58 protein-coding genes, 1 pseudogene and 2 riboswitches (1 of these 61 cut by a window edge) are annotated in these 56929 nt (G+C 56.7%); of the genes and pseudogenes, 32 read left to right on the forward strand and 27 right to left on the reverse strand.

Annotated features, from left to right (window positions below; all coding sequences use genetic code 11):
* Nucleotides 1-333: 333 nt before the first annotated feature.
* The 6 genes from FE784_RS29030 (at nt 334) to FE784_RS29055 (ending at nt 6422) form a co-directional block, all read left to right on the forward strand.
* Entirely contained in the window at nt 334-1419 is a 1086-nt protein-coding gene (locus FE784_RS29030; protein ID WP_176706612.1) for a lactonase family protein, read from the forward strand.
* Between the two features lie 283 nt (nt 1420-1702).
* Nucleotides 1703-3133, forward strand: a complete 1431-nt coding sequence (locus FE784_RS29035; RefSeq protein ID WP_139605760.1) for a sensor histidine kinase — start codon at nt 1703-1705, stop codon at nt 3131-3133.
* Nucleotides 3120-3836: a response regulator transcription factor gene (locus tag FE784_RS29040; RefSeq protein WP_139605761.1), complete on the forward strand. Its 717-nt coding sequence runs from the start codon at nt 3120-3122 to the stop codon at nt 3834-3836. Before FE784_RS29035 ends, FE784_RS29040 begins: the two co-directional genes overlap by 14 nt.
* Nucleotides 3837-4294: 458 nt before the next feature.
* Nucleotides 4295-4798: a thiol-disulfide oxidoreductase DCC family protein gene (locus FE784_RS29045; RefSeq protein WP_139605762.1), complete on the forward strand. Its 504-nt coding sequence runs from the start codon at nt 4295-4297 to the stop codon at nt 4796-4798.
* Nucleotides 4799-4815: 17 nt separating this feature from the next.
* Nucleotides 4816-5733 (forward strand): DoxX-like family protein, encoded by a 918-nt coding sequence (locus FE784_RS29050; protein WP_139605763.1) that lies wholly within the window; start codon nt 4816-4818, stop codon nt 5731-5733.
* A gap of 14 nt (nt 5734-5747) precedes the next feature.
* Entirely contained in the window at nt 5748-6422 is a 675-nt protein-coding gene (locus tag FE784_RS29055) for a DUF4166 domain-containing protein (RefSeq protein ID WP_139605764.1), read from the forward strand.
* Nucleotides 6423-6650: 228 nt separating this feature from the next.
* Here the strand turns inward: FE784_RS29055 and FE784_RS29060 are convergent, their stop codons facing one another.
* From FE784_RS29060 to FE784_RS29080, 5 genes are all read right to left on the reverse strand, one after another.
* Nucleotides 6651-7565: a hypothetical protein gene (locus tag FE784_RS29060; protein ID WP_139605765.1), complete on the reverse strand. Its 915-nt coding sequence runs from the start codon at nt 7563-7565 to the stop codon at nt 6651-6653.
* 93 nt (nt 7566-7658) lie between these two features.
* The gene (locus tag FE784_RS29065; RefSeq protein WP_139605766.1) at nt 7659-8177 is read right to left on the reverse strand and encodes a DinB family protein; all 519 of its coding nucleotides are present in this window, start codon (nt 8175-8177) and stop codon (nt 7659-7661) included.
* 66 nt (nt 8178-8243) lie between these two features.
* On the reverse strand, nt 8244-9197 hold the full coding sequence (locus tag FE784_RS29070; RefSeq protein ID WP_139605767.1) for a helix-turn-helix transcriptional regulator: 954 nt from the start codon (nt 9195-9197) through the stop codon (nt 8244-8246).
* A 47-nt stretch (nt 9198-9244) separates the two neighbouring features.
* Nucleotides 9245-9574 carry a hypothetical protein gene (locus FE784_RS29075; RefSeq protein ID WP_139605768.1) on the reverse strand — a complete coding sequence of 110 codons (330 nt, stop codon included), beginning with the start codon at nt 9572-9574 and terminating at the stop codon, nt 9245-9247.
* Nucleotides 9575-10465: a helix-turn-helix domain-containing protein gene (locus FE784_RS29080; RefSeq protein WP_176706613.1), complete on the reverse strand. Its 891-nt coding sequence runs from the start codon at nt 10463-10465 to the stop codon at nt 9575-9577. It lies immediately after the preceding gene.
* A gap of 128 nt (nt 10466-10593) precedes the next feature.
* On the opposite strand from FE784_RS29080, the gene FE784_RS29085 reads away from it, so the two are divergent.
* The 3 genes from FE784_RS29085 to FE784_RS29095 all read left to right on the forward strand — a co-directional run bounded on the left by FE784_RS29085 (nt 10594) and on the right by FE784_RS29095 (nt 14005).
* The gene (locus FE784_RS29085) at nt 10594-12849 is read left to right on the forward strand and encodes an FAD-dependent oxidoreductase (RefSeq protein ID WP_139605770.1); all 2256 of its coding nucleotides are present in this window, start codon (nt 10594-10596) and stop codon (nt 12847-12849) included.
* Nucleotides 12850-13057: 208 nt separating this feature from the next.
* Nucleotides 13058-13612, forward strand: coding sequence for a DUF1697 domain-containing protein (locus tag FE784_RS29090; RefSeq protein WP_246132239.1), 555 nt, complete (start codon nt 13058-13060; stop codon nt 13610-13612).
* A gap of 18 nt (nt 13613-13630) precedes the next feature.
* Nucleotides 13631-14005, forward strand: coding sequence for an MmcQ/YjbR family DNA-binding protein (locus tag FE784_RS29095; RefSeq protein WP_139605771.1), 375 nt, complete (start codon nt 13631-13633; stop codon nt 14003-14005).
* A 77-nt stretch (nt 14006-14082) separates the two neighbouring features.
* On the opposite strand, the gene FE784_RS29100 is transcribed toward FE784_RS29095, so the two are convergent.
* Nucleotides 14083-15492 (reverse strand): sialate O-acetylesterase, encoded by a 1410-nt coding sequence (locus tag FE784_RS29100; protein WP_139605772.1) that lies wholly within the window; start codon nt 15490-15492, stop codon nt 14083-14085.
* A gap of 360 nt (nt 15493-15852) precedes the next feature.
* Here FE784_RS29100 and FE784_RS29105 point away from each other — a divergent pair, with 360 nt between their 5' ends.
* From FE784_RS29105 to FE784_RS29115, 3 genes are all read left to right on the forward strand, one after another.
* Nucleotides 15853-16041, forward strand: a complete 189-nt coding sequence (locus tag FE784_RS29105) for a hypothetical protein (protein WP_139605773.1) — start codon at nt 15853-15855, stop codon at nt 16039-16041.
* Between the two features lie 145 nt (nt 16042-16186).
* Nucleotides 16187-16939: a MerR family transcriptional regulator gene (locus FE784_RS29110; RefSeq protein WP_176706619.1), complete on the forward strand. Its 753-nt coding sequence runs from the start codon at nt 16187-16189 to the stop codon at nt 16937-16939.
* 350 nt (nt 16940-17289) lie between these two features.
* The gene (locus FE784_RS29115) at nt 17290-18096 is read left to right on the forward strand and encodes an AraC family transcriptional regulator (protein ID WP_139605775.1); all 807 of its coding nucleotides are present in this window, start codon (nt 17290-17292) and stop codon (nt 18094-18096) included.
* A gap of 105 nt (nt 18097-18201) precedes the next feature.
* On the opposite strand, the gene FE784_RS29120 is transcribed toward FE784_RS29115, so the two are convergent.
* Together FE784_RS29120 and FE784_RS29125 are read right to left on the reverse strand one after the other, a co-directional pair.
* The gene (locus FE784_RS29120; RefSeq protein WP_139605776.1) at nt 18202-18639 is read right to left on the reverse strand and encodes an NUDIX domain-containing protein; all 438 of its coding nucleotides are present in this window, start codon (nt 18637-18639) and stop codon (nt 18202-18204) included.
* 223 nt (nt 18640-18862) lie between these two features.
* Nucleotides 18863-19291, reverse strand: coding sequence for a DUF2621 domain-containing protein (locus FE784_RS29125; RefSeq protein ID WP_139605777.1), 429 nt, complete (start codon nt 19289-19291; stop codon nt 18863-18865).
* A 112-nt stretch (nt 19292-19403) separates the two neighbouring features.
* On the opposite strand from FE784_RS29125, the gene FE784_RS29130 reads away from it, so the two are divergent.
* The 5 genes from FE784_RS29130 (at nt 19404) to ppnP (ending at nt 25452) form a co-directional block, all read left to right on the forward strand.
* Nucleotides 19404-20528, forward strand: a complete 1125-nt coding sequence (locus tag FE784_RS29130) for a deoxyribonuclease IV (RefSeq protein ID WP_139605778.1) — start codon at nt 19404-19406, stop codon at nt 20526-20528.
* Nucleotides 20529-20585: 57 nt separating this feature from the next.
* Nucleotides 20586-21485, forward strand: a complete 900-nt coding sequence (gene purU / locus FE784_RS29135; protein WP_139605779.1) for a formyltetrahydrofolate deformylase — start codon at nt 20586-20588, stop codon at nt 21483-21485.
* 366 nt (nt 21486-21851) lie between these two features.
* Nucleotides 21852-21985: riboswitch (cyclic di-AMP (ydaO/yuaA leader) on the forward strand.
* Nucleotides 21986-21993: 8 nt separating this feature from the next.
* Nucleotides 21994-22764, forward strand: coding sequence for a CAP domain-containing protein (locus tag FE784_RS29140; protein WP_139605780.1), 771 nt, complete (start codon nt 21994-21996; stop codon nt 22762-22764).
* Between the two features lie 190 nt (nt 22765-22954).
* Nucleotides 22955-24970 (forward strand): transketolase, encoded by a 2016-nt coding sequence (gene tkt, locus FE784_RS29145; protein WP_139605781.1) that lies wholly within the window; start codon nt 22955-22957, stop codon nt 24968-24970.
* A gap of 161 nt (nt 24971-25131) precedes the next feature.
* Nucleotides 25132-25452, forward strand: a complete 321-nt coding sequence (gene ppnP, locus FE784_RS29150; protein WP_139605782.1) for a pyrimidine/purine nucleoside phosphorylase — start codon at nt 25132-25134, stop codon at nt 25450-25452.
* Here ppnP and FE784_RS29155 read toward each other — a convergent pair.
* The gene (locus FE784_RS29155; protein ID WP_342779144.1) at nt 25422-26732 is read right to left on the reverse strand and encodes an NAD(P)-binding domain-containing protein; all 1311 of its coding nucleotides are present in this window, start codon (nt 26730-26732) and stop codon (nt 25422-25424) included. The genes ppnP and FE784_RS29155 overlap by 31 nt on opposite strands.
* 255 nt (nt 26733-26987) lie before the next feature.
* Between FE784_RS29155 and FE784_RS29160 the strand changes: the two genes are divergently transcribed.
* The 3 genes from FE784_RS29160 to FE784_RS29170 all read left to right on the forward strand — a co-directional run bounded on the left by FE784_RS29160 (nt 26988) and on the right by FE784_RS29170 (nt 29737).
* Entirely contained in the window at nt 26988-28343 is a 1356-nt protein-coding gene (locus tag FE784_RS29160) for a glucose-6-phosphate isomerase (RefSeq protein WP_139605784.1), read from the forward strand.
* Nucleotides 28344-28437: 94 nt separating this feature from the next.
* The gene (locus FE784_RS29165; RefSeq protein WP_139605831.1) at nt 28438-29067 is read left to right on the forward strand and encodes a YigZ family protein; all 630 of its coding nucleotides are present in this window, start codon (nt 28438-28440) and stop codon (nt 29065-29067) included.
* Between the two features lie 19 nt (nt 29068-29086).
* On the forward strand, nt 29087-29737 hold the full coding sequence (locus FE784_RS29170; RefSeq protein ID WP_139605785.1) for a thiamine diphosphokinase: 651 nt from the start codon (nt 29087-29089) through the stop codon (nt 29735-29737).
* A gap of 103 nt (nt 29738-29840) precedes the next feature.
* Here FE784_RS29170 and FE784_RS29175 read toward each other — a convergent pair whose 3' ends face one another.
* Nucleotides 29841-30740 carry an AraC family transcriptional regulator gene (locus FE784_RS29175; RefSeq protein WP_139605786.1) on the reverse strand — a complete coding sequence of 300 codons (900 nt, stop codon included), beginning with the start codon at nt 30738-30740 and terminating at the stop codon, nt 29841-29843.
* A gap of 209 nt (nt 30741-30949) precedes the next feature.
* Between FE784_RS29175 and FE784_RS29180 the strand changes: the two genes are divergently transcribed.
* On the forward strand, nt 30950-32269 hold the full coding sequence (locus tag FE784_RS29180; RefSeq protein WP_139605787.1) for an ABC transporter substrate-binding protein: 1320 nt from the start codon (nt 30950-30952) through the stop codon (nt 32267-32269).
* Nucleotides 32270-32365: 96 nt separating this feature from the next.
* On the opposite strand, the gene FE784_RS29185 is transcribed toward FE784_RS29180, so the two are convergent.
* The 7 genes from FE784_RS29185 to FE784_RS29215 all read right to left on the reverse strand — a co-directional run bounded on the left by FE784_RS29185 (nt 32366) and on the right by FE784_RS29215 (nt 40683).
* Nucleotides 32366-32626, reverse strand: a complete 261-nt coding sequence (locus FE784_RS29185) for a hypothetical protein (protein ID WP_139605788.1) — start codon at nt 32624-32626, stop codon at nt 32366-32368.
* An 84-nt stretch (nt 32627-32710) separates the two neighbouring features.
* The gene (locus FE784_RS29190; protein ID WP_139605789.1) at nt 32711-34318 is read right to left on the reverse strand and encodes a response regulator; all 1608 of its coding nucleotides are present in this window, start codon (nt 34316-34318) and stop codon (nt 32711-32713) included.
* A complete protein-coding gene (locus FE784_RS29195; protein WP_139605790.1) occupies nt 34299-36092 on the reverse strand; it encodes a sensor histidine kinase in 1794 nt (597 codons plus the stop codon). The genes FE784_RS29190 and FE784_RS29195 overlap by 20 nt, the downstream gene beginning before the upstream one ends.
* A gap of 24 nt (nt 36093-36116) precedes the next feature.
* Entirely contained in the window at nt 36117-37649 is a 1533-nt protein-coding gene (locus FE784_RS29200) for an extracellular solute-binding protein (RefSeq protein ID WP_246132240.1), read from the reverse strand.
* Nucleotides 37650-37827: 178 nt separating this feature from the next.
* The gene (locus FE784_RS29205; protein WP_176706614.1) at nt 37828-39141 is read right to left on the reverse strand and encodes an ABC transporter substrate-binding protein; all 1314 of its coding nucleotides are present in this window, start codon (nt 39139-39141) and stop codon (nt 37828-37830) included.
* Nucleotides 39142-39283: 142 nt separating this feature from the next.
* Entirely contained in the window at nt 39284-40426 is a 1143-nt protein-coding gene (gene dnaN, locus FE784_RS29210) for a DNA polymerase III subunit beta (protein WP_176706615.1), read from the reverse strand.
* Nucleotides 40423-40683 carry a ribbon-helix-helix domain-containing protein gene (locus tag FE784_RS29215; protein ID WP_139605793.1) on the reverse strand — a complete coding sequence of 87 codons (261 nt, stop codon included), beginning with the start codon at nt 40681-40683 and terminating at the stop codon, nt 40423-40425. The genes dnaN and FE784_RS29215 overlap by 4 nt, the downstream gene beginning before the upstream one ends.
* 162 nt (nt 40684-40845) lie before the next feature.
* Here FE784_RS29215 and FE784_RS29220 point away from each other — a divergent pair, with 162 nt between their 5' ends.
* From FE784_RS29220 to FE784_RS29230, 3 genes are all read left to right on the forward strand, one after another.
* Nucleotides 40846-41433, forward strand: coding sequence for a TetR/AcrR family transcriptional regulator (locus tag FE784_RS29220; protein WP_176706616.1), 588 nt, complete (start codon nt 40846-40848; stop codon nt 41431-41433).
* 82 nt (nt 41434-41515) lie between these two features.
* The gene (locus tag FE784_RS29225) at nt 41516-42475 is read left to right on the forward strand and encodes an SDR family NAD(P)-dependent oxidoreductase (protein WP_139605795.1); all 960 of its coding nucleotides are present in this window, start codon (nt 41516-41518) and stop codon (nt 42473-42475) included.
* Nucleotides 42476-43035: 560 nt separating this feature from the next.
* A riboswitch (cyclic di-GMP riboswitch) is annotated at nt 43036-43118 on the forward strand.
* Nucleotides 43119-43187: 69 nt separating this feature from the next.
* Complete coding sequence (locus FE784_RS29230) at nt 43188-43487, forward strand: hypothetical protein (RefSeq protein ID WP_139605796.1); 300 nt, start codon at nt 43188-43190, stop codon at nt 43485-43487.
* Nucleotides 43488-43523: 36 nt separating this feature from the next.
* Here FE784_RS29230 and FE784_RS29235 read toward each other — a convergent pair whose 3' ends face one another.
* Nucleotides 43524-44237, reverse strand: a complete 714-nt coding sequence (locus FE784_RS29235; protein ID WP_139605797.1) for an MOSC domain-containing protein — start codon at nt 44235-44237, stop codon at nt 43524-43526.
* Between the two features lie 176 nt (nt 44238-44413).
* Here FE784_RS29235 and FE784_RS29240 point away from each other — a divergent pair, with 176 nt between their 5' ends.
* The gene (locus FE784_RS29240; RefSeq protein WP_139605798.1) at nt 44414-44776 is read left to right on the forward strand and encodes a LysM peptidoglycan-binding domain-containing protein; all 363 of its coding nucleotides are present in this window, start codon (nt 44414-44416) and stop codon (nt 44774-44776) included.
* 82 nt (nt 44777-44858) lie between these two features.
* Here FE784_RS29240 and FE784_RS29245 read toward each other — a convergent pair whose 3' ends face one another.
* The gene (locus tag FE784_RS29245) at nt 44859-45257 is read right to left on the reverse strand and encodes a secondary thiamine-phosphate synthase enzyme YjbQ (RefSeq protein ID WP_139605799.1); all 399 of its coding nucleotides are present in this window, start codon (nt 45255-45257) and stop codon (nt 44859-44861) included.
* A gap of 33 nt (nt 45258-45290) precedes the next feature.
* Entirely contained in the window at nt 45291-46352 is a 1062-nt protein-coding gene (locus FE784_RS29250; RefSeq protein WP_139605800.1) for an acyltransferase, read from the reverse strand.
* Between the two features lie 167 nt (nt 46353-46519).
* On the opposite strand from FE784_RS29250, the gene map reads away from it, so the two are divergent.
* Nucleotides 46520-47284 (forward strand): type I methionyl aminopeptidase, encoded by a 765-nt coding sequence (map, locus tag FE784_RS29255; RefSeq protein ID WP_139605801.1) that lies wholly within the window; start codon nt 46520-46522, stop codon nt 47282-47284.
* Between the two features lie 114 nt (nt 47285-47398).
* Here map and FE784_RS29260 read toward each other — a convergent pair whose 3' ends face one another.
* Entirely contained in the window at nt 47399-48118 is a 720-nt protein-coding gene (locus tag FE784_RS29260) for a DNA alkylation repair protein (protein ID WP_139605802.1), read from the reverse strand.
* A 179-nt stretch (nt 48119-48297) separates the two neighbouring features.
* On the opposite strand from FE784_RS29260, the gene FE784_RS29265 reads away from it, so the two are divergent.
* Both FE784_RS29265 and FE784_RS29270 read left to right on the forward strand, forming a co-directional pair.
* Nucleotides 48298-49260, forward strand: a complete 963-nt coding sequence (locus tag FE784_RS29265; RefSeq protein WP_139605803.1) for a D-2-hydroxyacid dehydrogenase — start codon at nt 48298-48300, stop codon at nt 49258-49260.
* An 18-nt stretch (nt 49261-49278) separates the two neighbouring features.
* Nucleotides 49279-50475, forward strand: a complete 1197-nt coding sequence (locus tag FE784_RS29270; RefSeq protein ID WP_139605804.1) for a glycerate kinase — start codon at nt 49279-49281, stop codon at nt 50473-50475.
* Nucleotides 50476-50504: 29 nt separating this feature from the next.
* On the opposite strand, the gene FE784_RS41200 is transcribed toward FE784_RS29270, so the two are convergent.
* A complete protein-coding gene (locus tag FE784_RS41200; protein ID WP_176706611.1) occupies nt 50505-50678 on the reverse strand; it encodes a hypothetical protein in 174 nt (57 codons plus the stop codon).
* 286 nt (nt 50679-50964) lie between these two features.
* Between FE784_RS41200 and FE784_RS29275 the strand changes: the two genes are divergently transcribed.
* Nucleotides 50965-51186, forward strand: a complete 222-nt coding sequence (locus FE784_RS29275; RefSeq protein WP_139605805.1) for a DUF1128 domain-containing protein — start codon at nt 50965-50967, stop codon at nt 51184-51186.
* A 60-nt stretch (nt 51187-51246) separates the two neighbouring features.
* Here FE784_RS29275 and FE784_RS29280 read toward each other — a convergent pair whose 3' ends face one another.
* Complete coding sequence (locus FE784_RS29280; protein WP_139605806.1) at nt 51247-52416, reverse strand: glycosyltransferase family 2 protein; 1170 nt, start codon at nt 52414-52416, stop codon at nt 51247-51249.
* Between the two features lie 94 nt (nt 52417-52510).
* Between FE784_RS29280 and yyaC the strand changes: the two genes are divergently transcribed.
* Nucleotides 52511-53023, forward strand: coding sequence for a spore protease YyaC (gene yyaC / locus FE784_RS29285; RefSeq protein ID WP_139605807.1), 513 nt, complete (start codon nt 52511-52513; stop codon nt 53021-53023).
* Nucleotides 53024-53082: 59 nt separating this feature from the next.
* Here the strand turns inward: yyaC and FE784_RS29290 are convergent, their stop codons facing one another.
* Nucleotides 53083-53328, reverse strand: coding sequence for a hypothetical protein (locus FE784_RS29290; RefSeq protein ID WP_139605808.1), 246 nt, complete (start codon nt 53326-53328; stop codon nt 53083-53085).
* 198 nt (nt 53329-53526) lie between these two features.
* Here FE784_RS29290 and FE784_RS29295 point away from each other — a divergent pair, with 198 nt between their 5' ends.
* Entirely contained in the window at nt 53527-55287 is a 1761-nt protein-coding gene (locus tag FE784_RS29295; RefSeq protein ID WP_139605809.1) for a methyl-accepting chemotaxis protein, read from the forward strand.
* Between the two features lie 92 nt (nt 55288-55379).
* Here FE784_RS29295 and FE784_RS29300 read toward each other — a convergent pair whose 3' ends face one another.
* Entirely contained in the window at nt 55380-55715 is a 336-nt protein-coding gene (locus FE784_RS29300; protein WP_139605810.1) for a winged helix-turn-helix transcriptional regulator, read from the reverse strand.
* Nucleotides 55716-55837: 122 nt separating this feature from the next.
* Here FE784_RS29300 and FE784_RS29305 point away from each other — a divergent pair, with 122 nt between their 5' ends.
* Nucleotides 55838-56242 carry a DoxX family protein gene (locus FE784_RS29305; protein ID WP_139605811.1) on the forward strand — a complete coding sequence of 135 codons (405 nt, stop codon included), beginning with the start codon at nt 55838-55840 and terminating at the stop codon, nt 56240-56242.
* 175 nt (nt 56243-56417) lie between these two features.
* Here FE784_RS29305 and FE784_RS42975 read toward each other — a convergent pair.
* Nucleotides 56418-56639: pseudogene (locus FE784_RS42975) on the reverse strand (MFS transporter); the annotation flags it as partial.
* Nucleotides 56640-56753: 114 nt separating this feature from the next.
* On the reverse strand, nt 56754-56929 hold the end of the coding sequence (locus tag FE784_RS29315) for a DegT/DnrJ/EryC1/StrS family aminotransferase (RefSeq protein WP_176706617.1). Its footprint extends 1093 nt past the window's final position; 176 of the gene's 1269 nt are visible here — the last part of the coding sequence; its start codon lies beyond the right edge, outside the window; the stop codon is at nt 56754-56756.

A 56929-nucleotide genomic window follows, 5' to 3' on the forward strand; every position in this document is an offset into this window, starting at 1 on the left:
TGGTGGAATGGCAGACACGCTATCTTGAGGGGGTAGTGGGCGTACGCCCGTGAGAGTTCGAGTCTCTCCGACCGCATATACAAGTCAAGCGAAGAGTCCTTGCTTCAGTCAAGGGCTCTTTTTTGTATGCTCGTACATACGGGGCGGGTATTGAAGCTTGCGCAGGCGCAGATGTTTTTCTACACGAAGGTTGTTCGGCATCTGTTGGCTTCATAATAATCGGGGGACCAAGAATCGCGGGCAACAGGGCTCTTCAGGCTTCGGTTGCTTTCTTTCCGGGGAAAAGTGTACTCTTAAGGAAAGAGGGAAGCTTACATAGAGGAGGAACGAACCGTGACGGATAAGCAGAAAATGCTGGTGTTTGTCGGCTCGTACGCAGAGGCTGCGGACAGCGGAGTTTATGTATACGACATGGATGTGGAGACTGGGGGATTAACGGAGCTGGACCGGGTATCGGGCGTACAAAACCCTTCGTTTTTGAACCTGGATGCAGCGAAAAACAGGCTGTACGCGATCGGAGAGAGGCTGGAGGACGGACGGCGCTTTGGGGCGGCGGTTTCGTTTGCCATCGATTCCGTGCAGGGGAAGCTTCGGGAATTGAACAGGGCCGGTACGGTGGAAACGACGACTTGTCATATACAGCGTGATGCAGGCGACCGGTTCTTGGTAGTAGCGAGTTACTCGGGCGGGCAAGTAGGGCTCGTGGAGATCGGGGCGGACGGGACGATCGGCAAGCTGCTGGACGCGAAGCAGCACGAGGGCGGCAGCGTTCATCCCGAGCGGCAGGATCGACCGCATCCGCATTCCGCGTTTTTCAGCCCGGACAACCGGTATGTATTCGTGCCGGATCTGGGTATGGACCGCATCCGCGCCTATCGTCTGAATTCGGAGGCGGGCAAGCTGGAGTTCCACGGGGATACGGCGGTGCAGCCGGGAGCGGGTCCGCGGCATTTGGCTTTCCACCCGAGCGGTGCGTATGCGTATGTGATCAACGAACTGGACTCCACGATAACTTCGTTCCGTTATGACGCCGCTGCGGGTACGCTGCAAACGCTGGAGGTCTTGTCCACACTGCCATCCGGTTTCGAAGGCGAAAATGCTACTGCGGAAGTGCAGGTTTCCCCGGACGGCAACTATTTGTACGGCTCCAACCGCGGGCACGACTCCATTGTCGTCTACGCAATCGATGCGGACACGGGCAAGCTGACTTTAGTCGAGCATACGTCCACGCGTGGAGGACATCCACGGCATTTTTCACTGTCGCCCGAGGGAGACTTTCTTCTGGCAGCCAACCGGGACTCGGACAACATCGTCGTATTCCGGGTAGACAAAGAAACCGGCAAGCTCGTCTATACCGGGAACACGGTACAAGCTTCGAAGCCGGTATGCGTGAAGATGGCTGTATTTTCTGTACGGTAATCTAGCTGCGTCTATATAAAAACAAACGGCTTTCCGGAGTTTCGCGGAAGGCCGTTTTGTTTGCGAATTTCTTTGCAGGCGGTCCAACTGCTCGCTAATCCAATCCATGTATCCACCTCCGCGACAAATTAGTATCATCCAATCCGTTGAGGGCTACATGGCCAGATAGGTTAAAGGCTGTCCGCTTGAACCGGGATCGATTCGGGGGTATGATCGTGCTAAGGCGATGTGCCGGTTGTGGAAACGGCGCAATTGCACCAGATCGGCGTAAAGGGTGAGAAGCATGCTCGTATATGCTGCGGCGTTGTTGTCGGCCGCTGTCGTGCTGTTCCGGCTGCACCCGCGGCGCGAAGCCAACCGATGGGCGTTTTTGTTCCTGTTGTTCGCCAGCGTCGGCGGACTGGCCGGATTCATTCGGGAGGATGCGCTGCCCGCGCTTGCCTTGCAAGAGAACGCGCTGACATGGCTGGAGCCGCTCCGGCTGGCAGGAAAGGCGCTCGAGGTTGTCAACCATACGCTTACTCCGTATGGCGTGCTCGTGTTTTGTATCGTTTACTCGGAACGATTTCAACGCGCCAAGCTGTGGCTGAAGGCTACGCTCCTGATCCCGCCGGTCGCGACGGCAGCGGTATATATGGTCGCAACGGAGATAAAGGATTTTTTCCTGCTGTTGTTGCTATGGACGGTGCCTTATTATGGGGCTTCGTGCTGGCTTCTGGTCGATTCCTTCATACGGGAAAGGAATCCTTGGAAAAGAAGAGAACGTTTGATTGTCGCGGTGCTGGTCGTGCCGACCTTGATTGCGATTGCGGCGTTAATTAATGTGGCGAGCGTGTGGGAGCCGGGCTTCCGGTTTTTCAATTATGTTGCTTTCTTTATCGCCTACTCGCTGCTTGCCGGGGTGGCGTTCGCTTTCGGCTCCGGGGTGCTCGGAATCAAGGTGCGAATCGAGCGGGACCCTTTGGAAAGCGCGGTGACGGCAGTCAGCTCGGGAACGGCGATGCTGAACCATACAATCAAGAACGAAATCGCCAAAATTTCGATGTGCGCGGAAAATGTCAAAGCCGCGCTCCCCCCGCAGGACGGGGTTACGGCGGAGCAGCTCGATCTGATTGTAAAGTCGGCCGATCATATGAAGCGGATGGTAGGCCGCATTCACGGCCAGACGCAGGACATTGTGCTGGAGGAACGGCCGATCAGGCTGACGGAATGGGTGGGAGAATGGCTACGCCGCATGTCGTCCGTGCTGGAGCGCAACGGGGTCGCTATAGAAACGAAATTCGAATGCGATCCGGTGCTGCTGGGCGACCGGGTCCATTTAAGCGAGGTTTTGTCCAATATCGTGAGCAATGCGATGGATGCGATGCAGGGCGGGGGACGGCTGTTCGTACGGATTGCCGAGACGAAACGCGGCATCGAGCTTTCGTTCCGGGATAACGGGGCGGGTATTCCGAAGGAGCGGATCCCGCGTGTGCTGGAGCCTTTCTATACGACAAAGGCCAAGTCCGGGGACAATTTCGGACTCGGGCTGACTTACTGCTACCAAGTGATGCGTCAAAGCGGCGGGTCGATCGTGTTGGAGAGCGAGGAAGGCGCGGGGACGACGGTTAAGCTGCTTTTTCCGTTGAAAAAGCGGATATCTGGGACAACGGGGACGTCAACCTCGGGTGAACCGAGTGGAGAAGAGAGGAGGCGGCGGAATGAATCCGATTAAAGTGCTCATCGTCGAGGACGATGCGGACTGGATCAAGGCGATGACCGCATTCCTAAACAAGGAAGAGGACATGCTCGTCGTCGGAGCGGCGGCAAGCCGGGAGGAAGCGGTACGGCTCGCCGGCACGCTCGCATTCGACGTCGCTTTGATGGATATATGTCTGACTCCGGGGCGTTTGGACGGTATTTATGCCGCCATGGAGCTGCTCGATTTGCGTCAAGCGAAGGTCATCATGCTTTCGTCGCTTGAGGACGAAGCGATCATCACTCAAGCTTTCACCGCCGGTGCCGTGCAATATGTGCTAAAGACGGACTACCGGATGCTGCCCGAAACGATTCGCGGAGCGTTCCGCAGCACGAATCCGATGGAGGCGCTGCTGAAGGAATTCGCCCGCTTGAAGCGCGAGGAGCAGTTGCAGCCGTTGACCGGGGCGGAACGGGAGCTGTTCGGCCTGCTGGAGGAAGGGTATTCCCAGCCGCAAATCGGCCGGAAGCTGTTCAAAGCCGAGAGCACGCTGAAAAACCAAGTGAACAAAATGCTCAAAAAGCTCCGTGTTAAAAGCAGCAAAGAAGCGGTGGAGAAGGTGCGTCGGGGCGGGCTGATGCCGGAGGCGACTGAACGCGGGGCGTCGGACCGCAAGGACGCGGCCGGGATAGACCGGAACGGCGAGCGGGACGCCATGGAGGACGTCAGGAAAGAGTGAGGGGTGAGTGAATAAGGTTGAAACCAACCTTATTCCGCAAAGGCAGCATCCCGCGAACGTGAATAGTGCTGATATCAGCACTACATATCCGGCTAGGCGGGGGAAAGCCACGCCGAATCGGGACGGTCGGACAAAATAAGGTTGAAATCAACCTTATTCCGCGAAGGCAGCATCCCGCGAACGTGAATAGTGCTGATATCAGCACTACATACCCGGCTATGGCGGGGGAAGCGGCCAAATCGGACCCGCTTCCCGCCCCAGTGGCTCCCACCATGCTCAAAGCGGCGCTACGGAGTCCGCAAGGGGCAAGTTGTGTCGGATTCAGCTCCCTTTTCTAGAGGGTACTACGATTGTTAGTACCCTTTTTGCATACCGTTGCATGAAAATTGGAACTGCAGCGCAGAGGCCGCCGGGATGTACAATGGACGTACGGGGCGGCCGGAAAGGCGGAAGCGGTCATGGCAGAGCAAAACACGAAAGAGGCTGATATCATTTTGTTCGACGGCGAATGCATGATGTGCAGCGCCATTGTCAGGTTCGTCATCGCGCGGGACCCGGCTGGGCGGTTTCGTTTCGCCTCTCTCGGATCGGACACGGGCGCGGCTATCCGCAATCGGTTCCTTCGGGGACTGGGCATGAGGTCTGCGGCAAGAAGCGGCCAACGGGAAGAGGATAACGTCCGCGAGGTTGCTGCCGGCGGGATGGATAACATCGACTTGCCCGCTCCCGACACGTTCATGCTGGTACGAGGCGACCGGATCTATATGAAATCCCGGGCGGGGCTGGAAGTGGTCAAACGGCTGCGGGGCGCGTGGCCGCTGCTCTACGCCTTCATCGTCGTCCCCTCCCCGATCCGGGACAAAGTGTACGACTATATCGCGCGCAACCGTTACCGCTGGTTCGGGCGCAGCGATCATTGCATGCTGCCTTCCCCGGAAAACAAAGACCGCTTTCTCGAGTAAGGACGGAGGAGAGAGCAATGGGCAAAGCCAAGACGATATACGTCGAGCTGGATATACGAGCCGGAATGGATGCGCTGTGGAATCGGACGCAGACGCCGGAGATGCACGAGAAATGGGATTTGCGATTTTCCGAAATCCGTTATTTGGCCAAGAGGACGCCCGATGAGCCGCAGCGGTTTCTATACGCCACCCGGATCGGCTTCGGCTTGCGTATCGAGGGATCGGGTGTTACGCGCGGATCGATTGAAGAAGCGTCAGGTCGCAGAACGTCGGTACTGCGCTTCGGATCGGATAGCCCGCTATCGCTCATTCGCGAGGGCGGAGGATTTTGGCGGTATATCCCGCATGAGGATAAGGTCACGTTCATGACCCGCTACGATTATACTACCCGGTTCGGACCGCTCGGCCACCTGGCGGACCGGTTGGTTTTCCGCCCGCTGATCGGCTGGGCGACGGCATGGAGCTTCGACCGGCTGCGGCTGTGGCTGGAAAGCGGCATACCGCCTTCCGTTTCATTCGGCCGGTGGCTTGTTCACGTATGCGGAGCATGGCTGCTCGCCTTGCTCTGGATGTATCAGGGCATCGTGCCGAAGCTGATCGCTCCGGAGGCCGGAGAGCTGGACTTGCTCCGGGCCGCGGGATGGTTCTCCGGATGGGAACGCGGAGCTTTGGCGGTACTGGGCTTGGCCGAAGCGGGCTTCGGACTCTTGATAGGGTTACGCTCCAAAGATCGGAGAGTTCATGCATGGGCGGCAGCCGCGCTTGTAGTATTGGCTATTCCGGCGCTCTTGGCCGATCCGGATTTGTGGGCGTCGCCGATGAGTCCCATCGTATTGAGCGGAGCGATGCTGGGGCTGCACGGCACGGTCGCGTGCATGTCGGAGCAATTGCCGTCCGCAGGTCGCTGCCGCAGGCGTCCTGGCAAAGATTGCTAAGGAGGAGAGGACTCATGCCATCCATATATGAGGAAGCGATGGGCAGCGATTTTGCCAAGCTTCATCCGCAAATCCGCAGACGGTTCGGCGTGTCGAGCGCCGAAGGGACCGCCTCGATCGGGCGGGGAACGATGGACCGGATTTGGTATGCCAAGTGGGCTATTGTGCCGCTGTATATCGGGACGGCACGCCATATCATGTTTCCTTCCGGCGGCAGGCGGGTGCCGTTCACGATCGAAAATTATGCCTATACGGACTCGTTCGGAAGGGAAACGGTGAGCTGGATTCGCAAATTCCGATTTCCCGGCAAAATCCGCAGGTTCGACGCTACGATGATCTACAGCAGACAGAGACGCAAAATTGTCGACTATTTGGGGGATCGGCAGCATCTGGCCGTCGATCTCGATATCGGGCCGGCTCCGAACGGAGGAATTCGCATCCGTTCCGGCGAGCAGCGTTTCTATGAAGGGATGCTTCATTTCCGGTTTCCGGGGAAGCTATCGGGTACGGCGGACGTATGCGAATGGTACGACGACGAAGAGGAAGCGTTCAAGATCGAGGTGAACGTGACAAATCCGCTGCTCGGTCCGGTGTTCGGCTACAGCGGTACGTTCCAAGCCGAATTTGTCGAAGCGGGCTGTCCGATCCCTGACGGGATCAAACCGCTAAGGGAAGAGAGTCGGGAGTGAGTCCGGAGCATGGAGGGCCTATAGAGAGAGTACAAATGGGTGTAATGGAGAGAGTATAGAGAGAGTACAGACAGAGAATACAGACAGAATACAGACAGAGAATACAGACAGAGGATACAGACAGAGAGTACAGTGAGAAGAGTATGGAGGGTTTAGAGAGCTTAGAGAGCAAACGGAGACGCTAAAGGAGACGCTAAAGGAGAAGAGGCGGCTGCGCCGCCGCCGGCTTCACTTGTTCGTTTTGCCCAAGACGGCATCGAATAAATAATCGACGCGTTCTTCGCAGCCGACGCGGTTGGACGATTGCATCAATCGGTCTCCGCAAGCCTTTAGCCAATAGCCTCGGACCGGCAGCGAGGAATTGTCGATTTCGCGAATGCCGCCCGTCTCCTCCAGTACGTATTTCTTGCCTTCTTTAATGCCATAGTTGAAAGACGAGCCTTCGGCTTGCAAGCCGTAATAGTGGAAATCGGTGCCCGGCTTCAAGGAAGCCAATTCGGTGTCGTCCAACTGCCGGAAGAAGCGACGGATCGAGACGGATCGGTCGTATTGCACCCACTCCTTCACCTGGCGTCGGGAAATCTTGAATCGGGTCTTCTCCGGCTCGAGCTCGATGCGGAAGAAATCATAGTTTCCTTCGGGTCGGCGTTCGATCCCCTCATAATGCATTTGCAGCAAAGCCCCGTCGGCCTTGTAGCCGGCTTCGAACCGTTCCAGTCTCGTCTCCCCCGATAATTGAAATTTCTTCGTGACGCTGCTCCAATGAGCCGCGAAATCGAAATCGTACATATTCATCTCCGCAGCCGGGACTATGCGTACGCGCTCGTATTCGCTCTTCTCCAACGAAGGCGCGATCCACTGAAGCAGAAACAAACAGAGGCCGAGGTACGCCGCGCGATGCTTCGCTTCCCGGTTCAACTTCGGCCGGGCCACTACAAACAGCAAAAATACGGCGAAGCCGAGAGGAAGGCGCAGCTCGTTCAGACTGAAGGTGAACGCCCCCAATACGGAATAGCCGAACAGCTTCGCGGGAAGCCAAGCTTCTTCCTCCTGCCGCTTCCGGTAAAACAACACGAGCAAGAGCAGCGAAGCGGCAAAAACAACCGCGTTCAGGCCCGCTCCCCACCATTCATCCCGAAACATGGAATCACCGCCTTCCTTCCATTATAGGCGCGAAAAGGCAACCGATACCAGCAAAATAGCTGGCATCGGCCGCCTTCGTTCGGGATTAAAAGATTAGCCGAGCAGCAAAGCGTCCAGCCGCTCCTTTTGGCGGAGGTGGTGCCGGAAATGCATCACGGTCAACACGTACCATTCCTTCGCGTTCAGCTCGCCCAAGCGAGGGTGGGGCGCGGTATGCTCTGCGGGAATTTGCTCCAGTACGGGCTCGACTTCCCGCATCCGCCGGACGACCTCCTTCAAGCCGTCGGCCAACTGAATCTTGCTCTCCGGCTGACTCGGCGTATGGGCTTCGGAAATGACCCGGATCCGGATCGGTGGGAAGGCTCCCAGAGCAAATACGGCTTGCCCCTGCTCATTTTTCACCCCGGCCGCTCCGCGGCTTTCCCTGCATGCCTCGATTTGGCGAAGCTGCATGTACAAGCTCGATTGGATCAAATGAACGTACACTTGGCCCAGCGACCATTCGCCCTCCTCCGGCGTACGGGTCAATTGATCCATGTCGTAGCGCTCCAATTGCTGCGTGTACAGATCGACAAGCTCCTCCAACTGCTCCAGCGATTGTTTCGTATTCATCGTATCGTGCGGCTCCTTTCGGGTTATATGAGCTTATCGTAGCAAATCGCTGCTGACAGCTGTATGTCAGTAGCGTTTCAGCATGTTTTCGATTTCTTGGCGAACCCGGATCCGGAGCGGCTCCGGCTCGAGCACCGTAACGCCCGAACCCCATCCGAGTACCCAGTGAAGCGCGTCGTCAGGCCGGCGAACCCGCAGCGTGACCCTTACTCCTTCCGGCGCAGGCTCGATCGCATGCATATAGAAATAGTCGCTTTCCCGCAGCAGCGCCTCCAGCTCCGGGCGGAACAGCAAACGGACGAAAACGTTCCGGTCGTCGACCGGGCGATACGATTGAAGCTCGAAGCCGGCGGGACGCCGGAAGCGCTCATCCAGCACGGTCAGCTCGCCGATGCGGCTTATGCGGAAATGGCGAATGTCCCCGCGCAGCCGGCAATAAGCGACCAGAATCCAATATCCGTCCGCACTCACGAGTCCGTAAGGCTCCGCGTCGCGAACGCTTTCCAGCTCTGAGCCATCGGCCCCCGGCTTCGCTTTCGTATAGCGAAAACGGACGAGACGTTCTTCCAGAACCGCCTGGCGGAGCCGGGAAAGCTTGTCCGATAGAAGGTCGTCCCCGCCCGCCCGAGACCCGCCATCCACGAGCTTCCAAGCGGACCGCATCCGTACCGATTCCTCCAGCACTCCCTTCGGCAATATCGCCTCGATTTTGCCGCGCGCCGCAAGCGAGCTTGCTTGATACGCCGCGTCGAATTGCCGCTCCACGATATCGAGCCCGAGCAGCAGCGTAACGGCTTCTTCGGCGGTAAAGCCGATCGGAGGCAAGAAATAGCCCTCCATCAAGGAGTAGCCTTGACCGGGCGAGCCGACGACCGGCACGCCCGCCTCGCACAAAGCCTGCACATCGCGATAGATCGTTCTCACGCTCGTCTCGAAGACCGCGGCCAAATCCGCGGCGCGAAGCGTTCCCTTGCGCTGCAGCTCAAGCACGATGGCGAGCATCCTGTCCGTTTTGTTCATGGGATTATCCCGCCTTTCCCTCAGCGGCGCGCCGCTTCTTGCTATGTCTATGCTACTATTTCTGTCTGTCCGTTTCCATCGGAAAATGCCGCAACCGAGTTGAACAAGCAAGGCTCGCCCGGAGGCGAACCTTTTGCGCGTCCGACCCGTTCCTGAACCTGCTGATCGAGCAGCTCGACAAAATCCTGAAAGCGAAAGGCATCGTCAAAATTGTGGCCCGAAACCCGACGCTGATCCAGGTGCTGAAGGTGCAAAACGATCGGTTGTTCCATAGGATCTACACCGACATGACACAAATTATTTTGTGAAGTATTGTTCTTGAACGATAATGACCGCCGTCCTGCGTCAGGGCGTCGGTTTTTCATTTGAAATTCCAATCAAACCCGGTGCCGCCTGCGGTACTCCGACGGGGCGACTCCGATCCGGGAGGCGAACAGGCGGCTCAAATAGTAGCCGGTCGCATAACCGCAGGAGGCGGCGATCTGTTCGACGGTCATCCGGGTTTCGCGAAGCAGCCGGCACGCCCGTTCCATCCGCAGGCCGGTCAAATAGTCGCCGGGCGTGGCCCGGTATGCCGCGCGAAAGCGGCGGATGAGCTGCACGGAGCTTAAGCCGAGCTCATCCGCCAGCTCCTTGACGCCGAACGGCTCGGCGCATTGCTCCTCCAGCCGCTTGGCGGCCCTAAGCATCAATTCGTCCTCGCTGTGGGCGCCGTCGCGGGGATAGTGAGCTTCGGAACGCTCCAGACACCATGTTTTCCAAATATCGTTCCAATAATGGCCGATCAGGGGAAGCTGATCGGGAATGGACAGCGTATCGATCCGCCTCCATTTGTCGAACGTATCGAATAAACGCTGGCGGTTGTCCGGCGTGAACATGACGGGCAGCCTCGAGCTTGCGTTTTCGCTGCCTTCGTCGTCTTCCGCTACCGCGGAATGCGATTCTTTCCGGCTCAGCAGGACGAAATGGAACGACAGGGTCGAGGTGGTCATCGTCCGTATGAAGGCGACGGAAGGCGGGCAAAGGACGAGACTGCCGCTTCCCGCCGTTCCTTTCGACTCGCCGATCCCATACGAGAACGAGCCGCTCTCGACCGCGAACAGGCACCAGTGCGGATAAACGTCCGCAGGCATGACGAATTCCCGCTTGTTCTCCCAGTACGTATAGTCCTGCACGCTCCATTCCAGCTCAATCAGCCGAAGCGGGGACGGAACGAATCGGACGCCGGCGTCCGATTGGGCATTTCCTTCGCCGTTCGTTTCCGGCATATGGCAGACTCTCCTTGTTGTGGTGAAATAAAAGATACGAAAGATGATCAAATCGTGCATTTTAAGCCGAGAATGAGCTGGTATGATGAAATTATATATATCATAACCTGACTAAGGTGGTTTTGACCATGCGCAATGAAACGATACAAACCGATATAACGGTAGTCGGGGGAGGCTTGGCCGGCGTCTGTGCGGCGATTGCCGCGGCAAGGCTCGGGCAAACGGTAGCACTCGTGCAAAACCGTCCGGTTCTCGGCGGCAATTCGAGCAGCGAGGTACGGGTGTGGGTATGCGGCGCGACCGCTCACGGGACACACCGCTATGCGCGGGAAACGGGAATTATGGGCGAATTATTCGTGGAGAACCAGTATAGAAATCCGGACGGCAATCCGTATTTGTGGGATTTGGTCGTCCTGGAAGCGGTGAAGGCGGAGCCGAACATCCGGCTGTTCCTCAATACCGACGTTCACGAGGTGGAGGCGGACGGGGACGAGCACGACCGGACGATCCGTTCCGTAACGGGCTGGATGATGGCCTCCGAGCGGCGGATCCGTTTCGAGAGCGCGGTTTATCTCGATTGTACGGGCGACGGGCTCGTCGGCTTTCTGGCCGGGGCGAAGTACCGCATCGGCCGCGAAGCGCGCCACGAGTTCAACGAGGATTGGGCGCCGGAGGTTGCCGACGACATAACGCTCGGCAGCACCATTTTGTTTTATACGAAGGATGCCGGCCGTCCGGTCAAATACGTTCCGCCTTCCTTCGCGAAAAATATAACCGAAACGACGATCCCGATCCGGCGCGTCATCCGCAGCGGCGATTCCGGCTGCCATTATTGGTGGATCGAATGGGGCGGAGAGCTGGATACGGTACACGATAACGAGCGCATCCGCGACGAGCTGTGGTCGGTCATTTACGGCATATGGGATTACATCAAAAATTCCGGCAAATTCGATGCCGCGAACATGACGCTGGAATGGGTAGGATCGGTTCCGGGCAAACGGGAGTACCGGCGGTTCGTCGGCGACTACGTGCTGAACCAGAACGATATTATCGCCCAGCGGGAGTTCGAGGACGGAGTCGCGTTCGGAGGCTGGTCGATCGACCTTCATCCGCCGCAAGGCATGTACTCGACGGAGAGCGGTTCGAAGCATCTGCATATAGACGGCGTGTATCACGTGCCGTTCCGCTCGCTTTATTCCGTCAACGTCCGCAACATGCTGATGGCCGGCCGGGACATCAGCGCCTCTCACGTTGCCTTCGGGACGACGCGCGTCATGGCGACGTGCGCCGTCATCGGCGAAGCCGCCGGCACGGGCGCCGCGCTGTGCGCGGCCAAAGGCGTCACGCCGCGCGAGCTGCACGCCTCGCATCGCGGCGAGCTGCTGCAGACGCTGCTGCGCCAGGACGCTTCGATCGTCGGCCTCCGCAATGCGGACGGCCTCGATCTGGCCCGACAAGCGCGCAGCAGCGCCTCCGGCACGCTCGCCCGGCTCGCCGTAGAGAACGCCGGGGATGAGAGGCACCGGCTCGCAAACGACGTGGCGCTGCTCTTACCCGTGGAGCCGCGGCTGGACGGGCTCGAGCTGCTGCTCGACGCCGATGCGGCGACGACGGTGGAGATCGAGCTGTGGGATACCGGCCGCAAGGAGAATTACGTGCCGCACACGCGGCGCGCGTCGGCGTCGGCCGACGTGCGGCCGGGAGAGAAGCAGTGGGTCCGCTTCGAGCTGAGCTGGACGCCGGACGAACCGCAGAATGCGTTCGTCATCGTCAGAGCGAACGAAGCCGTACAGCTGCACCATTCGAGCGAGCCGTTGTCCGGCGTCCTGATCTTCTTTGGCGAAGGGAAGCCGCACGTATCCGCGCAGCTGGAGGATCACCGTCAGGACCAGCCGGTCGTGAGGTGGCGCATGGCGCGCAAAACGCGCAAGCCTTTCTGCTTCCGCGCTCCGGGAGAGACGTCCGCCTATTCGCCGGTTAAAGCGGTGAGCGGTTACCGCCGTCCTTACGGCGGTCCTCAGCAGTGGATGTCGGAACGGGTTGGCGCAGACTCGGAACAATGGCTGCAGCTGGATTGGGATGCAGGCGTCTCGTTGAAACGGGTCGAGCTTACGTTCAATGACGACGTGAATGAGGATTTGATCAACCTGCATCATCACCACACGCCGTTCGAGACCATTCCCGAGCTCGTTCGCGATTACCGCATCGAGGCATGGGACGAAAACGGATGGAGGACGCTGCTTCGCGAGACGGACAATCGGAAGCGCAAGCGCGTGCATCTGCTGGCCGAGACGATCCGGACGGAGCGGCTGAGAATTGTCGTAGAAGCGACGAACGGCAGCGGCTATGCGGAAATCGTGGAAGTGCGGGCATACGGGGAGTAACGATATACGATGCAAGCTCAAGCAGCCGTTGCAACAAACGGCTGCTTGTTGCCGTTCCGCCGGCTGAAGCGCATGGAAGCTCGTCCCGACCGATCATGCTCTGTTTGCCGACTGTATTTGTCAGCCGAAATAGACGATAATGGGGATAGAATAGTGCCGCCCGCAAGATGGAGGCGGTATTCGGGAATAGCGGAGAGAGGACGAGCCGATGAGTATGGAAACCTACATAGCGCTGCTGCGCGGGATTAATGTAAACGGACAAAAGCTGATCAAGATGGACCGCTTGAAGAGCATTTTCGAGTCGATGCAAGTCAGCCAAGTGAGGACTTATATCCAGAGCGGGAACGTTCTGTTCGAGGCTGAGGAGCAGAGCGCCGACCAAGTGCGCCGAAGCATCGAAACCAAGCTGAAGGAAGAGCTCGGCTACGAGGTCGACGTAGTCGTCCGAACGAAAAGCGAGCTGGAGCGAACGATCGCGCAAAATCCTTTTGGCGATATGGAGTCGCCGGAAGACGGCAAACTATATGTATCCTTTCTGTCCGAGGAGCCGACTGCAGAAGCTTTTGACGTGCTGGCTTCGTTCCAAAGCGATGTGGACGAATATCGCGCGGACGGACGCGAAGTATATATTCGCTGCCGGGGCCAATACGGCAAATCTTTGTTTTCCAACAATTTTCTGGAGAAAAAGCTCGGCGTTACGGCCACGACCCGCAACTGGCAGACGGTCAATAAGCTGGCAAGCATGGCCGGAAGCCGTACATAAACGACAGGAGGCTCGATGATGGAGCACGATAAAAGCATGAAGTCGAAGGAAGGGACCGAAATGCTCGAGCAGGTGCGCCGCATATGCGGCTCTCTTCCGGAAGCGGAAGAGATAATCGACGGTTTCGGCCATACGGTGTTCCAAGTCAACGGCAAATCGTTTGCAAGACTCGGCGAAAGCGAGGGGGGCGGCGCCGGATTGTCGTTCAAATCGGACCGCGAAACCCAGGAGCTGCTGCTCCAGCAGGAAGGCTTCTTCAAAACGCCGTACATCGGCCATCACGGCTGGGTATCGGTGAAGCATCCGCAAGATTGGAGCATGCTCGGGGATCTGCTCAAGGAAGCGTACTTGCGGGCCGCTCCGAAACGTCTGGCGAAGCTGATGATGCCGTAAGCTGCAGGAAGTCGAAAAGCGCGCCGTCCCTTATATCGGGCTGGTGCGCTTTTCGCGTCTTATCCTATCATAGATCGCTATAAGAGAATCGGTCCGAAAGCAAGAAGCGGGATTCCGCGCTCGTCCTTGACGTTGACGGCCGGGTTCAAGCCGTTGCCGTGCCAGAGCCGCGTTCCTTCCGGAGCGGAACGCTCGAACCGAAGGAGCAAGCAGTCTCCTTCATCCGGTACGACGGCCGTAACGGGGAGAGGAGATCCCGAATGGTCCGCGGCAAACCCGAAAGCGTACCGGACAGGACGCAATCGTCCGTTCACGCCGTCGAGCGCGATGCGAAGCTCGGTCCGGTCGTCGTTCCAAGAAAAATCGATGGGGCGCGGACCGGGTTCGGCCGCGTCGATTCCGTAAACCAAGCTTAACGCGCGCCACGCCATCCGCTTGCCGACCTCCTTGAGCGAGGGGGCGTCCAAATGGATCGGATCGGTCAACGTAGCGTCGATCGTAGGGACGACGGCCGCACGGCCGAGCCCGTCTTCCAATAGCCGCTGCTCTTCGCGGATACGGTCCCACGTCTCGGCTTCCCGGCCCGAGATATAGAATACGGAAAGCTGCGCGTAGATGAATGGAAGCTCGTCGTCTCCGATATCCCGCCGCAAAGCCGCCACGAACGATTCCATCCGCTCGCGGTATTGCGGTGCGGCCTTCTCGTTAGCGTCGCTTTCCCCCTGGTACCAGAGGCAGCCCTTCGCTTTCCCGCCCAGCTTGCGAACTTTGCGCATCATCGCGCTGTACAGCGTCGTGCCCGTATCGCCAGGCCGCTCGGGGCTCCACTGCTCCATGCTCGTTCCGCCATGCGCGCACATCAGGAGTCCGACGGGCACGCCCGTATGCTTCAGCAGCTCTTTGGCGAACGGTATGGCTAGCCCGGCTCCTTTCGTACGGTTTTGCCGCGCGATAATGTCGGTAATGTCCGGATGCTGCGGCGTCGGAGTTATCCGATGCACCGGATCGATTGAATCGTTCAGCCAGCACAGCGGTTCTTCCGCCATTGCCCAGCGGTCCCCCAAGTAGAAGCAGCTGATTCCTTCCTGCGGCGTTTCCACTTCGAGCAGCTTGCCGCAGCCCTCCATATTGGATTGGCCGGCCAAAATCCAAAGGTCGCCTACGAAAACGGGCTCCACGCTGAAAGACGCGACGACCGGTTTATCCGACTCGCTTGACGATGCCGATAGGCGGACATCAATCCGGTAACGTCCGACCGGTACGGAGTCCAGCTGTCCTTCGAAAGATGCTCCGTCGATGGAACCAATCGTTCTCCATTGTGCGTCTGACGAGTCCGAGGCGATTCTCGCTTCCACTTTGCCGTGCGCGGATTCCGGCATTCGGAAGCGGATCGGTATGTCGGCCATATTCCGTTCGTTTCTTTGGTGCACGGCATGCGGGCTCGGATCGATAACGATGACCTGTGTCTTTTCACTAACGGGATTCATTCAAGCGCCCCCTCGAAATCTTTTTGGTGAGATATATAGTTCCTTGCCGGTCTGCGGATTCCTTCCGCGCGGGACGAAAAAGATGAAACGTGCAAACACGAAATAAAGACGCCTGAAGGTAAGCGGGCACTGCCGAATGTAAAACCGTTACCAGGGAAACGTTGCGTTTACTTTTCGCGCCAAAAGGAATAAAATGGGGCTAAAAGCAGCCGCGGATATCTACGGCGCACCCATACACCAACAAGAAGTCCACCGGCAGAAGCTTTACCAGTTTGCGGTGGTTTTTTCGTTTGCGGAGCATCCGCTTCATCTTTGCGGTACGCTCTTCACCATGTACCCCAAAAAAGGAAGGTGTCGCTCGTGTCCGAATGGCTGGATAAGCACGAACATACGATTCCGAAATTGTTGTCCGTTCTGTTTGCGGGCTGCGCCGCGGGGTTCGCCTGGAGCGGATTGTGGATGCAGTCGTTGGAAAGCGGTGTCATAGGGGCGCTGTTCCTGTGCATCTATAAAATGTCGCTGATCATAGATCAAAATATGGAAGAATAGAGCCGTAACCGGGCAGACCGGAAAAATGCCGTTCCCCCTCAGGGTGCGGCGTTTTGTTTTGCTGCGGAACGGTCGGAAAAACAGTGTTGACTCTGACCTTGGAGGAGACTCTAGAATGAGGTGTGAAGCGGAGGTGAAAGCCAAATTGCGATATACGGTAAAGGAAGTATCCGAGCTGACGAACGTCACGATCAAGGCGCTGCATCATTATCACAAAATCGGTCTGCTGGCGCCAAGCGAGGTGAGTGAAGCCGGATATCGTCTTTACGGGATGAAGGAACTGGAACGGCTGCAGCACATTTTGTTTTACCGGGAGCTCGATGTTCCGCTCGGCCGCATCAAGGAAATATTGGAGACGGAGCCGGACCGGCTGGCCGTCCTGACGGAACAAAGAGAGCTGCTGGCACAACGCGGGCAAAGGCTGGAGCGGTTGATTCGCACGATAGACGAATCGATCCGCACCGCCGAGAAAGGAGAAACGATGGATCGAAACGACATGTTTAAAGGCTTTGCGGACGAGGCGCAATGGCGCGAGGCGATGAGCGGGCAGAACGAGTATGTTAAGGAAACGTACGGTTACGATTTGCTGAACGATAAGACGATCGATCCCGTAGCGATGAATGAGACGGCCGCAGAAGCCAAACGGTTTATGGACGGAATGGCGCAGGCGTTGAGGGACGGAGCGAGGTTTGACGACGAGCGAGTCCTGTCTTTGATTAGCGGACATGTTCAATTTGTGGACCGGGCCGTTCATGCGACGAGCCCGTCGGATTTCGCGGCACAGACGCGTTTCTTCATGGACGATGATTTTCACCGGAGCATGCTCGAGGGTCAGCAGACCGGACTCGCTTATTTTATTTGCTTCGCGGCCGAATCGTTTGCGGCCCGGCCGACCTGACTATGAAGTTTGCTTCAAGAAGACGCAGGGCCGTCCGAGAGCGGTCCTGCTTTTCTTTTTCCAGGCTGCGCAAGCGGCTCAGCGCCCATCGGCGCAGTCAGTGAGCGGCAGTTTTGATCGACAGTGCTATTCATGGCGATCGAGATTCTCCACACTCGAATTCTGACAAAATGACTATTACGATCCGGATACGTCGGCCTGGAAAACGGCAAAGGAGATTACGAATAACGACAAACGTTTCGCTTACTGGCATATGGATGTTCAAGGCATTTCCCGCGTGACGAAGCTCCGGTTTACGCTGGGGTATCCTATCGGCGTCCGATCTGGAGAAATCGACCGGAATATGCCCGATGAATGCCGGAAGGATGACGGCCAAGCCGAACTATCAGGCGGGGCCGAAAATCATACGTTACTACATTGTCCATTTCGTGATGGAAGGGCAGGCCGTTCATTGGGTGAACGGTAGGCCGGTCACGCTCGGCAAGGGCGACATGTTCTGCGTGTTTCCTTATAAAACCGCCCGGCATGGCCTCGATCCGGACAAGCCGCTGCTCAAAATGATGTGGTTCGGGCTGACCGGCGAAGGGGTGCGCTCCTTGCTGCAGCGGGTCGGCGTCACGGAGGAGAGGCCGTATATGCGCAAGGTGTTCCATCCCGGCGTGCCCGGCATCGTTCGGCAGCTGGTGGACGAATTCCGGCAAATCCATGCGGCAGGCAACTACTTCCGGTGGATGGCCAAAATGTACGAGCTGTTCGACCATCTGGCCATTGCGGATGCCCGCGAACGGCAATCCGTTCCCGATAGAAGCCCGTCCTCATGGATACGGGACAGCGAGAGATTCATGAACCTGTACTTCACGGAGAATATTACCGTACAGGATGTGGCGAATTATGTGGGCGTACACCGCTCGCATTTCTCGGCGGAGTTCTCGAAGCGGGTCGGCATACCGCCTGTTCAATATTTGCAGAAATTGAGGATGGCCAGAGGGGCGCGGATGCTCTCGGACAGCGATTTCCCGATCACCGACATCGCCCTGTCGCTAGGTTATCCCGATCTGTACGCATTCACCAGAGCTTTCCGCAACTATTACGGAACGACCCCTAGCCAGTACAGAGCCGATACTCCGGCAGAGGTCGAGTGTCTTGAGCGGACCTAGTACACGACGACGTCAATAAGCGCCCCGTACAATGGGCCATGAAAACCGGACAACCGGCGTTCTAACCGATCCGGCAATGCGCCATCTGCGCTATCTGCAACGATGTCAAGGCAGCAAGGCGATCGCTTCCTCGGCCCAGACGAGCAACTGCGAGCGCAAGCCGTCCCCTTCCAGCTTCTCTACCATTTGCTTCGCCGTTTCCAGGTTTAACGTGACTCTTCCCGTCGTTTCGAAGCCGTCCGGCATCGGCACATATCGGTCTACCCGCGCAATGAAAAATACGGTGTACGTATCAGTCGCTTCCCAATACCAGGCCGCGATCGGGATTCGGCTCCGGCGGAGTACGAGACCCGCTTCCTCGACGGTCTCCCGGTCGAGAGCTTCGTCCGCCGTTTCGCCCGGCTCGAGCCGTCCTCCCACGGTCGTAAGCGTTCGTTCGTTTCGGTCCCATACCATGACGATCGAGCCGTCGTCGGTGACCGGGATGCTGTGCACCCCGGCAATGCGCTTGTCTGTCGGCAATTCATTGATTCGTCGCAGCATTCGATCATGCTCCTCTCCGGCAATTGAGCTTCCCTTCCAGCATATCAGCAGATGCGGCTTGGCGGTAGTCGCGAATGTGGCGATGTTAGGGCACGTTATGATATCACGAGCTTGCGAACGCTTGTACCTAAATAAGGAAAAATATGTCACGCACGCAAAAAGAAGCAAACCTTCGTTCGAACGATCTCGAACGAAAGGTCTGCTTCGCTTCGCGCATGAAGCGCTAATTCAGCAAATGCCGATAGGGAGTATAGTCGATGCCGTTTTTCTCCAGAAAGGAGACGAGGCTCTTATAGTCGCGTTTGGGTGTAGCCAGAATGTATCCCTCGATGCAGTGCTGCTCGGTAACTTCGCCGGCGCCTTTCTCCAGAGCGACCTGTCCGATTTTGGCCGCGATGGAATGGCGGGCGATATCGCGGAACGGCGCGGGGACAGGCGATACGAGCTTCTCGAGAAACAGTTTGGACGCGTCCGTCCACAGGTGGCGGGACGCATCGACATAGTGGTTTTGCCAATCGAGCTTCGACTTGCCGTCGGCTTTCGGCAGCACCTTCATAAATTTGCGGAACATGAAAAATCCGCCGATCGACATGAAAATGAGCAGCACGAACCCCCAGAACAGCAAAAACATCATGAAACTTTGCGAAGGCATCATTCATTCTCCTCGTAATGCTAGTGTTACTGGAATTATACCGCATTCCTAGATTTATTTGAAGTTTCTTAGTACAATAAGGAGAAGTATACGCGAGAGGAGTCGAAGTGAATTGAAGATAGGATCGCACGTCTCTTTTTCCGACAAAGGTCTGTTGAATGCGGCGAATGAAGCCGTATCCTACGGTTCCAGCACGTTCATGATTTATACCGGGGCTCCCCAAAACACCAGACGCAAACCGATCGAGGAGCAATATATCGAAGAAGGCAAAGCTCTCATGGAGCAGCACGGCATCGGCGAAATCGTCGTGCACGCGCCTTACATTATTAATCTGGGCTCTTATAAAGAAGATACGTTCGAGCTGGCCGTCCGCTTCCTGCAGGACGAAATCCGCCGCACCGATTACCTCGGCGTGCGCAACATCGTGCTGCATCCGGGCGCTTACACGGATAAGGACGCCGAATACGGCATCAACCGCATCGCCGAAGGCTTGAACGAGGTGCTCCGCGGCACGAAGGACACGAACGTGAACATCGCGCTCGAGACGATGGCCGGCAAAGGCTCGGAGCTCGGACGCTCGTTCGAGGAGCTGGCGCAAATTATGGACAAGGTGGAGGACAACGAACGGTTGACCGTCTGTCTGGACACGTGCCACGTTCACGACGCGGGATACGATATCGTCGAAGATTTTGACGGCGTGCTGAACCATTTCGACAAGATCGTCGGCTTGAACCGTCTGGGCGTCATCCATCTGAACGACAGCAAAAACGTTCGCGGCGCGGGCAAGGACCGTCACGCTCCCGTCGGAGCGGGCATGATCGGCTACAAGGCGATGAATTATATCGTGCATCACGACAGCCTGCAGCATTTGCCGATGATTTTGGAAACGCCGTGGATCGGCAAAGACGACAAAACCGTCCGCCCGATGTACGAGGCGGAAATCGCGCTGCTGCGCGGCGATTTGAACGGCCGTTTCGGCGAGGAGTTCCTCGACCATTTGGACCGGCTGCACCATTATTTCGGCAAGCAGGAGATCGATTCGAGAGAGTTTATCCTCTCCACATGGGAGACGCTCAAAACGGACGCAAAGGCGAAAAAGGCGGATCCGCGCGAGCCGATGGAGCGGCTGTACGACTTGGTATTCGAAAGCCGTCTGTTTCCGGACTTGACCGAGGAGCAGATCAACCACCGAATCACCGCTTGGCTCGCCGGCAAGCAATTGCTGGCCGCCGTCTGATCGGACAGGCCTGCCGGAAATCTATTTAACGGATATGAGAGGAACGAGATCGGACAAATGAGCCCTTTGGTCACACCACCGAACCTTCAGCGTTCAGACTGCCACCGGGACCGGGCGCGGATGCTGATTTCTTGTCCCGACCGCCCGGGCATCGTGGCGGCGGTATCGCAATTTTTGTCCAAGCACGGAGCCAATATCGTCCAGTCGGATCAATATACGATGGACCCGCAAGGCGGCCTGTTTTTCATTCGTCTCGAATTCGATCTGCCCGAGCTGGACATTCGGCTTGACGGGCTGAAGAGGGATTTCGCCGATACGACGGCGCAGGAATTCTCGATGAACTGGCGGGTGACGCAGGCGGGACGGAAGCAGCGGCTTGCCATATTCGTCTCGAAAGAGGATCATTGCTTGCTGGAGCTGCTCTGGCAGTGGAAGTCGGGGGATTTGTACGCCGACATCGCCATGGTCGTCAGCAACCATCCCGATATGCGGGATACGGTCGAATCGTTCGGCATCCCGTATTACCACGTTCCGGTTACCGCGGATACGAAGCGCGAGGCGGAGGCGAAGCAGCTGGAGCTAGTCGGCGAAGTCGATACGGTCGTGCTGGCGCGTTACATGCAAATTATTTCTCCATCGTTCATCGCGCAATTCCCGAACCGGATCATCAACATCCATCATTCGTTCCTGCCCGCTTTCGTCGGGGGCAAGCCGTATGCGCAAGCGTACGACCGGGGCGTTAAAATTATCGGCGCGACGGCGCATTACGTGACCGAGGAATTGGACGGCGGCCCGATTATCGAGCAGGACGTGCAGCGGGTCAGCCACCGCGACAATGTCGAGGCGCTCAAGCGGATCGGTCGGCACATCGAGAGGATCGTGCTGGCGCGCGCCGTGGCCTGGCATGCGGAGGACCGCATCCTGACGCATCGGAACAAGACAGTCGTGTTTAATTGAATAGGCAGCATCGAACAACCCGCCCCGTACTGGCTAAGTGCGAGGCGGGTTGTTTTTGTTGTTGTCGGGTTCCTTATCCGTACTGCAGCACGGTTTGCCCGATCAGACAAATGAAGCACCGCATCGGTCAGCTCCGTGCCGAGTATCGTCCGGCAGCTCTTGCGGGTCAGATGTCCCTGCTGGATTGGATGGAAGTGGACGCGGATCGCGATTGCGTCTTCGATCTGCGTAAGGCGGGATGCCGCCCGCAGTTCAAAGGGTGGGAATTTTTATGCAGTGACCGCTCCTCGGTCCCGTGTTATCATGAAACGACCGCGGGAAAGACGGCAACCCCGATTGGAAATGCCGGTAATTTTCATGCGGAATTCAAAAAAAAGGCCGAAGCTTCTACAAGCGCGGGGAACCCAATGTTCCGGGGTGAAGCCATCATAGGATGGCAGGGTGATTGCTCTTTGACCCGAACCCGTCAGCTAACCTCGCAGGCCGAAACAAGGAGAGGATGTTTTCCATGCGTTTCAAAAAATCCGTAGTGACCGGAGCGATTGCACTTAGCGTCATAGCCGGGGCCGGGTCTGCTTATGCCGCTCCGAATACGGCAGCGGGCCAAGACACGACGTCGAAATCATTCCAATGCTTCGGCTTCTCGCTGAGCGATTTGTTGCAACAAAATCAAGGTGCAAGCCCTACTATAGTGTGGCCGGGAATGTCGTTCCATATCCCGAATACGGGTACGGACTCCGGGACGAATAACGGAGCAGGGAATTATTGGTACTACTACGGCGGCAATCAAGGCTCGAACGCCGGCTCGAATACAGAAACGGAAACGGGTACGGCCCCGGGAACGAATACGGGGACAGACAGCGGCTCCGCCAATAACGGTCAAGCTGCCGGCAATTCCGATACGGCAGATTCCGCCTATGCCGATCAAGTGGTAACGCTGGTCAACCAAGAACGCGCGAAAGCGGGTCTTTCTCCGCTCGCGAGCGACGCGGCGCTGGCGAATATGGCGCTCGACAAAGCCAAGGATATGTACAACAACAACTATTTTGACCATAATTCTCCGACCTACGGTTCTCCGTTCGATATGATGAAGGCTTACGGGATCAGCTATTCGTATGCAGGCGAGAACATTGCCAAAGGACAGCGCAATCCCGATGAAGTCATGAACGCCTGGATGAACAGCGCGGGGCATCGCCAAAACATTTTGAGCCCGAACTTCACGAAAATCGGAGTTGCTTATTACAACGGCGAATGGGTTCAAGAATTTATCGCAAATTAATAGTAGAAGCTCAGCAGACCGGGGGATGGCCTCCGGTCTTACACTTTTTCAATCGGAGATTGTGGTAAACGGGCAAATCAAATGGTACAATAATTCAAGCGACTGAACTGTCCGCTGGAGAAAGAGGGGGGTTCGCGCCGGGTAGACACCCGTGATGCGGCGAATACCGATTTTTGGGAGGAATGGAATCATGACGTCTCAAACGAAATCGATCGATCGGCTGGCGATCGACACGATCCGCACGCTGTCCATCGATGCCGTGCAAAAAGCGAATTCCGGGCATCCCGGGATGCCTATGGGAGCGGCTCCGATGGGATACGCCCTTTATGCCAAGCTGATGAAGCATAACCCGTCCAATGCGGAATGGATCGACCGCGACCGGTTCGTCCTGTCCGCCGGACACGGCTCGATGCTGTTGTACAGCCTGCTGCACCTGAGCGGCTACGATCTGTCCTTGGAGGAGCTGCAAAATTTCCGCCAATGGGGCAGCAAAACGCCGGGTCATCCGGAATATGGCCATACGGCCGGAGTAGACGCCACGACAGGACCGCTCGGACAAGGGTTCGCCAGCGCAGTCGGCATGGCGATCGCCGAAGCGCATATGGCAGCCGTGTACAACCGCGATAATTTGAATATTATTGACCACCATACATACGTCATTTGCGGCGATGGGGATTTGATGGAGGGTGTTTCCGGCGAGGCGGCTTCCTTGGCCGGCCACCTGCAGCTCGGCAAAATGATCGTCCTGTACGATTCGAACGATATTTCGCTCGACGGGGAATTGAATCTCTCCTTCTCGGAAAATGTTAAAGCGCGCTTCGAAGGCTACAACTGGCATTACGTCCGCGTGGAAGACGGCAACGATCTGGGCGCCATCGAGCAGGCGGTGCTGGAAGCGAAAAAAGATCCGCGCCCTTCGCTCATCGAAGTGAAGACGGTTATCGGCTACGGAAGCCCTAACAAAGCTGGCAAAGGCGGCCATGTAGGACCTCACGGTTCCCCGCTCGGCGTCGAAGAAGTAGTGTTGACGAAGAAAACCTACGAATGGCCCGAAGACAAGCATTTCCATGTGCCTTCCGAAGTACAAGCCCATTTCGCCGATGTGAAATCGCAAGGCGAGCAAGCGGAAGTATCTTGGAACGAGCTGTTCGCCAAATACGAGCAAGCGTATCCGGAACTGGCGAAGCAATTCAAGGAAGCGGTAGCCGGCGAGCTGCCGGAAGGTTGGGACGCCGATTTGCCGACGTACGGCCCGGCCGACAAAGGCATCGGTACGCGGAACGCCTCCGGGAACGCGATCAACGCGTTTGCCGGCAAAATTCCTTCGTTTATCGGAGGGTCGGCCGACCTGGAATCCTCGACGATGACGCATATGAAAGGTCTTGGCCAGCTTACCCGCAACGATTATAGCGGCCGCAACGTGTATTTCGGCGTACGGGAGTTCGCGATGGGAGCGGCTTTGAACGGGATGGCGCTGCATAAGGGAGTCAAGCCTTACGGCGGCACGTTCTTCGTGTTCTCGGATTACTTGCGTCCGGCAGTCCGTCTGGCCGCAATCATGGATTTGCCGGTTACGTACGTACTGACGCATGACAGCATCGGCGTCGGAGAAGACGGACCGACTCACGAGCCGATCGAGCAGCTCGCGGCGCTTCGCATCATTCCGAACGTTACGGTCATTCGTCCGGCCGATGCGAACGAAACGACGCAAGCATGGCGGTATGCGCTGGAAAATAAAAACGGGCCGGTAGCACTCGTGTTGACCCGTCAAGCGGTGCCGAATCTAGAAGGAACGGCGGAGAAAGCACGCGAAGGAATCGCCCGCGGCGCTTACGTGGTGTCCGAAGCTTCCGGCGGAGCGGCACAAGCGATCATTCTCGCGACCGGCTCGGAAGTATCTCTTGCCGTCGAGGCCCAGCAGAAGCTCGCCGCAGAGGGCGTTAACGTCCGCGTCGTCAGCATGCCGAGCTGGGAGCTGTTCGACAAGCAGTCCGACGAGTACAAGCAATCGGTATTGCCGTCCGATGTGAAAGCCCGTCTTGCCGTGGAAATGGCTTATCCGCTCGGATGGGACCGCTACGTAGGAGACGGCGGTGCGGTGCTCGGCATCAGCACGTTCGGAGCTTCGGCGCCTGCCGGCAAAATCATTGCCGAATACGGCTTCACGGTGGATAACGTCGTTGCCAAAGTGAAGGCTCTGCTGTAGGCCCGTCTGCATCAAGCAGCTCAATCCATGATCGAACCCACAACAAAAAGAGTCCCGAAAGGACTCTTTTTGTAAATCCGAACGCTTGGAGCGCGCTATGGCGCAACGGCGCGGAAACTTTTCGATCTTTGCGATATATGAATCAAGGAGAGTGCCACGATATGTCCCAATTCACCAACGTAACCGTATCGAAGAAAGCGAACGTCTACTTCAATGGAGGCGTCACGAGCCGCACCGTCGTATTTGCGGACGGCACCAAAAAAACGCTTGGCCTTATGCTGCCGGGCACGTACGAATTTACGACGGATACGATTGAAATCATGGAAATCACGGCAGGCGACTTGCTCGTGCTGTTGCCCGGCGAGTCCGAATGGAAGCCGTACCAGGGCGGTACGCAATTCGAAGTGCCGGCCAACGCCACTTTCAAGATGGACGTAAAAACGATAACCGATTACGTCTGCTCGTTCGTCTCGGTTTCCTGAAGCTTCTCATGAATGTATTCCTCCAGCTTAATGCGCGTATGAGGAGGAAGACCGGACAGCATGCAGCCATACCGGAACAAGCCGCTGTCCGAGAAGACGCGGATGATTCGCGCCGTAATCGGAGGCAGTTCCGCTTCCTGCGGGAAATGGATCACGATAAACATATCCTGGGCCAACGGGAACGTACTGGTCACTTGGAGGCCGCTGTCGGACAAATCGTACAGCGTGCCTTCCATATTTTGTCCGGAAAACGCGCCTTCCTGCTCCCATTGATACACCGAGAGCAGCAGACGGATATTCATAGGAACCCTTACGCTGCGACGACGCTCGATATTTAAATCTTGTTTGGTCAGAAGCGCTTCGGACAGCGTCTCTTCTCGCTTGCAGGCTTCGATTTTCTTGTCCATCCATTCCTCGTAGCATTGCACGATCGCGCTCAGGTCCTGATCGCCGAGCCCTTTGCTCAAGCCCATCTCGTATACGCTTTTGGCAAGCCCAAGCAGCGGCGCGGTCAACTGAAGCTGGTCGGTCAACTGCGAGGCGAGACGCAGGTCCTTGTGCATCAGCTGCATCGAGAACTGGGTATCGAAATTGCGGTTTAAAATTTTCGGGCCTTTCAGCTCGGCCTGCTTGCTGCTGGCGCCGCCGGCCATGACGATTTCATAAAACTTGTTCAAGTCGACGTTCGCTTTGGCTGCAAGCGCCATTCCTTCCACAAAGCCGATGGCGTTAATGCCCACCATCGTATTGTGCGCGAGCTTGGCATAAGAGCCGGACCCCGATGGCCCCATATAGACGACCCGGTTGCCCATCGCCTCGAATACGTCCTTATGCTCGGAAAGCGCTTCTTCATTGCCGCCTACCATAAACAATAGAGTTCCGTCCTCGGCGGCGGGCTTGCTGCCCGTAACGGGGGCGTCGAGAAAGTGGACGGCATGCTCGGCCAGCTCGGCCTGCAAGGTCTTGCTCATATGTGGGGATATGGTGCTGCAATCGATCACGGTCATGCCGGGACGGATGCCTTCCATAATTCCTTTTGGATCGTAGAACGTTTGCCGGATAGCGATATCGTTGCTGAGCATCGTGATCAAAACGTCCGCATCCCTGGCCGCGTCGGCCGGTGTAGCTGCGGCTTGCGCTCCTTGGCGAACCAGTTCAACGTTTTTTTCTGCCGTGCGATTGTATACGGACAAGGAGTAGCCTTTGCGCAGCAGATTGGCCGCCATAGGCAAACCCATCGTTCCCAGGCCGATAAAGCCGATTTTTTTCATCGTATTCACCTCGAATAGTTGCAGCGAAAATAGTGCCTGGAGTGCTGCTGGTCCTAGAACTATTGTAGCATTTCCATGATCCCGTGTGAATGACCTGACTTTACTTGCTTTTGCCCGGCCAATTCAAGTATTCTATCTGTAACCTAAGCGACTGCGAGACAGGCCTACATACGAGAAAGCTCTTACGATGCCGGCTTGCATGCGCAAGCCAGGATTATGCTTACGAAGCAAGTTCGCTTCGTAAAGCTTATAGGAGGAAAAACAATGAGCCAAAAGCTTCAATTCGACTATAGCCGTGCGTTATCCTTCGTGCAGCAGCACGAAATCGATTATTTCCGGGAACCTGTCCGTCTGGCGCACGAGCAGCTGCACCGCGGTACGGGCGCGGGATCGGATTATTTGGGCTGGATCGAACTGCCCACGCAATATGACCAAGAAGAGTTTTCGCGCATTCAAGAGGCTGCGAAACGGATCCAATCCGACTCCGACGCCCTCGTCGTCATCGGTATCGGCGGATCGTATCTGGGTGCCAGAGCTGCGATCGAGATGCTGTCGCATTCCTTCTACAATATGTTGCCCAAAGGGAAGCGGGCTACGCCGGAAGTGTACTTTGTCGGCAACAACATCAGCTCCACTTATGTAACGCACCTGCTGCAATTGCTGGAAGGGAAAAATATTTCCGTCAATGTCATCTCGAAGTCGGGCACGACGACCGAGCCGGCGATCGCCTTCCGTATTTTCCGCGAGCTGCTGGAGCGCCAGTACGGCAAGGACGGCGCGCGCAAACGGATTTACGCGACGACCGACCGGGAGAAGGGCGCCCTGAAGAAGCTGGCCGATGCCGAAGGCTACGAAACGTTCGTCATCCCGGACGACGTGGGCGGTCGCTACTCCGTACTGACTGCCGTAGGCCTGCTGCCGATTGCCGTCGCCGGCATCGACATCGGCTCGATGATGCAAGGGGCGGCCGACGCGTCCCGCGAGTATGGCAGCGCCGAGCTGGAGGCGAACGCGAGCTACCAATACGCCGCCGTCCGCAACGCGCTGTACCGCAAAGGCAAAGCGATCGAAATTCTCGTCAACTACGAGCCTTCCCTGCATTATATCTCCGAATGGTGGAAGCAGTTGTACGGGGAAAGCGAAGGGAAAGACCAGAAAGGGATTTATCCCGCTTCGGTCGATTTCTCCGCGGACCTGCATTCGATGGGGCAATTTATTCAAGAAGGCTCCCGCAATTTGTTCGAGACGGTCATTCAAGTAGCGAACGTTCCCGAGCAAATCGTTATCGGCACCGATCCGGAAAATTTGGACGGCCTCAATTTCCTGGCCGGCCAAACGATGGATTTCGTCAACAAGAAGGCGTTCCAAGGCACGATGCTCGCCCATACCGACGGCGGAGTACCGAATTTGATCGTGACGATTCCGGACATTTCGGCTTATTCGTTCGGATATATGGCCTATTTCTTCGAGAAGGCATGCGGCGTGAGCGGCTACTTGCTGGGCGTCAATCCGTTCGACCAGCCGGGCGTGGAAGCGTACAAGAAAAATATGTTCGCCCTGCTCGGGAAACCGGGCTACGAGAAGGAAAAGGCGGAGCTGGAAGGCCGTCTGGGCAAGTAATATCGGATAGATGACGGGCGGGCAAGTCGAAGGCGGGATGCGCTTCGGCCTGTCCGCCCTTTCATACGATCAAGCGGGAAAGAAGGCGGGACGAATGCTGGAACAGTACCGGACGGTGAAGCGGCAGGCGTCCGCCGAAATCGTCATCAAAAAATCGCGGTTTATCGGTCACGTCAAGCCGGTGGAAAGCGAGGCGGAAGCGGTTGCCTTCATCGAGCACATCAAGAAGGAGCATTGGTCGGCTACTCACAATTGCTCCGCATATGTAGTAGGGGAGCGCGACCAGTTCCAGAAGCAATCGGATGACGGCGAGCCGAGCGGCACGGCGGGCAAGCCGATCCTGGAGGTCATCAAGCAGCAGGGGCTGAAAAATACGGTTGTCGTCGTGACCCGTTACTTCGGAGGCATTATGCTGGGCGCCGGCGGCTTGATCCGGGCTTATACGGATGCTACCGTCGAAGGCTTGGCCGCGGCGGAGCCGGTTACGCTGGGGCTTCATCGGGAGGTACGGGTCGAGATCGATTATACGTGGCACGGCAAGGTCGAGAACGAGCTGCGCGGTAAAGGCACGATGCTGGGAGAGACGCAATTTACCGACAAAGTGAAGCTCAGCTGCTGGCCGCGCGAATCGGAGGCGGAGTCGTTCGTCGCGTGGATGACCGACTTGACGCAAGGGCAAGCGAGCATTGTCACCGGCGAAGCGGAATATAGGGAAGCGACATAATGGGAGGAAGAACTGACTCATGTCCGATAGAGTGGTGATCGTGACGGGCGGGATGCTGGGCGAATGGGCGCTTGCGCAATTGCAGCCGGAGGATGTGCTGGTCGGAGCGGATCGCGGGGCGCTGTTCCTCGTCCGAAACGGCCGTATGCCGGCGCTGGCGTTGGGCGACTTCGACTCGGTAACGGCCGAAGAGCGGGAGGAAGTGCGGAGGCACAGCGGGCAATTCGCCGATTGCGATGCGGTGATGAAGGATTTGACCGATACGGAGATGGCGTTCAACTGGGCGCTCGAGCGACGTCCGCAGGAAATCGTATTGCTCGGGGCGCTCGGTACCCGGTTCGACCATTCGCTGGCCAATGTGCATTTGCTGCGCAAAGGAATGGAACAGGACATAAGCTGCACCATAGTCGACCCGTGCAACAAGATCCGGCTGCTCGGCCCGGAGCGGCGGACCGTCACGCTCGCCAAAGAGGCGTATGCCCACGTTTCCCTGCTGCCCCTTGGTCTGGAGGCGTCTGGCATTACGCTGCTAGGCTTTCAGTATCCTTTGACTAATGCGACGCTAACGCTCGGGCAATCACTCGGCATCAGCAACGTAATCGTCGGGGAGACGGGACATATAGAGATGCGGGAAGGCCATCTGCTCGTGATCCAAAGCAAGGACGATTAGACGAACAGAAGGGCTCGCGCCTGACTATCCGTAGCAAAAACGATTAGCCCGGGCGACGAACGTCGGGCTTGTTTGCATGACGGAAACGCCTCGGCCTCCGGCTTCAGCTTTCGCCGGCATCGCGTCTGTATTTCACTCTGTACTCGCGCGGGGTTAACCCGGTATGCTTCTTGAACAGCTTGTTGTAATAGCTCAAATCGCTGATTCCGACGTTCTCGGCGACGGCGATAATTTTGTCGTCTGTTTCGCGAAGAAGCTTCAGCGAGGAGTGGATTCGCACTTCGTTGCGGTATTCGGTAAATGTTTTGCCCATCGTCTGTTTGAATTTGAACGTAAAGCTGGACTGGCTCATGCCGCACAATTGGCAAACCTGCTCCAGGCTGATGTCCTGGGCGTAGTGATGCTCGAGAAACTTGCATACCGATTGGATCGCTTTGGACTGGCTCGCCTGGATCGGCGGGGCTACGATCCGTTCCTCGTATCGACGGCTCAGCCAGACGAGCATTTCGATCAGCAGCGCTTTAATGGATATCCGGTAGCCGAGCGCCTTCCGGTCGAACTCCTCGATGATGCGCTCCAGACGCTGTTTGATTTCCTGGCCCTCGAGAATGGAAAGCTTCATATGGGATTCGAAGTCTAGGGTTTGCCGGAAAAACGGTTCGACGTAAAAAAAGTTGAAGAACGACGTCACTTTTGACAGCGCTTGCAGCTCGGAAGTCAAAAAGGACGGCAAAAACATCACGTTGTATACGTCCAGAGGAGCGTCGCCGATTACGTTGTAGTCGTGCTGGACGAAGGGAGGAATGACGAAGATATCGCCTTTGGATATCGGATACGACGATCCTTTGTATAAGTGTTCGCCGCGTCCTTCGGCTACGTACACCAATTCGATAAAATCGTGGTAATGGGTAAGATCGGCTCTTTGCGGCATCGTCGCATACAGGAACGCCCGGAACGGAAATTCGTCGCATTCCAGAAAAGATTCCTTCGAGTAAAGCAGCACGGCTATGCACCTCCACCTTCATTGTAGAAGAGACGGGGGACGATGACAACTACACATTTGGACCGAGGCGTCTGCGACTGGCGGCCGTCGTTATTCCAGCCAAATTGTATGGTGAATAAACCAAGAGTTCGTTCGTCGTCTGTAGTAGGCTTAAGGACATAGCATAGAAGCTCTACTTATCAATGAAGCGGAAGGGGAGATGAACAACCGTGAGAACATACTCCATGAGGATCGTCGTTATGCTCGCCGGTATGGTGCTGGTTTCGGCATGCGGGAACGAGCCGAACAGCGGCCGGAATACGGCGGAAGACAGCAAGACGGAGGCGCGGAAGGATTATACGAAAGAACCCGCGGAGCTGGTCTTTTTCGGCGTGCCGGCCGGTCCGGCGGAGGCTTGGGACGAGAAGGTCGGAAACGCGATGAGAAAACGGTTTCCCGACTACAAATTTACGTATATTCCGAGGGGCGGGACGAATACGCTCGAAAATTTCGTGGCGACGGGCACGCAGGTCGACATCATTCAGGATTCGGTCGGCAATTCGGCCAATTCGCTCATCCCTACCGGATTGCAGTACGATTTGACGGAGCTGGTCAAAAAGCACAATGTCGACCTGAACCGGTTCGAGCCGGCCACGATCGAAGCGGTGAAGCAATTCGGGGGACTGTACGGCTTTCCGATCAACAACGGGGGATTGGTGCTCTACTACAACAAGGACATCTTCGATAAGTTCGGCGTCGCTTACCCGAAGGACGGGATGACATGGGATGAAGCGATCGAGCTGGGCAAGAAGCTGACCAGAAGCGAAAACGGCAGGCAATATATCGGACTGGCGGCGTCGGCCAACCATGCTCTCGGCATGAGCTCCTACTCGCTGCCTTTCGTGGACAAGGCGACGGAGAAAGCGGCGGTCAACAACGACAAATACAAAGCTATCGTAGAGACGCTCATACTGGCGCCCGCGCAAAACCCCGGCTACAAGGAAAAGGTGGCTTCTCTAAAAAGAACGTTTCTGAACGACGATTTCAGCAAAGACCAGTATATCGGCATGTTCGTCATGAACTACGGCTTGCAGAACAACAAGGAGTTCGACACGTTCAACTGGGATATGGCGGCATTGCCGGTATTCAAGGAAAATCCGGGAGTCGGAACGCAGCCTTACCCCGATTTCTACTTTATTTCGCAGACGAGCAAGTATAAGGATCAGGCCATGGAAGTGTTGAAATTTCTCACCTCGGACGAATTCCAGATGGAAATGTCCAAAAAAGGCCACGTTCCGGTGCTGAAAAACGAAAGCGTCAAAAAAGCGTTCGCGCAGGATTCGAAGTTCAAATCCAAAAATGTGGTTAACGCGTTGTTCACGAACAAATACGCGTCTCCAATCGCACGAACGAAATACGACAGCAGAGTGAACGGACCGCTGCTCAGCCATCTCGCCAAAGTCATCGTCGGGGAAGAGGACTTGAATACGGCGCTGAGAAGCGCGGAGGAGGAAGCGAACAAAGCGATCGAAGCGATGAAAAGCAAATGACCGAGCAACGAAAGGTAAGCGGTTACTTCATTCCGTAATAAGAGATGAAGCCGGTTCGGGGCTGCCCGACCGGCTTCTTCTGTTCTTGCCTTCGAATCAACGATCCCGGTTGTCGCCTTGCTCTTGACGGGAAGCCCGCGCTATGTAGTCATCGTACCGGTCATCCGCTTCGCGCGCGATGCTGCGGACGATTTTCGTTTCTTCGACTATGGGGTCCCGTTCGGCCTGCGAGCGTATTTCGTATCTCGGGCTGAGGCGGCGGAGAGCGGCGACGTCCGGGTCTTTTTCCGCCATTTCCCCTTCGGTAAGGGCATCTGCCAGATCGTGCTCCAATCGCTCCTTGCCGTTTTGTTCCACTTGCGTTCACCTCCGGTTGAAGTCAGGAAATGTTCGCCTCTAGGTTGCCCCGAACATTCCGAAACGATGCCCTCGTCTTGTCCGCTAAGGCTTGATCTCGCTTGGGGCGACGCCCCAAAATTTGCGGAATACACGGGAAAAGTAGCTGTCGTCCTTATAGCCGACAAGATGTGCGGCGTGATGCACCCGGCAGCCGTCCAGCAGCAGCTGCTTGGCCCGCTCCATCTTCCGCTCCAGCACGTAGCTGGAAAACGGCCTGCCCATCTGCTGCTTGAACAGCCGGCTAAGGTACGACGAATTGACGTACAGCCGGTCGGCCACGGCAAACAGACTAAGCTCCTTATCGATGTTCCGGTCCACAATGTCGACGATCTGCCTGATCGTCTGGTTCATTGCCGAATTCCGCTCGGCATGCAAATAATCGATATAGCTTTGCGCCAGCCGCTGCAGCCAGCCATACGCCTGCTCCTGCGTCGCCAAGGCGGTCAAATTGTGGAAATAACGGTAGTCGTCTCCCGCGACCTGCATGACCGACCAACCTTGACGGCCGATCATGCGGACGAACAAGCAGCTTACGTGCAGCAAATGCTCCTGTACTTGCTCGACCGTACCGGCGGCGTCGACTCCGCTGCTCCATAGATCCCCGAGCGCGGTCGAGGCTTTGGCCGCATCTCCCGTCTCCAGACCGATTTCCAATCCTTTCTCCAAATCAACCGGGGGTGCCGCCGTATCGTTCTTGCCTTGCTCCTCGCGGTAAGGAATGACGATATCGTTCCCGTACACGATACGCTCCCGGAGCGATTTGCGCGCTTGCTTGTACAGCTCGGGCAGTTCCTCTCGCGAACGCCCCGTGCCGCTTACGCCCACGCTCGCCGTCAGCTTCAGGCATTCCTTGATTACGCTGAGCAGCTTGGCGGCGGTCGAGTGGACCTGCAGCAGCAAGCCGCCCGTCTCTTCGCCTTCGGCCGTATCGGCGAAAATAACGACCGTAGCACCCGTCGTATCGCTGTAATCCCGGCCGGGAAGCGATGACGATGCCAGAAACTCGCGTACGATGCTGTTCGACGAAAATTGCAGAAGCGGCATATCGTTGGCAGCAAATCGGCGTTCGTCGGCGCCCAGTGGGTCCATATCGATCATCGCGACGACGAACGAGCCGTTATCCGGCAGCTCGATCAGCAGCTCGCGGCAGCGCCGTTCGACTTCCCACGGGGCGTATTTGCCCGCCAGCCAATGCTGCAGGAACATTTCCCGCAGTCGGGGCAAATTGTCCAGCCATTTGTCCTGAAGCAAGGACCGGCTGTGTCGTTCTTCCAGCTCGAGGCGCAATTGGCCGGCGGCATCGAGCACCGCCCGCAATATTTCCGTCTCGCCCGCGGGCTTCAGCAAATAGTGGCTTACGCCCAGCTCCAACGCCTGCTGCGCGAACGTAAAGCTGTCATGACCGCTCAGGATGATGCATTTGATGTCCGGGTCTCGGCTTCGCACGATCCGGACCAGCTCGAGCCCGTCCATCTGCGGCATCCGGATATCGAGCAGCACGAGATCCGGTCTTTTTCGCTCGATGAGCCGAAGCGCTTCTTGGCCGTTGGAGGCGAGCCCGATCACCTCGATACCGTTCCCTTCCCATGGAATATCGCCCGCGAGACTGTTCAGCAGCAGCGGTTCGTCTTCAACGATCAGCAAATTCATCGCGCACCTCGCATTTCTCGAGCGGAAGCCGGAGGATAACCTTGGTCCCTTCCCCTTCCTTGCTATCGATCGCAAGGCCGGCTTCCGCGCCGTAGTACATTTTCATCCGGGCCGCCACGTTGCGCAGGCCGAATAAATCGTCCTTTCCGCTCTCCTCCTCGAAGGGTGTAAGCGTTAGCGGCGCGGCCTGCAGCTGGCCGAGCTCCTCTTGGATATACAGCAGGCGGGCGGGAGGCAAGCCGATACCGTTGTCCTTCACGCTGAGCACGAGCATGCCGTCGTCCAGATAGCCGGCAATCGTCAGCTCGCCTTGCTGCTCCCGCTGCTCCAGACCATGCAGGATCGCGTTTTCCACAAGCGGCTGCAGCAGCAGCTTCAGAACCGGAATGGCGGCGCAATCGTCGGAAATGTCGTACCGCACGGATACGCGCTGGGAGAAACGGATTTGCTGGATCCGGATGTAATAATGCAAATGATCGACCGTTTCCCGGAGCGGGAACGTCTCGCGCCCCTTGTTCAGGCTCAGGCGAAAAAACTTGGACAAGTTCAGCACCATTTCTTTGATTTCGCGCGCCTCATACTGGTTGGCCATCCAATAAATCGAGTCCAGCGTGTTGTACAAAAAATGCGGATTGATCTGGGATTGCAAAAACTTGAGCTCCGTCTTGGACAGCCGCAGCTGCTGCTCGTAATAGCCTTGAATGAGCTGTTTCTGGTCCTCGACCATTTGGTTGAACGTTCCGGTCAAATAACCGAGCTCGTCTTTGCGTTTATTGGCGAGCCTTACGTTCAAATTGCCCGTCCGGACCTGCTTCATCCCGTAGGCCAAACTATCGAGCGGCGAAGCTATGCTGCGGTAGACGACCCAGGCAATCCCCAGCGCCAGCAGCACGCTCAGCCCGATAATGAAATAAGTGTACAGCCGCAGTTGTCCGGTTTCGCGGTTCAGCTCGCTTTCCGGCTGCGTCAAAATCAAGGACCAATCGGAATAGCGGGCCTGAGCCCTTACCGTAAGCAGCCGCTCTTCTCCGCCGCCCGGAGCGTGTTCTCCCCCGGTGCCGACCACGAGGAGTTCGCCGCTGCCCGAGCGCAATTCGATTTGCGCATGTTCCGACGCGAGCAGAGAGTTCATCAGCTTGAGCAGCGTTTCTTTTTTGACCGACAAAATCAAAATGTTAGGCTGCCTGAACCGGTTGTACAAGTCCATCGTCCGCAGAAAATAGATGCGGTCGTCGGTGAACGTTCCGTTTAGCGCATCGGACTTCGCCGCAGGGGAATAGACGACTCGCGCTCCGTTGCCTTCGATCGCCATCCGGACCGCTTCGTGCTCGCCGGCGCCCTGCAACCGCTTGCCTCCGTAATTGGAGACGATCATGAACTCGGAAGGCAAGTGCAGCACCGAAATCGAAGACAACGTCTGATGAATGGACGTCGTCTCGGTAATTTCCTTGAAAATTTGCGTAAAATCCAGAATCGATTGCGGACCCGGCTCCGCGCCCGTACGCTCAAGCAAGCCGACCAGCTGCGAGTCGGTAGAGAGGAGCGTCGACAAGTTGTCTACGTTTTGCACGATCAGATCGATATACTCGGCCGCGGACTGGAGCGCACCCTGTGCCCGTTCCCCGGTTTTGCGCTCGACGATATCCTGGGACCTGGCATTGGCGAACAAGCCTATAAGCATGAGAGGAAGCAGAATGAGCAGGAAATAGATCGTCAACCGCACTTGGATGTGCTGCGTAAACCGGTCGTACAGCCGTTGGAATACGGTATGCATGGTGCATGCCCAACCCTTCTGGCGTCATCGGCGCTGAGCCGCGTACCAATCGTTGATTTCCTTCGTAATCTCGTCTCCGCCTTCTTGCTTCCATACTTCGACGAAGCGGTCGAAGTCATCCAACGGGGAGAGGCCCATCACGATTTTCGTAAAGTAATCGTCCTGTATTTTCAACAGCTTGAAGTTGTAGCTGCCCATGGCCGGCGTAGGAGCGCCGGTATAATGCGCTTTAATCAGGTTGGCATGGATCGACTGCACGTTGTCCCACAGCCGGAAACGCTCTCCGAGCGAATCGAGCCGCTGCTTCGTAACCTCCGGCACGACCGTATCGCACAAGGAGCTGTATATGCCGCGGTACAGATGCTTGTTATGCTGCTCGAAATCGGTGACCATCTTGCCGTCCTTGCTCGACCACACCTCGTTCTCGAGACCGAGCTTCAACGTCTTATTTCCTTTGCCGCCGATGAAATTCAGCAGCTTGACGACCGCTTCGGCGCGATCGCTCGTGGCGGGGACGACATTGTAGGAGCGGACCGCGGAGATGCCGTACGTTCCTTTCTGTCCGTCCAAGCCCGTGGGATAGTCAAGCGGAATCCAATTCGCGCGGCTGTCGTTCGCTCTGCTCCTCTCGATCGGTCCGCGCGTGTCGAACCAGGCGGCGGCGTACAGGCCGACTTTGCCGGAGGCGACCTTGTCCCCGAGGCTCTCCGTCGTATTCAGCGGGAAATCCGGGTCCAATAAGTTATCGCGGTACAATTCGGCGAGAAAGGCGAGAGCCTTTTTCGTTTCGGGTAAAGTGGCGGAGTACACCAATGTGCCGTTCCGTTCGTACCACGAATTTTGCTGCGTGCCGAAAGCGCCGAAAATCGGAGCCGTCCTTCCCAACTGATCGGCAATGCTGAATCCGAGCGTATCCGCTTTCCCGTTGCCGTCCGGATCGTTTTCGGCGAACGCTCTCATCACTTCTCTGTATTCTCCGATCGTCCGGGGCGGTTGGAGGCCCAGCCTGTCGAGCCAATCTTTGCGGACGTACATGATCTGCGTCCCCATTACTTCGTTCAAGCTCGGAACGGCATAAATTTTGCCGTTCATCGTCACCTGATCCCAAGCCTCTTGCGGGATTAATCGCTTCAGATCGGGACCGTATTTGTCGATGTATTCGTCAAGCGGCTTCAAGGCCCCCTGCTTCACATAGTTGGACAAAAACGCCGCGCTCCCCGTATTGATCATATCGGGCAATTGTCCGGACGCCATAATGACGTTCAGCTTGTCGACGTAGCCGTTGACCGGAGGGAGCATAACCTGTACGTCCAGATTGGTGTTCTTCTCTATAAAGTCCAGGTACGGATTATGATTCTCGTCCAGTCCGGGAGGGAACGTGCTCGATTGCCCGTTGATGGCGATGCTGATGGACTGGGGCGGATCGTCCCATTTCGGGTCATGGCCTCGAGGATCTTCTTGTTCCAGCAGGTCGGAGGAGCAGCCGCTCATCAATATTGCGGTCAACACGAGCGGCATCGAAGCGCGGAGAAACGGCGCCGGTTTGTTGGTTCCCATCGGTTTGTCCCCTTTGCGATACTCTGTCCCTAGTAAACACGGCGATCGAATGTACTAGTATTTTACCAGAGATAGGCAGATTGAATAAGAGAAATGCAAACAAACGCGCAAACACCGCCCGGGCTGCTGCCGGACGATGTTCGTTGGTTGCGTATGGAATTGTCGTTAAAAAGCGGCCTTACTTTGCATTTTTTTGCGCTTCGGCGATTTTTTTGTTTATTTCTTCTTCCGCCGTGCGAAGCGCCGTCGATATATCGAATTTGCCTTTGGAATATCCGTCTACGGCGATTTCCGTGAAGGTTGATCTCGCGATACCGTCGTATTTGGTCACGGCGATCGGTTTGCCGATCGTATCTTTAAAGAAAGCCGCGGTGTTTTTCCCTTTCAGAATAGGCAGATCGGCACCGAAATCTTTGACTACGTTTTCGCTTTTCACTACGGGAACGCGGCCCTTTCGGGCATTCGCCCCCTGAATTTCGTCCGACAGCAGATAAGCGATCACGCGGAAAGATTCATCCCTGTTCTTGCTCGTAGGAGGGATCGCGTAAAACGGCGCGTTCATTTGCGAGCCCGTGTCTGCCATCCCGTCGAAGCGCGGCAGGCTGACGACATCCCAATCCATCCCTTTATTCACCGCATCGGGCAGCTGGTCGAGCAGGCTCGGCCCGGTGTACATCGCCGCTTCCTGCCTTCTTATGAAGACGCCGTCTCCGAGGCCGATGATATGGTTCCCGTCGAACTGGTAAAACCGGGTCATCAGCTCCATCCATTTTCTCCACTGATCGGTATTGATGGCCGCCTTGTTCGTTTTCGGATCGACGAAAGGAAGTCCCATCTGATTTTTGTACACCATATTCAAATGGTTGTATTGGAACCCTTCATACTGCACGCCGTTATCCAAACGGGTCAATTTCTTGGCGATTTCATACACTTCGTTCCACGTCATGCCGTCTCTCGGATAGGCTACGCCGAACTTATCGAATATGTTTTTGTTGTAGTACAGCACATTGTTGTTCAATTCATAAGGCATGATCATCAGCTTGCCGCCCTCGTAATACGACTTGACCGTTTCCAGGACGGACGGGGAGAGCCGATTCAGATCGAAGTCGTGCTTTTTCACTAGATCGGACATGTCGGTTGCGAGCTGCACGTCCAGTACGGTAAACAGTCCTCCCGCCGAGAAGGCGACCAGGTCGAGGCTCGTGCCAGCGGCCAAAGTATCTTGAATCGTGCTGCCCGTGCCATGAATAATCATGTTCAGCTTAATGTGGGGATACTTCGCCTCCACCTTTTGCTGGAGCTCGTCGACCAATTGCTTGGAATACCCGTTGTAGAAAAAATTCAGCGTCACCGGCTTCGGCGGTTCCGCCGGCTGAGCGGTCCCGCCGCCGTCCGCCGCGCCCGTCGTCGCGCCTTCGCTTTTGCCGCATGCGGCCAGTACGGCGACCAAGAGCAGCAAGACCATCCAACTTTTAGGCTTTCGTGCATTCATGCGCATCCCCCCGTAAAAAGTGCTCGATTATTGCGGATGATTTGATTATAGGGAGAAGCGCTCGGGGGGAACAGGTGGAATCGATGACCGGATTCGGTATTCTCATGACTTTCCTTACCAAGCAAGGCAACGTATGCGGAATTTACAGGGCAGTCCGGATCGGGGTCAACAAATATAACGATGACGGACCTTGCTCGACGGGAACGGCCACGATGGGGCCCAGCTTGTCCGAGAAGCGGAACGTCACGCTGGCGCTGCTCACGGCGCGCAAAATGTCGATCATATATTTGCCGTTAAACGAAACGGCTACAGGTTGTCCGAGCATGCTCTCGGTCCGGACTTCCTCCCGCACGTCGCCTATTTCGGTCGTACCCGAGATCAGCTCGATCGCCTGTTGCGGATTCGTGCGCAATCGGACGACGCTCCCTTCTCCGGATAGAAGGGTTACCCTTTCGATAGCCTGCAAAACGCTTTTCGTATCGACCGTTACATCGGCAATGGAGCTCGAAGGCACGAGCTTGTCGATCGGAGGATAGGCGCCGTGGATCAAAGAACAGTAAAGCGACATGCTCGCGGTCTGGAAGCGGATATGGGCATCGTCCGCGACAATCGTCGTCTCGCCTTGCTCGTCCAGCATTTTGCCGAGCTCGCTCAAGCTTTTGCCGGGAATGACGGCTTCGTAGGCGTCCGCTCCGAACGGCTGATCTACGGGAGACGTCCGGGAAGCGAAGCGAACGCTGTCTGTAGCGACCAGTCGCAGATGGCGCCCGTCGTACCGGCACAGTACTCCGGATAAGAGCGGCCGGGCTTCGGAAGAGGACGCCGCGAACGCGACTTGCCGGATCATCGATTTGAGCAACTCGTTGGACAGCGTCAATTGCCACTTCGCCCGATCCATCCGGGGCGTCTCCGGGAAGAGGAAGGGGTCCAATCCGAATAAGCGGAATAGCCCGTCGCCCGAACGGACAGTCAGCGTTTTCCGATCTTCAAGCTCCAAGAGGACGGGGCCCGAAGTGAGCTTGCGCACGATATCGATGAAATAACGGGCCGGTACGACGAGGGAGGGGCCTTCATCCGGAATGGGAGCGGTAGAAGCCCCGGTATCGCTCCTGCAAAGCTCCGTTCGGATCGTCATGACGGAGTTGCTGGCGACAAGGGTTATCCCGTCCCGGTGAAGCCGGAGGTGGATGCCGTACAAAATGGGAATCGCACTGTGCGAGGGGACGGCTCTGGCTACCTGCTGCAAAGCTTCGGACAGCAAAGGCTGCGAAACGGCTGCTCTCACTCGTCCACCGGCTTCCCGGCTTTTTCCGCGAAATGCTCCAGGATAAGCTCCCGGATGAGCTCCGACTTGGACACCCGCTGCTCGGCGCAGCGGCGGTCCAGCTCTTCCCAGGCTTCTTCGGGCAAAGTTACCGAACATTTTCGCGTTTGGCCGATGCCTTTGCGGCCTGCGCCTTCGCGGGGCCCTCCCCGGGAAAACATGGCGCTGATTTGTCCTTCCCGCTTCGGGACGATCAGCTTGATTTCTTCTTTGTTCAAATCGGATCACCTTCCATAGAATAAGGTAACTTAATTCAAATTAAAGTATAGTTTAACAGTATCATAGTCGATCTTAACTGGCAATCATGATTATTGACATCGTAGCAAAGCCGGGATAATATGATAATTGAACATTGGTCAAAAAAAGGAGCGGCATACAAGGTGACACCCCGAAAAGCGGTAGTCGAGGAACTCGATAAAGAGAAAATTATGCAAGCGGCGCGCGAGCTTTTCGTTACGAAAGGGTACCGTTCCGTCTCGATGCGCGGCATAGCCGGCCGGTTGGGCTACAGTCACGGTGCGCTCTATTACCATTTCAAGGATAAGGCCGATCTATTCAGCGCGATGGTCATGGCCGATTTCGATAGGCTGAACGACCGGTTGGACGAGGCGATGGCCGAGCATACGGACCATCCGGCGGCGACGCTTGAACGTATATTTATGGCCTATATCCGTTTCGGCTTGGACCATAAGCCGCATTACGAGATTATGTTTATGCTGGAGCAATCGGAGCTGAACGATGCCGCACGCCGTGCCCAGATGGTCTCCTACGACCGTTTCGCTGCCGCCGTGCTGCGGCTGCTGCGGGATTCTGGGAAGCCGGGGGGCGTGCCGATTGCCGTTCCATGGAGCTTGTTTTTATCGCTCCACGGGTTTGTCGCCTATTATTTGCACACGGAGCAGACGTATGACCAATTGCTCGGCTTGGCGGAGCAGTATGTCGGTTTAATGGTTAGAGGGCTTGGATAGCGTCGATTTTGTCCATTATGGATGATATATTTTTTTGCGCATTAATTGACCGTCGGTAAATAAGGTGGAGGAGGAACACGGAATGAAGCGGGCGATTGTATTGGGGGCAGCCGGAGGGATGGGACGCGAGCTGGTCAAGGAGCTGCTCGGCCGGGGAATGGAGACAGTGGCGTTCGGAAGGTCGCGGGATAAGCTCGAGAAGCTGGCGGACTATTGCGGGAATGATCGGCTCCTGAAGGTTGCGATCGGCGATGCGATGAGCTTGAACGATATTTCGGAAGCGGCGGAAGGTGCGGACGTCCTCTATCACAGTATGGGAATCCCTTATCCCGAATGGAGCGATAAGCTGCTGCCTCTAGCCGCGTCGGTCATGCGGGGGGCGAAGGCCGCGGGCGCGAAGACGGTTATCATCGACAATATTTATCCATACGGCAAGGTCGAGGCTTCTCCCGCGACGGAACAACATCCGAAGCACCCGCATACGCGCAAAGGACGGCTGCGGCTCGAGATGGAGCGGGTGATTATGGATGCCCATCGCGCCGGGGCGCCGGCGCTGATCGTCCGTTTGCCGGACTTTTACGGTGCCGGCGTACCGAACTCCATACTGCATGTAACGCTTGACGCTTTAGCCAAACGGAAATCCGCGATGTTCGTCGGCAGGCTGGACGTGCCGTGCGAATACGTGTATTTGCCCGACGCCGCCAAGGCGGTCGTGGAGGTATCCGCGAGGGACGACGCATATGGGGATACATGGCATATCCCCGGAGCAGGTACGATTACGGGCGCGGAGGTCGTTCGCATCGCGCAGGAGGAGGCGGGTCACGGAAAGCCTGTCCGTTCGATCGGGCGAAAGACGTTCGCCATGCTCGGACTGTTCAATCCGTTCATGCGCGAGGTGAAGGAGATGCTGTATTTGACGGAGGAGCCGTTCGTGCTGAGCGGAGCCAAGTATCTCGAACGGATCGGTCCGCTGCCGGCGACGCCGTATGAGCAAGGGATTCGGGAAACGGTGAGGGCGCATATGGCGGACAGCGGATATTAGGAGCGGCTCCGCTTCCTTCCGGCAGGCTGTCGGGTGATGATGAAAATCGATTCAGTATCGCATGATCGATGAAGGCTAGCCGCCTTTGCCGGCGCTTGCGAGGCAGCGAATCCATAAATAGCGGAACGGGCGTATGTTATTGACCCGGATATCAGTATCGATAGCAAAATAACGGAAAACCGTTCCGTAATTTCGCTGATCGACGATCAAATTCACCCCGAATGACCGATATAACGGAAGCCTGCTCCGTTATAGTCAGAAGTGTAACGGAATTCGGGACAATAACGGAAAACCGTTCCCTTATATACGGTAAAGTGTTGGAGCCGCTTTATCAAAGGCTATGCTGATTATGATGTCGTAGAAAAAAAAGACCCGTCCGCAACGGGCCGCGGGTCCTGGACATACCGGTATTGCAACTTTGCCTGTGTAGGGGGCAGGGCCTGCGATATCGGTATTTTCTTATGAAAAAAATAGGTATAAAGTATTTAGAAAATAGGATAAATGGTCTATGAATATGTCGAATTGTGTTGTATGATAAAGAAGTATTCCAATATGGAACAAACCGATAAAGGCAAACCCGCCGAAAGACGGGGACGCAAAGCTACGGGCCTAAGGAAATGTCTACGGTCGCCGGGCTGCCGAATACGTTGGGAACGTCCAAACGGCCCATCACCTTTTCGGTCTATCGTGTTTTCACTCGGGGAGGTGCTGTATGCTGAAGGAAAGATACTATTCGACAGTGGAGTATGCAGACCGGTACGGCAAGACGAACAAAGAGCTGCATCTGTATTGCGAAATCGGCAAAAAACCTACGATCGGCGATTTTATCGAGGCGTTTCAGAAGATAGGACTCGATCTGGAGCTGAACGACTTCGTAAACTTGACGTTCAAGCCGAGGAGGCCGCTTGCTTCGACCGTTATCTCCGTGAAAGTGCTCCGCACGATAAAAGATCATACTTATAGGCCTACGGGCAGCGATATGGAAGCTTCGCACAGAACCGGCACGCGCTAATCCTTACGGGGACAACGCGCAGCCGTTTTTTTCTGTTCATTTCGTACCATTCAGCCTCTCGTCGGCAGACGGTTCGTTCCCCGACAGACGTTTCTCGAAAGAAGCCCGCCAGCTTTCCGACAGCTCCCTGACGGCCAGGATGGCCCGAATCCCCTCGATATTTTGCTTATCGTGATGCTTGATTTGATTGGCGTAGGCTACCGTAATGCCGTGCGGATGGCGCTCGGCAAGCGTCAGCGGGAGAGTGCGGTCGAACAGGCCGGGAGCGAGCACCCTCAGATAGAAGCCTGTGTAGCCGGTGTTTTGGACGAGCACGGGAAGCTCGGGCAGATCGTATTTTTTAGCCAGCTTGTGGCAAGGCTGCCTTGGCTGCGTCACTTGCAGCCGGACATCGCCTACCGCATAAATGTCCCCGATGCACACTCGATCCTCGGTCAGTCCGAGTACGGTCAAATTTTCTCCGAATGCCCCGAAATCGAGCTTGCGGCCAAGCTCTTTCTCCCAATAAGAATAATGCTCGTACGGATATACGCAGATTGCTTTGTCAAGCCCGCCGTGGTTGACCGGATCGGCTTGTCCGTCCCCTTCGAAGTTCAGTGCGGTCAGAGCGATCGGACCATCGTCGGCCGGTTTCTTGAAAATGCCGGTCGGGACTTCCTTCCCTTTGTAAATGAACGATTGAGGTTTCCCCACATTGAGCGACACGATCGAGATGCTCACGCCTGGTCTTCCTTTCCGGGTTCCATTCATTGGCTTTATTTTACCATACAAACATGCGAAAAGTCGCCGTATCCGGGCGGATGACCCGGGCAAAACACCCAGCGGGCGCATACATTGGAATCGGGACATTTCAGATTGCCTAGAAAGTCACAAGAGGACTGGCACTCAAACAAAATCATTCGAACTTCAATTATGGAGGAATCGCCATGAATTATGTAGTTCAGCCGGGGGATACGCTGTATGCGATCGCGAGCCGCTACGGGGTTACGGTGCAGGCGCTGATGCAGGCGAACGGATTGACGTCGCCGGGGCAGCTGTATGCCGGACAAACGATTTTCATTCCGCGGCCGACGCCGCCGGGACCGTTTCCACCGGGGCCCGGACCGTTTCCCCCAATCCCCGGACCCGCTCCGGGACGCCAGTTGGAACAAAGGGTCCAGCGTCTGGAGACGGAGACCGACCGGCTGCAGCAGCGTCTCAGACGAACAGACAACGAGGTGGACCGTCTGCGGCAGCGCGTCGATCGGCTGGATGAGCGCGTAAGGCGGCTCGAAGGGCACCAATCCTGATGCAAAAAAACGGGCGTTTTCCTCATGGAAAAACGTCCGTTTTGCGCTTGATCCCCGGATGGACGAACCACCGGGCCTACGCTTATCCGTTCAGCAGCTTCACATGGAACGTTCGCTCCCGCGGGCCGTCGAACTCGCAGAAGTAGATGCCCTGCCAGCGCCCGAGCACGAGACGGCCGTTATCGACGATGACCGTCTGCGAGGTGCCGGTCGTGATCGCTTTCAAATGCGAGGCCGTGTTGCCCTCGGCATGCCGGTATTTCGGATGGTTCCACGGGTACACCTCGTCCAGCCGCATGAGAACGTCATGCTTGACGTCCGGATCGGCATTCTCATTGATCGCAATACCGGCTGTCGTATGGGGACAGTACACGACTGCAATGCCTTGCCGGAAATGTTCCTGTTGGATCCGTTCGGCTACTTGCCGGGTAATGTCGATCATTTGATCCCGCTGTCGGGTGGATAAGGAAAACGAATGCATGAGCAGACTCCTTTCGCCGTTCGAGCCCGGACGTTATTTGCCGAACAAAATCCAAGATGCCTTCACTCGCTTCAATTGGTTCACGATCACCCAAGGGACGATGACGATGAGGACGATGCCTCCCCATAAAGCGGCATGGTATTCCCACCCGCCCGGAGCGACGGCGGCGTGCATGGTATAGTACCCGAGCAATGCGGGATGGATGAAATAGACGCCGAACGAAGCCGCGCCGAGCGAAGATAAAGCGCCGGCCAAGCGGGGGGCGTTCGATAGCCAATGCCGGCCGATCCATACGAAGCTGATCGTGACCAGCACGGGATATAAGGTGAACAGCAGCTCGAATTCCCACCATTTGAACTGCGTGCCGTATTGCGCTTGCAGACTGAGCAGCAGAAAGGCGAAGCCGACGGATGCGGTGGCGGCGGTAACCCAATACACATTGCGGTTCAGCCAGCCGATGAACCGCTCGTAGTACATCCCGAGGGAGCCTCCGATACAGAATAGGGCGAAATACGTAATGAACAGACGGTCGCCGTGAGGGATCGGCGCGTTAGCGTATTGGCTGTAAATACTGACTGCGGCTTGGACTGCGATGCCGAACAGCCACAAATAGCGGGCAAGAGGGCGGCACAGCTTGACCAGCGTAACGAGAAGCGGAAACAGCGCATAAAACTGCATAATGAGCGCCATGAAGTACAAATGGTAGCCGGCTTCCGCCCATGGAAGCAGCCGGGCGAATTCCTGCAGCGAGAAATGCACGTTGACCGCCGGATTCAACCATTGATCGTACAAGTAATAGAAGCACGACCATACCAAATACGGAATCAAAATGAATTGAAGCCGTTTCCGGTAAAAACCGGGAATGCGGCGCACGCTCCAATTGTCGAAGTAGCTGTAGAACAAGACGAGTCCGCTTAGCAGGACGAAAGCCTGCACCGGAAAGTAGCTCAAATTGTTGATGCCGAAGTACAGCGTATGCGATCGGGAGCCGAGCGGCAGCTCAACCCGTGGGGTGGCCGTTCCGTGGATCAGAAGCACGGCGACGATCGCGAGCGCGCGGACGATGTCCAGCTCCAGCAGTTTCGGTTTGCTCAAAAGAAATCGCTACCTTTCATGAAAAATGGTGCCGATGCTTGCCAAAAGATCTATGTAAGTATACTTCAAAACGGTTCGATTGCCTAGAACAGCGAAGGCTGGCTGAAAGCTGGGCAACCGCTTGCGTATCCGGCTTTGCCGAGACAAAGCTTTACAGGAGGAACAACATGACCGAATGGAAGTCCGCGGAGCAAATCGCCCGAATGGCCCGGGCGGGCTCCATACTCGCCTCTTGCAGGGAGGCGTTGAAAACGTATGTGAAGCCCGGCGTATCGACGCTCGACATAGACGGCTTCGTCGAACGTTTTCTGGCCGAGCGGGGCGCGACACCCGAGCAAAAAGGGTACAGCGGATATCCTTACGCCACGTGCGCTTCCGTCAACGATGTCGCTTGCCACGGCATGCCGGGCCCGGAGCGGCTTCGCGACGGAGATATCGTCACGATCGACATGGTCGTCAACCGCGAAGGCTGGCTCGCCGATTCGGCCTGGACGTTTGCCGTAGGCCGCATATCGGCATCGTCCCGCCGCTTGATGCGCACCGCCAAAACGTGCTTGTACGCCGGAATCGCCCAAGCGATCCCCGGCAGCCGGATCGGCGATATCGCACACGCGATCCAGAGCATCGCCTCGGCCAAAGGCTACAAAGTGCTGCCCGACTTTACCGGTCACGGCATCGGCACTTCGATTCACGAATGGCCCTCCGTGAAGCATACGGGCAAGCCCGGCAAAGGCGTCCGTTTGGAGGAAGGCATGGTGATCACGATCGAGCCGATATTGACGGCGGGCAAGCCGAAGGTGAAGATCGAATCCGACGGCTGGACGGCAAGAGCGATAGACGGCAAGCGATCGGCCCAATTCGAGCATACGGTAGCCGTGACCCGGGACGGTCCGCTCATTCTGACGGCGCTCGCGCCCAGGCTGTACAAATAGACCGGATTGGTCTGGGGATATTCGATGAATACGCCCGTCAGGCAAACGATTAGAGCAATGAGTTTCATTAACAGTGGTTCATTAGTGCCATTTGCGATGCACGACAAGGCACGGCTAATGTGTACTAGGTTGTCCGTTCGTTTCCGGGACTATGCCGGATCGGCGCCGGTCCAGCCATTTGAGCGCTTCCCGCTTGCTGAGCGGAGAGAGCGGCTCGGACTCGACGAATCGGATAACCGCTCCGGGATCGGTTTTCGAATATTCGCGCAGTGCCCAGCCGATCGCTTTGCGGATGAAAAATTCCCGGGATTCCGCCGTGCGCCGTATATGATCGAAGAGCAGGTCCTCATCGGTGTTGCGCTTGTATTTCAATTGAAATAGCAGCGCGGTCCGCTGCAGCCACATATCGTCCGACGTAATCCAGAGCTCGGCGCGCATCGGGGCAAGAAGCGGATCGCGCAGCAGGATCGGCCCGATCAGACTAGCGGCGATAATGTCGACCGTATCCCACCACGGCTTCGTCACGACCAGCGACTCTAGCATTTCGAGGTGCCGCTCGTCCAGCCGTTTCGCCTGCTTGGCCAGCACATCCATGGCGGCGTATTGAAATTCGCGTTCCGGAAGCTCCCATAGCCCGAGTACCGTTTGTTCGAGGAGGCCTGCGGGAACGGGGCCGCGGCTGGATAGCCACTCTCCGACGACCGATTTGCGCAACGGCGATTTGATTCCGGCAAATTCGAACTGTCCGCGCATATACGTCTTCATCGCTTCGGCCTCATTCCGGTTGGAGCAAGCCGCGAATCGGGCCTGCAAATCGGATATCCACACGTTCATGACGAGCCTCCTTTGGGATGCATGACTGCATGAATGGTTAACGATGCGAACGGTTTACCCTATCAATTGTATGCATGCGGGCGATTTCCGCGCAAGTGCCTCTTTCGAGGAAATGTTGGCACAGGAAGCGGGCTTGCGTTACAATTGCAGCTATACGGATAGAAGGCGAGGGGCAGCAGATGAATATCGTAGTATTGGACGGGTACACGCTCAATCCGGGCGATTTGAGCTGGTCGAGATTGGAGAGCATCGGGAATTTGACGGTTTACGAGAGAACGCCGCCCGACCTTATTGTGGACCGTGCGAAGGACGCGGACGTGATTTTGACGAATAAAACGCCTCTGCGGGCCGAAACGCTTGAAAAGCTGCCGAAGCTCGCTTACATCGGGGTGCTCGCTACCGGCTATGATGTCGTCGATGCGGGCGAAGCGGCAAAGCGGGGCATCCCGGTCGCGAACGTGCCTGCCTACAGCTCTGCATCTGTTGCCCAGCTTGTATTTTCGCTGCTTCTGGAGCTTTGCCATCGCGTCGGCCTGCACGATGAGGCGGTCCGGGGAGGCGCTTGGTCGGCCAGCCCGGACTTCAGCTTTTGGAAGACGCCGCTCGTGGAGCTTGCCGGCAAGACGCTGGGCATCGTGGGGATCGGCGGTATCGGCGAACAAGTGGCCGCGATCGGACAAGCTTTCGGCATGAACGTCATCGCGACGAACCGCAGCGGCAAGAAGCCGGCTACGGAAGGCGTTCGTCTGGTTGCGTTGGAGAGGTTGTTCGAGGAGTCGGACGTTGTTACGCTTCACTGCCCGTTGACACCGGAGACCGAGGGACTCATTCGGGCCGAGACGTTGTCGCGCATGAAGCAGAGCGCTTTCGTGATCAACACGGGACGCGGCAAGCTGGTCAAAGAGCAGGATTTGGCGGATGCGCTGAATTCGGGAACGATCGCCGGAGCCGGATTGGACGTGCTGTCCACGGAGCCGCCATCGGCAGAAAACCCGCTGTTGACTGCGCGCAACTGCGTCATTACGCCTCATATCGGATGGGCTTCGGTCGAAGCGCGCGCGAGGCTGATGGAGATAGCGGCCGAGAACGTAGAAGCGTTCCTGGCCGGCAAGCCTGTTCATATAGTAAACCGAATCGGGTGAGAAAGGATGGAAGGACAAATGAGCGGATTGAACAACCTTGGAGCTAACGGGGGACAGCCGTCTGCCGGTTTTCGCGTCGTTGTCTCGCCCGATTCGTTTAAGGGCAGCTTGTCGTCGGTGGAGGCGGCGGAAGCGATCCGATCGGGCGTATGCCGGGCGGCTCCGGACGCGCATGTAACGATCGTGCCGATGGCGGATGGCGGAGAGGGGACGGTAGACGCCGTGCTTGCCGCGGCTGGCGGCGAGCGGGTAACCGTGACGGTAACAGGGCCGCTGGGAGAGCCAGTGGAAGCGGCTTACGGCATTCTTTCGGACGGACGAACGGCGGTCATCGAGATGGCGGCCGCCTCGGGCTTGCCGCTGTTGTCTGCGGAAGCGCGCGATCCGATGGCGGCCACTACATACGGGACGGGACAGCTTCTTCGCGACGCTCTGGAACGGGGAGCGAAACGGATTATGATCGGTTTGGGCGGCAGCGCTACGAATGACGGAGGGATGGGCATGGCCCAAGCGCTCGGTGTCCGTTTCCTTGACCGGACCGGTCAGGAAATGACCGGGTACGGCTGCGGCCGGCTGCTTGCCGACATCGAGTCGATCGATTCAGCTGGCATCGATCCTCGACTGGCGTCGGCGGAAGTTACGATACTTAGCGACGTTACGAATCCGCTGTGCGGCTCCGACGGCGCTTCGGCCGTGTACGGTCCGCAGAAGGGCGCTACGCCGGAGCTGGTGCAGCGGCTGGATGCCGGGCTGGCCCATTATGCAGCGCGAATAGCCGCCCATAACGGGCGGCTCGTGCGCGACGTGCCGGGCGCGGGTGCGGCAGGCGGCTTGGGTGCGGGCTTGCTTGCGTTCTGCAATGCCGAGATGAAGCCGGGGATTCGCGTTATTATGGAACTGGCCGGCTTCGAACGCGCGGTAGAAGGCGCGCGTCTTGTCATTACTGGCGAAGGGCGCACCGACGGGCAGACCGCCTTCGGCAAAGTGCCGGCCGGCATTGCCGATGCGGCGCGGCGAACCGGCGTCCCTGTCGTGTGCTTGTCGGGCGGCCTCGGCGAAGGCTCGGATGTTTTGTATGAACATGGCATCGCCGCCCTGTTCAGCATCGCCAACCGGCCGATGGCGCTGGACGAGGCGATGCGGGACGCAGGGACGCTGCTGGCGGAAGCGGCAGAGAACATCGTCCGGCTGTACCGGGCGGGAATGCGGAGTTAATTTTCGCGTCAAAGTGCCCGATCCGAAAGTTAGTCGAATTTTTCCAGCTCGCGTTTCGATGCCGATTTTCCCGACTTTTCGCCGCGGACGGTTTGCTCGGAGGGCTCTTTCTCGATAACGTCGTTAACAAATGCCATATCCTGGTTTTCCGCTTTCATATGGGCCGTGCCTTTATAATTGCCTGCATGCCTTTTGTTTTCCATCGTTTTTTCGCTCCTTTTCCGGTATATATCGTCTCAATCGCGCGTACACGTAATACTGTGCGCATCGGAGTGGCCGAATATACGGATTGCCCGGAGCCGCGACTCGGCGGCTGTTCGGAGATCCGCTATCCGCACCGCAGGGCTGCAAGGGAGGCGAGTCGTCTCTATGCTGGGCATTCCCGGACCGACATGGTACAATGGCAAGAATACCGTTTTGTTGTTATCGTTTTATTGTATTTCATTATGTTAATCGTTAATAACGTGAACCGGGGAGAGGATGGAATCGATGGATTTAACCGTGAAGTCCGAAGATAACGTAGCGTTCATGGTGGAAGGAATTAAAGGGAAGCTGAGAGTAGTGGCGGCCCAATCCATCAAAGCGGACCATTTCGATCTGGAAAAATACGAGGATTTGCGCGACATGTACGACGTCGTCATGAACAAGCAGCACTTCAGCATCCGCGAAATCGAAGCGCTGTGCGACGAGCTAAGGCTGTTGAAAAAGTAGCGGCCGTACCTCAAGGCGGCTATGCAAAACAGGAAGGCGTTCTTCGCCTTCCTCCTTTTTTCATTTATCGCGCAGCCGCGACAGCGGATAAAACGTGCCGCGCCAATAAATGCCTCCGCGGCGAATCGTCAAGTAGACGGAGCGCGACAGCACGAGGACGAGTATCCAGACGGAGACCGGAAGCGCGAAAGCGTCGCTTCCCGAATGCCGGGACAGCCGCCGGGTGCTGGCTACATAGAGCCCGATCATAATGACCGCGCTTATTGCGCAGGCGAACCCGCTCAACCGGGGAAGCAGCAGCAGTCCGGCGAACGGTCCGAAAAATGCCAATACTTGCCCGACAATGCCCCCGATCGCCATAGGAAGCCTGTAGCCGAAGCCGGAAAACATATTTTTCTCCAGCCCCTTCACCGCTTCGCGGAGATTCGGGTACCATTCGACCTCGAGATGATGCTTGCCGATCAGGAGCCGCTGCTTGAAGCGGGCTTTTTTGATTAGCAAGCCGAGACGCAAATCGTCGTCGGGACGCATCGGGAATGCCCGGTGGGTGCCGATCGCCTCGTACGCTTTGCGGCCGATCAGGTTGAACGCCCCGATGCCGGTGCCGAAGTCGTGCTGCAGGTCGTCGTTGGCGCGCCACAGGCGCAAAAACAAAAATAGCGAAAACATGAAATATTGAACGAACGCGCGCAGCCAGAAGCCGTTTGCGATCATCATCGGCGCGAGAGTCAAATGGTCGGCCCCGGATGACCGGATGTAGTCGACGGAATCCCGTATCGTTGTCGTGCCGAACCGAACATCCGCGTCGGTAAACAGCAAGTATTTCCCTTTGGCCTGCAGATAGCCTTGATACAAGGCGTGATTTTTGCCGAGCCAGCCGTCGGGCAGCGTCGTGACATGTACGATTCGAAGCGGAATGCGGGTGGACGGGCGCTGCTCGGACCAGCGCTTTAATTCGTCCAGCCGTTTGCCCGTGCCGTCCTGGGAACGGTCGTTGACGGCTATAATTTCCATCCGCGGGTAATCTTGCGCCAGCAGATGGCGAACCGTCTCCGCGATAGACGACTCTTCCTCCTTGGCGGCGATGATGACGGATACGAGAGGATTGTCGGTCCCGATGCCCGCCGATCGGGGAAGCGGTCGCAGCAGCTTGAGGCCGGGCAAAGCTGAAACCAGCGCGAAAAGCCAGTATAATAAAACAAGAACCGCTAACGCATCGAGCAGTCGCATGGTCGTTCTCCTTATGGAATAAATGCGGAGCAAGCGACTTTATTGTAACATAGCGATCGGGACATTCGCGAGACGATGCGGGAGGAGGGGTGGAATGGGGCTTGAACCGGTTCGGCAGAAAGTGAAAGGAGACCGGCTGCCGGAATTTTTCCGTTACATTCGGGATCAGGGAATAGATGCGGAGCATATCGTATTCGTATGTATCGGCACGGACCGGTCGACGGGAGACGCTCTCGGACCGTTAGTCGGAACCTTTCTGCGCGAAGCGGGCTACGGGCAAGTCATCGGCACTCTCGATGCTCCTTGCGATGCCAGCAACCTCGAGCAGCGGCTGAACGAAATTCCGCAAGGGAGGATCGTAGTGGCGATCGACGCCTGCCTCGGTCTTTCTACTTCGATAGGGTTGTTTCAAGTAGCCAACCATCCGCTCGAGCCGGGTAAATCGGTCGGCAGGACGCTTCCTCCCGTGGGCCGGTTTTCGATAGCCGCGATCGTAAATGCCGATGGACCGAAGCAGTATTGGATTTTGCAGAGCACCTCCCTTTACCGGGTCATGACTATGGCGCGGGAGATCGCCGCGGCCGTGCGGACGGTGTTCCCGATCTGAGCGCAATATTCGGCGCTATAAAGCCAGAAGAGCCCCTCCGGCGGAAACGGAAGTTTCCTTCAGGAACGGGCTCTTCGTTTTAAACGGAAGTAATCGCCGATCGCCCCGAACAAGGCATAGGAGGCGATAGTCAGCAAATAGACGACGTATACGTTGAAGTAGTGAATATCGCCGGCGATTTCGATCAGCCATACGGGTACGCTCAGCATGAACAGAAAAATATTATCCGGATCCAGTCCCGAATAATTAAACAGGCATACAGCGCAGCCGATCAGCGTCATGATGAGCGTCGCTTTGTATTTCAAAGCTGCAACACCTCCTGGAAAACGGGAAGAAATGGCTTCTTGAAGCGGAAGCTTATAGGGGTAGTATCCGGCAACGGGCGGGTTTTATGCATGTTCGACGGCAGGGCATGTCAAGTTGTTGTAAATGAAAGGATTATGCGGTAAGATGGCGAAATAAAGTGGAAGATGGTTCCAGACAGATAAAGGGGAGAGGGCCGGATGAAACCTGCTAAACCGCGTCAACGCTGGAAAATTCAGCAAAAAATGATTTTGGTGTCCTTGCTGTTGCTCGCTTTGCCCACGCTGATAGTCGGACTGGTCAGCTACAACGTGTCGAAGACGGAAACGGACAAGCTGATCGAGAGCAAGCTGGAGAGCAATGTGCGTATGAGTATCGAGATGATCGAATTGATGGACACTGCCGTCAAGAGCGGACGATTGTCGCAGGAAGAAGCCAAGGAGCAAGTCAGAGTGATGCTTCTGGGCGAGAAGGACAAGGAAGGGAAGCGCCCGATCAATGAGAGTATCGACATCGGCGAGAACGGTTATTTCTTCGTACTCGATTCGACGGGAACTTTGCTGGCCCATCCGAGCCTGGAAGGAGAAAATATTTGGGAGAAGAAAACGAGCGACGGGTACTACTACATACAGGATATGGTGAAGAAGGCGCAGTCGGGCGGCGGAAATACGTACTACAAATGGCCGCTGCCGCCGCCCAATTCGGCGAAGGAAGCGATGAAAATATCGTACGCCGAGCTCGATCCGAAATGGGGCTGGATCGTGGCCGCCGGTTCGTATATGCAGGACTACAACGGCGGGCAGAAGCGCATTTTAACCAATCTCGTCATTACGCTGGCAGTGTGTTTAGCGTTAGGCGCAGCGGCGATCTGGTTGTTCGCGCGGCACATCTCCAAGCCGATCGCCCGCGTCGCCGAGCGTACGAAGCGGATCGCCGACGGCGACCTGACCTCCTCGGAGCTTGAAGTGCGGAATCGCGACGAGATCGGACAGCTTGCCGAGGACTTCAATGCGATGAACGACCATCTGAAGACGCTGGTCGTTCAGGTGCAGGGAGGGGCCGAGCATGTGTTATCGGCATCGCGGGGGCTTTCCGCTTCGATCGACGAGACGACGAGAGCTTCCAGAGACATCGTAACGTCCGTTCAGCAAATCGCCGCAGGCATGGACTCGCAGGCGCAATCTACGACGGAAAGCTCTAGGGCGATGGAGGAAATGGCGGCAGGCATCGGCAAAATTGCGGAAACGTCGTCCAGTGCGTTCGATGCTTCGCTCAGTACGTCGAAAGCGGCGGAAGACGGCTACGGTTATATTCAGAAATCGGTCGAGCAGATGAACCGCGTCAGCCACACCGTAGCCGATCTCTCTTCGGTCATCCGCAAGCTGGATCAACGCTCCAGGGAAGTCGGGGAAATCGTCGAGGTCATCACGACCATCGCTTCCAGTACGAGTCTGCTCGCTTTGAACGCCTCCATCGAAGCGGCCCGCGCCGGCGAGCAGGGGCGCGGCTTTGCCGTCGTGGCCGGGGAAGTGAAGAAGCTGTCCGTACAGTCGGAATCGTCCGCCCAGGAGGTGATCCGGCTCGTGGCCGCGATCCAGACGGATATCGGCTATGCGGTGCGGGCGATGGCGGAGGGAGAGCGGGAAGTTCGGGACGGCGCGGAGATGACCCGGATATCGGGGCAATCGTTTCAACGCATTTTGGAGGCGACCCGCAGCGTAGTCGAACAAATTCAGGAGGCATCTTCCGCGGCCGAACAAATGTCCGCAAGCTCCGAGGAGATCGCCGCTTCGCTGCAGGAAATGTCGCGCATAACCGCCCAGGGTGCGGATGGCACCCAGACGATATCGGCCTCTACCGAGGAGCAGCTCGCCACGATGGAGCAATTGGCCGGTCAAGCCGAGCAACTGAGCCGTCTTGCCGAAAGGCTGCAGCAGTCGGTTACGAAATTCAGAGTGTGACGCGAAGCAATAACCAAAATAAGGACATTTCCAAAGCCGTCCGAGCAGGAGGCCAAGGAAATGTCCTTATTCGATTTCCCTGGATGCAGCCTTCATCTGGTGATCCAGTGGTCTCCCCAGTTTTGGACCGCATCCATGACAGGGCGGAGCGCCTTCCCTTTCTCCGTGAGCTCGTATTCGATACGGATCGGCATCTCCGGATATACGTTTCTTACGACAATTCCCGCCTGCTCCAGCTCCTTGAACCTCTCGGTCAGCATCCTGTCGCTCATATCCGGAATCATGGACGATATATCTTTGAACCGCATGGGACCGTTCATCAGAACTTGAATGATAAGACCGGTCCAACGTTTGCCGAGCAGCTCGAACGCCGTCTCGAATTTGGGACACAGGTGCATTTTATGGTCCGCGTGTTCCATATTGATCATCTCCTAAAACGTTCACTACAAATATTTTAACATAGTTACTTGACAAAAGTAAGCCTTACCTTGTATTCTTAACTTACAAAAAGTAAGTTACAAATAAAAGATAATTAATGGAGGTTTTTTGTATGTTGAGTTCGGCTCTGCTGCTCGTTCGTTTGGTCATCGGTTTAACGTTTGCGGGACATGGCGCCCAGAAGCTGTTCGGCTGGTTCGGGGGTTACGGATTGAAAGGGACGGGCGGCTTTATGGAGTCGATCGGCGTCCGCCCGGGCGTTCTCATGGCATTGATTGCCGGCTTGCTCGAGCTTGCCGGAGGGCTTATGTTCGCTGCCGGATTGTTCACGCCCGTGGCGGCAGCCTTCATTGTCATGACGATGCTGGTCGCGATATTCAAAGTGCACGGCCGCAACGGCTACTGGGTCACGTCGAACGGTATCGAGTATAACGTGGCGTTGATCGCGATTGCCGTGGCAGTCGCTATGGCCGGGGCCGGAGCTTATTCGTTGGACTACACGCTGTTTTCACAATGATCGCATTCGCGGAGGATGCTTTTGTCCAGCCGGAGAGATCTTGGACGAAGCCATCCGGACGCCAAGGCGCGGCTGAGCATACAGCAGATGAGGAACAGCCCGCTGCCGATTCCGAACAGCCCGCTGTACAACGAGGCGTGAATCCACCCGACGTCCGCCGCTGCGAAGACGGGAACCATGGCCGAGGCGCATAGCAGCATACCGGCGGTCGTAGGTCCAAAGGCTTCGTATCGGTCGCGGACGGATGGACGGAGCGTTCGTTATCCGGGAACAGGCGCATACCGAGCACGAAGGCCGCCAAGCCGACCGGCACATTGATCCAGAACAGCAGCGGCCATCCGGCAAGCTCCATCAGAAATCCGCCGGTCGCAGGCCACGCCAGCGTTCCCGCGGACATCGCGATCGTATTGACGCGTAGCGCTTTTCCCCTTTCGTCATCATCGGGTAATAGAGAAGGTCCCTGCGATCAGGAACCTTTGGGTTTGCTTATCATGTAATAACCGGCTGAGACTCACACGACGACTTGCAGGCTTTGGTGCACCTTCAATACGGCCTCGATAATATCGGCGGCATCTTCGTTGGACAGAACCGGCGATACCGGAATGTAGGTGGTGCGCGGGATCAAATCGATCGCGCGGGGGCACGTCTGTTCCGTAATGACGACCGGCTGCTTGAACGGATAGTTGT

It is taken from the genome of Paenibacillus hemerocallicola (assembly GCF_006265175.1).
Classification (GTDB): Bacteria; Bacillota; Bacilli; order Paenibacillales; family NBRC-103111; genus Paenibacillus_AB; species Paenibacillus_AB hemerocallicola.

Bases quoted from the DNA above. Each gene is read 5' to 3' on its own strand.
- FE784_RS29035 (WP_139605760.1), top strand. From the start codon at position 1,703: ATGCTCGTATATGCTGCGGCGTTGTTGTCGGCCGCTGTCGTGCTGTTC.
- FE784_RS29040 (WP_139605761.1), top strand. From the start codon at position 3,120: ATGAATCCGATTAAAGTGCTCATCGTCGAGGACGATGCGGACTGGATC.
- FE784_RS29045 (WP_139605762.1), top strand. From the start codon at position 4,295: ATGGCAGAGCAAAACACGAAAGAGGCTGATATCATTTTGTTCGACGGC.
- FE784_RS29050 (WP_139605763.1), top strand. From the start codon at position 4,816: ATGGGCAAAGCCAAGACGATATACGTCGAGCTGGATATACGAGCCGGA.
- FE784_RS29055 (WP_139605764.1), top strand. From the start codon at position 5,748: ATGCCATCCATATATGAGGAAGCGATGGGCAGCGATTTTGCCAAGCTT.
- FE784_RS29060 (WP_139605765.1), bottom strand. From the start codon at position 7,565: ATGTTTCGGGATGAATGGTGGGGAGCGGGCCTGAACGCGGTTGTTTTT.
- FE784_RS29065 (WP_139605766.1), bottom strand. From the start codon at position 8,177: ATGAATACGAAACAATCGCTGGAGCAGTTGGAGGAGCTTGTCGATCTG.
- FE784_RS29070 (WP_139605767.1), bottom strand. From the start codon at position 9,197: ATGAACAAAACGGACAGGATGCTCGCCATCGTGCTTGAGCTGCAGCGC.
- FE784_RS29080 (WP_176706613.1), bottom strand. From the start codon at position 10,465: ATGCCGGAAACGAACGGCGAAGGAAATGCCCAATCGGACGCCGGCGTC.
- FE784_RS29085 (WP_139605770.1), top strand. From the start codon at position 10,594: ATGCGCAATGAAACGATACAAACCGATATAACGGTAGTCGGGGGAGGC.
- FE784_RS29090 (WP_246132239.1), top strand. From the start codon at position 13,058: ATGAGTATGGAAACCTACATAGCGCTGCTGCGCGGGATTAATGTAAAC.
- FE784_RS29095 (WP_139605771.1), top strand. From the start codon at position 13,631: ATGGAGCACGATAAAAGCATGAAGTCGAAGGAAGGGACCGAAATGCTC.
- FE784_RS29100 (WP_139605772.1), bottom strand. From the start codon at position 15,492: ATGAATCCCGTTAGTGAAAAGACACAGGTCATCGTTATCGATCCGAGC.
- FE784_RS29115 (WP_139605775.1), top strand. From the start codon at position 17,290: ATGAATGCCGGAAGGATGACGGCCAAGCCGAACTATCAGGCGGGGCCG.
- FE784_RS29120 (WP_139605776.1), bottom strand. From the start codon at position 18,639: ATGCTGCGACGAATCAATGAATTGCCGACAGACAAGCGCATTGCCGGG.
- FE784_RS29125 (WP_139605777.1), bottom strand. From the start codon at position 19,291: ATGCCTTCGCAAAGTTTCATGATGTTTTTGCTGTTCTGGGGGTTCGTG.
- purU (WP_139605779.1), top strand. From the start codon at position 20,586: ATGAGCCCTTTGGTCACACCACCGAACCTTCAGCGTTCAGACTGCCAC.
- FE784_RS29140 (WP_139605780.1), top strand. From the start codon at position 21,994: ATGCGTTTCAAAAAATCCGTAGTGACCGGAGCGATTGCACTTAGCGTC.
- tkt (WP_139605781.1), top strand. From the start codon at position 22,955: ATGACGTCTCAAACGAAATCGATCGATCGGCTGGCGATCGACACGATC.
- ppnP (WP_139605782.1), top strand. From the start codon at position 25,132: ATGTCCCAATTCACCAACGTAACCGTATCGAAGAAAGCGAACGTCTAC.
- FE784_RS29160 (WP_139605784.1), top strand. From the start codon at position 26,988: ATGAGCCAAAAGCTTCAATTCGACTATAGCCGTGCGTTATCCTTCGTG.
- FE784_RS29165 (WP_139605831.1), top strand. From the start codon at position 28,438: ATGCTGGAACAGTACCGGACGGTGAAGCGGCAGGCGTCCGCCGAAATC.
- FE784_RS29170 (WP_139605785.1), top strand. From the start codon at position 29,087: ATGTCCGATAGAGTGGTGATCGTGACGGGCGGGATGCTGGGCGAATGG.
- FE784_RS29190 (WP_139605789.1), bottom strand. From the start codon at position 34,318: ATGAATTTGCTGATCGTTGAAGACGAACCGCTGCTGCTGAACAGTCTC.
- FE784_RS29195 (WP_139605790.1), bottom strand. From the start codon at position 36,092: ATGCATACCGTATTCCAACGGCTGTACGACCGGTTTACGCAGCACATC.
- FE784_RS29200 (WP_246132240.1), bottom strand. From the start codon at position 37,649: ATGGGAACCAACAAACCGGCGCCGTTTCTCCGCGCTTCGATGCCGCTC.
- FE784_RS29205 (WP_176706614.1), bottom strand. From the start codon at position 39,141: ATGAATGCACGAAAGCCTAAAAGTTGGATGGTCTTGCTGCTCTTGGTC.
- FE784_RS29225 (WP_139605795.1), top strand. From the start codon at position 41,516: ATGAAGCGGGCGATTGTATTGGGGGCAGCCGGAGGGATGGGACGCGAG.
- FE784_RS29230 (WP_139605796.1), top strand. From the start codon at position 43,188: ATGCTGAAGGAAAGATACTATTCGACAGTGGAGTATGCAGACCGGTAC.
- FE784_RS29235 (WP_139605797.1), bottom strand. From the start codon at position 44,237: ATGAATGGAACCCGGAAAGGAAGACCAGGCGTGAGCATCTCGATCGTG.
- FE784_RS29240 (WP_139605798.1), top strand. From the start codon at position 44,414: ATGAATTATGTAGTTCAGCCGGGGGATACGCTGTATGCGATCGCGAGC.
- FE784_RS29245 (WP_139605799.1), bottom strand. From the start codon at position 45,257: ATGCATTCGTTTTCCTTATCCACCCGACAGCGGGATCAAATGATCGAC.
- map (WP_139605801.1), top strand. From the start codon at position 46,520: ATGACCGAATGGAAGTCCGCGGAGCAAATCGCCCGAATGGCCCGGGCG.
- FE784_RS29260 (WP_139605802.1), bottom strand. From the start codon at position 48,118: ATGAACGTGTGGATATCCGATTTGCAGGCCCGATTCGCGGCTTGCTCC.
- FE784_RS29265 (WP_139605803.1), top strand. From the start codon at position 48,298: ATGAATATCGTAGTATTGGACGGGTACACGCTCAATCCGGGCGATTTG.
- FE784_RS29270 (WP_139605804.1), top strand. From the start codon at position 49,279: ATGAGCGGATTGAACAACCTTGGAGCTAACGGGGGACAGCCGTCTGCC.
- FE784_RS41200 (WP_176706611.1), bottom strand. From the start codon at position 50,678: ATGGAAAACAAAAGGCATGCAGGCAATTATAAAGGCACGGCCCATATG.
- FE784_RS29275 (WP_139605805.1), top strand. From the start codon at position 50,965: ATGGATTTAACCGTGAAGTCCGAAGATAACGTAGCGTTCATGGTGGAA.
- FE784_RS29280 (WP_139605806.1), bottom strand. From the start codon at position 52,416: ATGCGACTGCTCGATGCGTTAGCGGTTCTTGTTTTATTATACTGGCTT.
- yyaC (WP_139605807.1), top strand. From the start codon at position 52,511: ATGGGGCTTGAACCGGTTCGGCAGAAAGTGAAAGGAGACCGGCTGCCG.
- FE784_RS29295 (WP_139605809.1), top strand. From the start codon at position 53,527: ATGAAACCTGCTAAACCGCGTCAACGCTGGAAAATTCAGCAAAAAATG.
- FE784_RS29300 (WP_139605810.1), bottom strand. From the start codon at position 55,715: ATGATCAATATGGAACACGCGGACCATAAAATGCACCTGTGTCCCAAA.
- FE784_RS29305 (WP_139605811.1), top strand. From the start codon at position 55,838: ATGTTGAGTTCGGCTCTGCTGCTCGTTCGTTTGGTCATCGGTTTAACG.